This window comes from Bowdeniella massiliensis, assembly GCF_023634005.1.
In the GTDB taxonomy this organism is placed as follows: Bacteria; Actinomycetota; Actinomycetes; order Actinomycetales; family Actinomycetaceae; genus Bowdeniella; species Bowdeniella massiliensis.
The window spans coordinates 1-56964 of the sequence record NZ_JALIQR010000017.1 but is presented as its reverse complement, the minus strand read 5'-3'; the positions used below and the strand labels follow the sequence as shown (position 1 = coordinate 56964).

The following is a 56964-nucleotide window of genomic DNA, read 5'->3' as shown; positions in this document are numbered from 1 at the left end:
CAGGAAAGGCCATGATCGATCAGCTCGCCTGCACCAATATCGGTGTCATCGAACGCGCCGAGCTGTCCTTCGGACCCGGCTTGAGCGTCATAACCGGTGAGACCGGTGCGGGCAAGACGATGCTGCTGACCGCGATCGGGCTCATCGCGGGGGACCGGGCCGACGCCTCCCGGGTGCGCGCCGGCGCCGAGCGCGCGACGGTCGATGCGGCGATCTGCGACCCGGACGATCCCGCGGCGCTTGCCGCGCTTGCTGAGCGCGTCGACGGCGAACTCGATGATGGCGCGCTGCTCGTCTCGCGCAGCGTTCCGGCCAGCGGGCGGGCGCGCGCAAGCCTCGGGGGCCGGCCCGTGCCGGCCGGGGTACTGGCCGAGCTCGCCGAACGCTACGTCACGATCCACGGTCAGGCCGAACAGCTCAAGCTGCGGCGGGCCTCCCACCAGCGCGCGATCCTCGACGCCTTCGGCGGCGAGAAGATCGCGGCCGCCCGCGCCCGGTACGTCGCCGCATTCGATGCCGCACGGCAGGCCGCCGAGCTGCTCGCTAAGCTGAATGAGTCATCCACCGAGCGGGCGCAACGCGCCGCGGCCCTGCGGGCCGGGATCGCCGCGATCGAGGAGGTCGACCCGAAAGCCGGCGAGGACGACGAGCTCAAGGCGCGTGCCGAGCGCCTGACCAATATCGACGAGCTGCGCCGCGGCGTTCAGACCGCCTACGCTCACCTGGGGGCGCGCGAGGACGCGGCCACCGCCCAGCTCGCTGAGGCCGAGCGCGCGCTCAGCGGTGCTAGCCACGTCGATGAGTCGCTCGCCCCGCTGGTTGACCAGCTTGCCGAGTCCGCCACCGTCATCGCCGACGTCGCGAGCCAGCTCTCCGGCTATCTTGGCGACCTGGACGTCGCGCCCGGCGAGCTCGACCAGATCCACGCCCGCCGCGCGGCGATCACCCAACTGCTGCGCGTCTACGGGCCGGAGATCAGCGACGCCCTTGCCTGGCGCGATGATGCGGCGCGTGAGCTCACCGAGCTTGATGACTCTCCGGAGGCCCTCGCCGCCGCGCGGGCCGCGGCCGAGAAAACCGCGGCAGCGCTCACTGAGGCAGCAACCGCGCTGCGAAACGCGCGGCGCGCGGCCGCCACAAAGCTCGGCGCGGCCATCACCGCCGAGCTCGCCGATCTTGCCATGCCCAATGCGCGGGTGCGCATCCGCGTCGAGGAAATCGAGCCCGCCCGCCACGGCGCCGATGAGATAGCCTTCGAACTCGCCGCCCACACGGGAGCCGACTTCCTACCGATCACTCAGGGCGCCTCCGGCGGCGAACTCTCCCGCCTCATGCTGGCCCTGGAGGTCTGCATCGCCGCGAGCCAGCCCGCGCGCACTTTCGTCTTCGACGAGATCGACGCCGGCATCGGCGGCGAAACCGCGACCCGCGTCGGCAAGCGCCTCGCGCGGCTTGCGGCCCACCACCAGGTCATCGTCGTCACCCACGTCGCTCAGGTCGCGGCCTTCGCCTCGGGCCACATCGTCATCGAAAAGCACGACGGCGCCACCGTGCGCACCACGGCCCGCGCCGTCGAGGGCAGCGAGCGCGTCGCCGAGGTCGCCCGCATGCTGGGCGGGACGGACACCGATGTGGCGCTCACACACGCCGCCGAGTTGATCGCTGCCGCCAGCTAGCTCCCGGTATCAAATGCGCCACGATGTGGGCCATGCGCACGCCGCTCGGCTAATCGCGGGGCGAGCCGTGGCACGATAGGCCCGTGAGACTGTTTTCCGCTGGCCGTCGTCCGGCCGAAGTCGCCGCCGACGGCACCATCACCGGTGCCGTCCAAGTCGACCCGCGTACGAAGGACCTCACCAAGCGGCTGCGCCCCGGCGATATCGCCGTCATCGACCACGCGGACCTCGATCGCGTCGCGGCCGAGGCCCTGGCCGCGTGCGCGCCAGCCGCCGTCCTGAACGCCGCGAAGTCGACGACGGGCCGCTACCCGAACCTCGGGCCGGGCATCCTGCTGGATGCCGGCATCCCGCTCATCGACGACCTCGGCGGCACGGTCATGGACCTGAAGAACGGCCAGAGCGTGCGCATCGATGGCGCCGAGGTCTACTCCGACGATGAGCTCGTCGCCGCTGGCGTGCTGCAGGATGGCGACTTGCTCGCCGCCAATATGGCCGAGGCCCGGGCGGGCCTGTCCGTGCAGCTGGAGGCCTTCGCCGCCAACACGATGGACTACCTCAACCGGGAGCGCGACCTGCTGCTGGATGGCGTCGGCATCCCCGTCGTGCGAACCGAGTTCGAGGGGCGGCATGCGCTCATCGTCGTGCGCGGGTATCACTACAAGGAAGACCTCGCGATGCTGCGTCCCTACGTGCGCGAGTATCACCCCGTCATTATTGGCGTCGACGGCGGGGCCGATGCCGTGCTGGAGGCGGGGCTCATCCCGGACATGATCGTCGGCGATATGGACTCCGTATCCGATCGGGCGCTGACCTCCGGCGCCGAAATCGTCGTCCACGCCTACCGGGATGGGCGGGCGCCCGGCAAGCAGCGGGTGGAAGACCTCGGCGTCGAACACGTCATCTTCCCCGCGGCGGGCACGAGCGAGGACATCGCGATGCTGCTGGCCGATGAGCGCGGCGCGGAACTCGTCGTCGCCGTCGGTACCCACGCCACCCTCATCGAGTTTTTGGACAAGGGCCGCGCGGGCATGTCATCCACGTTCCTCACGCGCCTGCGCGTCGGGTCCAAACTCGTCGACGCCAAGGGCGTCTCGCGGCTCTACCGCACCCGGATCTCCACCTGGCAGCTCTTCCTGCTCGCCGTCGCGGGCCTCGTCGCGCTGCTCGTCGCCATCATCTCCACCACCGCCGGGCAGACCTTCCTCGGGCTGTCGGGCGCCTGGTGGGATGACCTGTGGAACTTCATCAAGCACCTGTTTGGCTCCTCGTAACGGTTGGACTCATGATTGATTTTCGCTATCACCTCGTCTCGCTGATCTCGGTGTTCCTGGCCCTCGCGGTCGGCATCGTGCTCGGCGCGGGCCCGCTGCGTGAGGGCATCTCCGATGCCCTGACCGGCCAGGTGCAAGAACTGCGCACGGATCGCGACAAGCTGCGCACCGACCTCGACGCCGCCGGGCGCGAGGCGCTCGGGCGCGGCAACCTCATCACCGCCGTGCAGCCCGAGGCCGTCAAGGGAGTGCTCGAGGGGCAGAAAATCGCGATCGTGACGCTGCCGGGCGCGGGCGAGATCGAGCCGATCACCACCGCGCTCACCCAGGCCGGGGCCGCCGTCGTCTCCCAGACGGAGGTCAGCGAGGCCATGGTGGACGCGGAAACTGCGACCTTCCGTTCCTCCTTCGCCTCGCAGTTGACGACCTACCTGGAGACGGAACCCGCCGCTGATGCCTCCACCGAGGAGATCCTCGGGCAGGCGCTCGCCTCCTCCTTCGCCCTGGCGGGCAGCGATCAGCAGCGCGCGACGACGCTGACGGAATTCCTTACGACGAACGATCCCGCGTTTGCGACCATCGTGACGCCGACCGCCGAGGCCGCCACCGCGATCGTCGTCATCGGAGCGCCGCACGCCGAGGTCAAGCCTGAGGACGCCGAAACCGTGCGCGAGCTCGGCCGGGCCTACACCCGCGTCGCGAACGGCATGGCCGAAGTACTGCCGACGCTCGTCGTCGGATCCGCGCAGGCGGATACTGACCTCGTGGCGCTGCTGCGCGCCTCCGCGATGGCCGAGACCCTGCCGGCCGTGGACTCCGTCGCCTCACCGGTCGCGGCAATCAACGCGCCGCGGGCGCTCGCCGAGCGCCTCGGCGGTGGCGCCGGCCAGTACGGCATCGAGACCGGGGCGAGCGCGCCGCTCGCGCCGCATACCGTGGCGCCGCAGCCGACGCCGCCGGCCGCCGAGCCCGAGGGCGCGGAGCCGAGCGAGAGCCCCACGAGCGAGGAATAGTGCTCACCGCTCTCGCCGCGGGCGGGGCCGCTGCCGCAACCGCGCTCGCCACCCGCACCATCGACGACGGCGCCCTCGCGCAGGCCTTCGCCCGCACCAACCACGCCGGAGCGAGCGTGAGCCTGTCCGAAGGCGTCGGCCTTGCCGCGGGGACGCTTGCCACCGCGCACATCACCCGCGACGACGCGGCGCTGCTCGCCGCGGCCGCCGGCGCGGGCTTCGGCGCGCTGGACGATCACCGCGAGTCCGGCAACGCCAAGGGGCTAAAGGGCCACCTGCGATCGCTCGCGCGCGGCAAGCTCACCACCGGCGGCGCTAAGCTCGTCGGCATCTCCGCTGCGGCGGGACTCGCCGCGCTCATGATCGGGCGCGACCGCGGTGCACGCGGCCTTGCGCGTCTCATCGATACCGGCGTCGACGCCGCGCTCATTGCGGGCAGCGCGAACCTCATCAACCTGCTCGACCTGCGCCCTGGGCGGGCGCTCAAGGGCGCGGGCGCCCTCGCCGCCCTGGCGGCGCTCCTCGCCGAGGATAGGGGCGAGATCCGCGCGGATATCGCGGGCCTTACCGCAACGATCGCCACGGCCGCCCCCGGGGACCTTGCGGGCGAGAAAATGATGGGCGATACGGGAGCGAATGCGCTCGGAGCCGCCATCGGTGTGCTGCTGGCCCGCGGGATGTCGCGGCCCGTGCGGGTCGCGGCGGGGAGCGCTATCGTCGCGCTGATCCTGGCGAGCGAGAAGGTCTCGTTCAGCGCCGTCATCGAGGCTAACCCGGCGCTTTCCGCGATCGACCGGTGGGGCCGGAGCTAGCCGATGCGCCGCCCGGTGCTGAGCTCGATCCTTGGAGCCGCGTCGATGATCGCCATCATCACGCTCGCCTCGCGCATCGTCGGCTTTGTGCGCTGGCTCGTCCAGTCCTGGACGCTGCACGGCGGCTCGCCGACCGCGGGCGGCTACGCGGCGGCTAACCAGATCCCGAACGTGCTGTTCGAGGTCGCCGCCGGGGGTGCGCTCGCCGGGGTCGTCGTGCCGATCATTGCGGCGCCGCTGGCCAAACATCTCAAGGGCGATGTCAACCGCTGCGCGTCGGCGCTACTGACCTATACGCTCGCGATCCTTGGGCCACTGGCGATCCTCGTCTTCCTGCTGGCCGAACCGATCGCCCACCTGCTGCCGCCGCCGGCCGGCGCGAGCCCAGAACTCGCCGCGGCGCAATACGCTTTCATGGCGCGGCTGCTCGCGATCTTCGCGTGGCAGATCCCGCTGTACGGGATTTCCATCGTGCTATCGGGCATCCTGCAGGCGCATCGCTCCTTCTTCTGGCCCGCGATCGCGCCGCTGCTCAGTTCGCTGGTCGTCATCGCCTCCTACCTCTACTTCGGTTTCATCGCCGCGGGGCATCAGGACAATCCGGGCGCACTGTCCGACCTCGCCGTCAACGTCCTTGGCTGGGGAACGACGCTCGGGGTGGCGGCGCTGTCCCTGCCGCTGTTTGTACCGGCCTGGCGGCGCGGCGTGCGCTTTACGCCGACGTTTTCCTTTCCCGATGGCGTGGCAGCCAAGGCCGGACGGCTCGCGAGCGCGGGCATCGGTGTGCTGCTTGCGCAGCAGGCCTCCGTCGTCGCCATTTTGTGGCTCTCGCCCTTTGGTGGGGATGCGGGCACGCTCTCAATTTGGCAGTTAGCGCAGGCCGTCTACTTCCTGCCGTATGCGATCGGTATCGTTCCACTCGTGACGGCGGTCTTCCCGGCGCTGTCGGCGGCCGTGGCAGAAGAGCGCCACGAACGTGCGGCCCAACTCGTCTCGCGCTCGACGCGGCTCATTTTTGCGGTCTCGATCGCAGGTGTGGCGGTCTTGATCGCCTCCGCTCCAGCCGTCCCGACCTTGTTTCGCGTAGGGGACGAGATGGCTGCGGCAATCTATGCCGTTGCACCCGCCCTGCCCGGATTTGCGCTGCTGCTGCATTTCACCCGAGTGCTCTACGCCTTCGACCGGTCCGGGCTCGCGGTCGTCGCGGGCGTGATCGGGTGGGGGAGCGTCACGCTGGCCGCCGTCATCGGGGTGCTCCTCGTGCGCGGTGAAACGGGAGAGCGTACCCAGACCCTCATAGCGTTTGGGATCGCGCATGCCATCGGCTTGAGCCTCGCGTCGATCATCTTGTGGCTCGGGGTGCGGCGTGCCGCGGGAGCCGACGCGTTTGTGGGCGTCGTGCGTTCGGTCGGCATTGCGATTGCGCCGGCCGCGATTGGCGCAGCTCTTGGCTACTTCGCGACGACCGCGATCATGGGCGAGCAGCCCGGAGTCGCGCTCGCTACCGTCGCTGCCGGTATTGGAGCGCTCATCCCGCTCGTGCTCGTTGCCGTGAGTATCTACGGTGCAGATAGGAACGCGTTGAAGGCGGTGAGGGCATAGTGCGCATCATCGAGATGACCGGCACGACATCTGGGGGAGTGCGCTCCCACCTCATTGATGTCCTCGGGTTGCTCACCAGCCACCACCAGGTCGCGCTCCTGGCGCCATCGTCGGTGCTCGAATCCTTGTCGCCAGCTGAGATGTCCGGGGCTCGCGCTGTGCCCGTCGAGATTGCGGCAAAACCCACGAGCCGCGATGTGCGGTCCATTGCGGCGGTCCGGACCTGGGCGCGGAATGCGGATGTGATTCACGCTCATACGCTGCGAGCTGGTGCGCTCGCCGTTCTGGCGTGCGTGGCACTCTCTGATCCGCCGCGTATCGTCGTCACGCTCCACAACATGCCGGTCGGCTCTGCTGCCGTGCGGGCAACCGGTGAGGCGCTGTTTCGGGTGGTGGCAGCCGGCGCTGATCGTGTCCTCGGTGTCTCGCCCGATTTGGTCGATAAGGCTCACGAGTTAGGAACGATCGCGGATCTGGCGATCGTCCCAGCTCGTCCCACGCCGCTCGTTGTGACGGGCCCGCAGACTCGTGATGCAGCAACCCTGCTCACCGTCGGACGGCTCAGTCACCAAAAGGGACTCGACATCCTGCTTGATGCCGCGGAGATCGTGGGGCAGAAGGTGCCAAATGTTCGTTGGCTCGTCGCAGGCGATGGCCCATACTTCGATGAGCTCGCAGCCGAGATCGAGGAACGCCAGTTGCCCGTCGAACTCCTTGGCCGGCGCGATGACGTTGCGGAACTGCTGACACGCACCACCCTCGCCGTCCAGACATCTCGGTGGGAGGGCCAGCCCGTCGCCGTGCAAGAAGCGCTCCACGCGGGCACGGCGCTGGTCGCCACCGATGTCGGCGGGACCCGCGTCGTCGTGGGGGAGGACTATCCGCTCGTTGCCCCAAATGCTGAAGCGATCGCCAACGACATCATCGAGCTCCTACGTGAGCCAGACAAGCTCGAGCAGCGCAGCGAGCTCAGCCGCGCGAGAGCACAGACGCTTCCCGGACTAGCCGAGCTCGCTGGCCAGTTGACCAACGAGCTTCGGCTATTTCCGCCGGTTAATCGGTAGCGTTTGTTACTTCTTCTGACCCGTGATCTCTACAACGTGTGCTGTTACCGCTGGTACAGTCGTCGAACCACCCATCGTGGTGGAGTATGAGAAAGCTTCTCTTACCTCGACGTAGAGGGTGACCAGATCATCAGTGACAACGGTGGCCTCGATGTCGTCTCCCGGAATCACGAGGGTGTTGACGGGGTAGTCATACCACCGGCGCTTCTTCTCGCCTGATGTGTTTGCACGGAACGCGGGTGCGGTGTTCGCATCGGTCCGAGTGACATACCCATAGATCACGTATTTTTTACCTACGTAATCCCCCGGCTTTTGCTCCACAATCTTCCAGTCGCGTTCGCTGATCGCTTCGTAGGTGGATTTATCCTTGAGGGCGGCTTTCGCTTCGGCCTCTGCGGCAGCCTTGGCAGCTGCCTCCTCTGCTGCCTTCTTTTCTTCCTCTGCCCGTCGCTGCCGTTCTTCTTCCTCCTTGCGTTCCCTTTCCTTGCGCTCGGCTTCGAGCTGTTCGGCGGATTTAGTCGGAGTAGGCGACGGAGTCGCTTTGGCTTGGCTCATCGCTGTCGGAGGAGGAGCAGTCTTGTCCTCGGTCGGTGCACCACCCATAGCAGCCTGGGCAATATTGCCGGTAACCGAGATAGCCAAGAGAGCTGCGAGGGCGAGTGTCAGAGGTGAGAACTGACGGGCTTTTGGCTGGGCCTCGTCGGGAGTGACTTCTTCTTGCGGGGATTGCTCAGCGGCGTCAGGATGATCAGGATTTATGTCCTCTATCCAGAATTGCCAACCTTCTGGCGCCGGTTCCCAATCGGATGGGGGCTGCCAGCCGGGAGGGGAGTCCATCCGTCTGGGGGAGTTGGCCACGAAGGAGGGGGATTAAAACGCATGAATATGCCTTTCGCAGGGAAAAAGGGCGTCAGAGGTTAGAAAAAACTCCGACAGACATGGTTAGTGTTCTTCATCATATCTGGAAAAACCGACAGTAGAGTCCAAAGCGAAATGTGCCCCGCTTAAGGAATCTCGATACAGCACAGGGCATCACTCGCGTCAGCGCAGCCGCCGACGCGCCGCTGCTTCCGTCAGGTAGCTAGCGCGCGATAAGCTGGTGGTCCGTGGTAGAAACGAACACTCACGGCATTGCCCAACCGGCGCACATCTTCGTCACCGGTGGCGTGGCATCTTCTCTAGGTAAAGGCCTCACCGCTTCCTCCCTTGGCCGCTTGCTGCGCTCGCGCGGCTTGTCGATCGCGATGCAAAAGCTCGACCCGTACGTCAACGTCGATCCCGGCACCATGAATCCCTTCCAACACGGCGAGGTATTCGTGACCGACGACGGCACCGAAACCGATCTCGATATTGGGCACTACGAGAGATTCCTGGACGTCTCCCTGACCGGAGATGCGAACGCGACGACCGGTCAGGTCTACTCGACGGTGATCGCTAAGGAACGCCGTGGCGACTACCTGGGTGACACCGTCCAGGTCATCCCGCACATTGTGGATGAGATCAAGACCCGGATGCGTGCCCAGGCCCGAGAGTCTGTCGACGTCATCATCACGGAGATTGGCGGAACGGTTGGCGACATTGAATCGCTGCCGTTCTTGGAGGCAGCACGCCAGGTCCGCCAGGATCTTGGTCGCGATAACGTCCTGTTCCTTCACGTCTCGCTCGTGCCGTTCCTACCGAGTGCTGGTGAACTCAAGACGAAGCCGACGCAGCATTCCGTGGCTCAGCTGCGTTCGATCGGTATCCAACCGGACGCGCTGATCTGTCGCTCGGATCGCAGCCTGCCGGATTCGGTGAAGAAGAAGCTCGCTCTCATGTGCGATGTCGATCGTGATGCTGTCGTCACGTGTCGTGACGCATCGTCGATCTACGAGATCCCTTCCGTCCTGCACGATGAGGGCCTCGACGCGTTCGTCGTGCGCCGACTCGGTCTGAAGTTCCGGGACGTCGACTGGCAAGACTGGAACGCGGTTCTGAAGGCCGTCCGCGAACCCTCTGCCCGCGTCGAGATTGCGCTCGTCGGCAAATACATCGAGCTGAGGGACGCCTACCTGTCGGTCACCGAAGCGCTCGCCGCCGGCGGATTTGCGCACTCCGCACGCGTGGACATCCGATGGGTCGCCGCCGATGACTGCGAGACGCCGGAGGGTGCAGCTCGGGCACTGGCCGGGGTTGACGCGATCTTAGTTCCGGGTGGCTTCGGCTCCCGCGGGATTGACGGAAAGATCGGGGCGCTGCGTCATGCCCGAACTCACCGCATCCCGACCCTTGGCATCTGCCTGGGCCTGCAGGCCATGGTCATCGAGTACGCGAGAAACGTCCTCGGAATTTCTCAGGCGTCGTCGACCGAGTTTGATCCAAAGAGTCCCGAGCCGGTTATCGCGACCATGGCTGAGCAGGAAGACATCATCGCCGGCGGTGATCTGGGCGGAACGATGAGGCTCGGCGCATACCCAGCAGAACTCGCTGCCGGCTCCGTCGTGGCGAGGACGTATGGGACGACCCAGGTGAGCGAACGACATCGCCACCGCTATGAGGTCAACAATGCCTACCGCAGCCGGCTGGAGGATGCGGGGCTCGTGATCTCTGGAACCTCGCCCGATGGCACGTTGGTGGAATACGTTGAGCTTCCGAGCGATGTCCATCCCTACTACGTCTCGACCCAGGCCCATCCCGAGTTCCAATCGCGTCCGACGCGCCCGCACCCGCTGTTTTCCGGGCTCGTGGCAGCGGCGCTCGCGGTTAGGGATTGCGAATGATCGTTAAATGCTCGTTGGCTTGAACGAAGAGGCGGTCGCCCGCGCAGTGCAGAGCAGTAACCCCCGATAACTGCACACGGGATTCGGGATTGATATAGGGCCGCTGGTCCGCGCCTTCGAGCTTCATGAGATCCGTGCGTCCCAGGTCAGTGGTCCCGGAGTACCACAGATGCTTACCGGAGGCGAGAGGGGGAACACCTTCGAATCGCGCGACTTCGGTGGCTGCACCGTCGCGATCGACCACTAGGGTCGATGGTCCAGTCTCGGAAGACCCTTGGCCCACAGGGCCGGACTCGGTGAGGAAGGCGCGCTCCGACGTCTTTAGCGACTCGGGGACGTCGTCGCCAACAACGGAGATGTTCGATCTCATATGCGTTGATTTGTCGGCTGCTAACGCGGTAACGCCCGTAGTTCCGGCGGTGAGTTTGAACAGGAGAGTGTCGTAACAGTTTCCGAGCTTTGCTTGGGTCCCGCGTCCGATGTCCCACGTCGCCACACATGAGTCCTTCTTCCCGTTTGTAACCGCGTAGCCCTTTCCATCGAGAACTGCGATGGCGGCAAAACGAAAGTTCTGTCCCTCGGGCGAGGATATGGGCGTTCTGCGCAGAGTGTCGCCGTCGATCGTTATCTCTTCGATGACATCGCCCTGCTTCTCGTCGGCTTGACTTTGACTGAAAACGACAATCGAACCGCTGACTTCGACGGCGTGGGCGGCGTCTTCATTGGTCTCGATACGCAGTTCCTTCCAGCCGGGTTTCGCCTCTCGAACAGCGAATTCCAGCGTGTTGTAAGAGTTGTCTGAGCTCGGTTTTGGGACCTCCAGGAACTCAATCTCACCCGGTGGGGAGACCGCTTCGGTCGTGTCACTGTCCGGTGTTGGAGCCTGCGTGCTCAAGGGCGTTGAGCTGGAGGTGGTGGTCTCGCTGGCCAGCGTTTCGGTTGGGTAGGTGGTGGAGCCTGTGGTGCTGGACTCGCACACCGCAAAGACCAGTGGAAGGATGGCGGCGCTCGCGATAGCAAACATTTGATGACGCATGGGAACTCTCATTGGCCGTTGGGGATGGGGAAAGCCTCATCGTTGTCGGTGAGAACTCGATCTCCTGCGCATAGAACCATTGATGCTCTGGTGGAACTTTGCTTGGAGGAAGAACTATCGACGGGTGTTGGCCTCGCGCCATCGACCCTCCTGGGAGGACGCACCGTCGACGGGTCCGATGAACCAGAGGCTTCCGGCGCATGCAACCGGGTGGGTGTTTCGCGCGATTGTGCCCACCGTGGTGGCTCCAGTGGAATCAACCATGCGAAGCTCTTGGCGTTCCGTGCCCGGGCCATCGACAACGAATGCTCCGGCCTCCGTCGGGTATATCCGTGCAGAAGCGGCGAGGGGCTCGGGAACCGAATTTCCCACGAGCGAGACCGTTTTCCCCGTCTCGCCATCGCCGCCGATCCTTGCGGTCAGCTCCGCAGTACCTGCCGTCAGATGCTTCAAGCCCTCGGGATAGCAGTCTTGAATGGTTGCCGTCCGATCGTCGCCAAGCTTCCAACTCGCAACGCAGACCTCGGAGTCCTTTCTCGCAACGGTTTAAGCGCGATCGCCATAGATCTCTAATTCGCTACCGTGAAAGGCGTCGTCGTTGGTAACCCCGAATCCGATCGGATATTGGATCCTGACGAGATGTGAAGTGGTGGCGCGAATTTCTTGGTTGAACCCGGAGACCGGTGTCACCGCTTCGAAGTCCCGCTCCGTGCCGCGTGCCCGCATCCCCACGTTCAGGTTGGATTCTTCGCTCGTCAGCGAGATATCAAGCTGCTGGGCGGGGCCCCTTGATTGCTGGATGCCGTGGTCATGAACGCCGCTGTCCTGCTCCCCATGGCCCGAATGTAGGCTCTTCATCTGTTGGATAGGGGGATTCAGGTCCTGTGTCGTGGTCCTAGCGGCGGCCGCGCCATAATGGCGTCATGACTGAACTGCCTGGAACGCATCTGCCCACCATCGAAGACCGGCTCCACGTGGGACGGACCGTGGAATTCAGTTCGCGGCCCTTTGAGGGAAAGGTCGTCAATGTGCGGATCGATGAGGTCCGACTGTTTGATGGAAAAGACGCGGTTCGACGCGACGTCGTCGAACATCCAGGGGCGGCCGCCGTCATCGCGGTGAATGACGAGAACGAGATCGCCTTCATTAAGCAGTATCGCCATCCCGTCGAAGCCGAGTTATGGGAGGTCCCGGCGGGGCTGCTCGATGTCGAGGGAGAAGACCCGAAGGAAACGGCACGCCGCGAACTTGCGGAGGAAGTCGACCTCGTGGCCGGGCGTCTAGACAAACTCCTGACGCTTGCGCTCAGCCCGGGTGGATCCAACGAAGTTATTCACATCTATCTTGCGACTGACCTTGAGGCGTCGGAGGAGACCTTTGAGCGCAACGATGAGGAAGCAGAATTCGAACTCACCTGGGTACCGATAGAGCGTGCCCTCGATGCGGTGACGAGTGGGAAGATCCGCAACGCCACAACCGTCACCGCGCTGTTCGCGGCGCACTACCGGCTGAGCGGACATGAGGCCTGACCAGGACACAAAAGGCACCACACCGTCAGCCAGCGACGTGTGGAACCTACTCGCGCACGCCACCCGGGAGCGCACGGGCTTCACCGCTGGCTTCCTCGCGACGGTGGATCCGGATGAGCAGCCACGAGTGCGCGCGGTGATCCTCCGAGATGCCGACCCCAGCGCGGCGACGGTATCGTTTGCGACCGATGTGCGATCGGCGAAGATTCGCGACATCCAGCTACGGCCTGCAGTGGAACTCGCGGTCTACGACCCGGATTGCATGCTGCAACTTAGACTCAGCGGCACCGCCGACATCGTCGCCGATCCCGAAATCCGCGCGAAGCGCTGGGCGAATCTCGCGCCACACACGCGCGAACGATTCGAACTGATCGAGAACTTTGCGTGGGTCACCATCTCTGTCACATCGTGCGACTGGCTCGATCTGACTGCTGAGCCACCTCGGCGCTTCCGGATGACCGTTGCGCCAGGTCAGCACGGGACCCGCGAAATTGCACCCTAGCTCAAGGCAACGCAAGTGCGGAGATGAGCAGGACATAGCATCCCGTACCTCCGAGCATGCTGAGCGTCATCGAACCCCGCCACCACTGCAACCCGACCGTCACGGCGAGCGCAACCGCCGCAGGGATCACCTCCGAGGCATCCGCTAGGGGAGTGTCGCGCAGCGTGTAGACCGCGAGGATCAGCATTACGCCCACCGGCATGTGGCGGGCGAGAAAGGCGAGCAGCTGCGAGGAGCGCAGGGGCGCCAGCACAGCGAACGGTGCCGCCCGCAGCGCCCAGGTGATTGCCGCAGCGATGAGGACACCGCTTGCGATATACAGGCTATGCGACACGGCGACGACCCCAATACGCGAGCGTCAACGAACCGACGAACAGCCCCATCGCGATCGGGAGCATGTGCTCGCGGCTGATGAGCAGTGCCACCAGTGCGCACCCCAGTGCCAGAATCGGAACCGGAAGTGATCGCTGCACCCGATGCGCCTCCATGGCCAGCACAACGAAGAGTGCCGTCACGGCAAACTCCAACCCGCGAACCCACGGCGGAATGAGACTACCAAGCGCCGCCCCGAGCGTGACACACGCCACCCAGCAGGCGTGGAAGAACCCCTGGATCGCGATGATGCGGGTGCGGGAGAATCGCTGCGCCGCCGGCCCCGTCGTCAGGGCGTAGGCCTCATCGGTCAGTGCGAAGGTGCTGTAGGCCTTCCACCCCGCGCCGCGCACGCGATGCAGCGGAAACGACAGCGCATAAAACACGTGTCGGAAGTTCACGAGCAGCGTGCTGAGCGCGATTTGAGTGAGGGGAGCGGCTGCCGCGAACAGCCCCACGAGGAGGAACTCCATGGAGCCGGCGAACACAATCGCCGCGAAGATCGGCGCCCACCACCAGGCGAGTCCTGATTTCACGACGAGCACGCCGAGCGCTACCCCGAGCGGCAGGACGGCGGCGCAGGCCGGCATAGCGATGTGCCAACCCATCGCTATGTCCGAGCGACGCGTCGCGCTCGACCTCGTCGCCGTCATGCGGCAAGGATAGAAAGCTCGCCGCGTCACGCGCGGCGCGGTCCACTAGGAGGACGCGGCCACCGGTTCGATATCGCTGGCGCGCTCGATCGGCGCTAGGCGGTGCGAATAGACCGCGGCCATCGCCCACGTAATCGCCACGACGGTCAGGCCCGAGCCGAGCATATGCGCGACGACGAGGAACGGATTCAGGCCAGAAAAATACTGGATATAGCCGAGCACGCCCTGCGCCCCCAGCATTGCCAGCACGACGAGCCAGGGCCTGGCCTGAGCCTTGGAGCGCTTCGCGGCCGCGTACAACGCCACCAACACGAGGACGAGCAGCAGCCATGCCGCCACAGCATGCAGCCGCGTAATGAAGATCGGATCGATCGCGAAGCGGTAGGGCTTCTCGGCATCCCCCGAGTGCGGCCCGGTTCCGGTGACGACGACGCCGAGCAGAGCCACAACGACGGTCACGACGGCGATCGCGATGTGCACGACGGACTCCGAGAGCGACAGCCTGCCCGTAAAGCTCACATTGCCCTGCTCGTCTTGCAGGCGCGGGCGGAACAGGCGGTAGACGAGCACCGTCGACAGCGAGACGAGCCCGAGGGAGAGCGCCATATGCAGCCCGACGACGGCCGGGTGCAGCGTCGCCCAGACGCTCATGCCACCCACGATCGCCTGGATCGCAATGAGGATCAGCACGGCCCACGCATAGGGCCGCAGATCGGGCCGGGCCGGCGCCGCCTTGCGATAAAGCGACCACAGCAGGCCGAGCGCGATAATGCCCAGCACGCCGGTCAGTGTCCGGTTGCCGAACTCGACGAAGGGGTGGAAGCTCGAGGCTTCGTGAAAGACGGGCGTAAAGGCTCCCGGCTCGCACATGGGCCAACTCGAACACCCCAGCCCGGAGCCGGTGACGCGCACGGCGCCGCCGGTGACAATGATGCCGATTTGGGCGATGAGGTTGGCGATGGCGAACCGCCGTTGGGCGGCGTCATGTACGAGGGAACTCACGCCTTCCACTGTACCGCGCTTGCCTAGGACTCCCAGCGAAACACCCGCACGGCGACGGCCGACAGCAGCGCCGCCCATGCCGCCTGAACCACGATTGGCAGCAGTGCGATCTCGCCGAGCACCGCGGCCCGCATCCCCTCACCGAGCGCGCCGAACGGGGTGAAGGTCAAAAACCACCCGGTCAGGCCACTGCCCACCGGCATAAGGACGCCGCCCGCGATCACCATGAGGACGAAACCAATATTGGCCACGGCGAGCACCGCCTCGGTGCGCAGGGTGCCGCCGACGCACATCCCGAGCGCCACAAACGTCACCGTGCCAAGGGCGATCATGATGGCCATCGCGATGATCGAGAGCGCCGAGGCGGGCCGCCACCCGCCCAGCAGCGCGGCGATGAGGCATAGCACGATGACCTGGGCGGCAACGACGATAACGACGGCAATCGCCTTACCCGCCAACAGCCCGCGCGGACCGAGGGGAGTGGTAGCAAACATCCGCAACACGCCCCACCGGCGGTCAAAGGCCACGGCGATCGACTGCGAGGTAAACGACGAGGCGATCACGGCCATCGCGAGCGCGCCCGCGAGGGCATGGGCGTTTTGCGGCTCGGGCAGGCCGAGCGCGTCGATATGAAGCAGCGCGACGAGCGCGATGATCGGCATGATGAAAGCAACCATGAGCTGCTCGCCGTTGCGAAAAATTGCGCGGGCCTCCCACGAGGCCTGATCCAGGGCCAGTCTCATGCGCCCGCTCCCGTCCGCGTGATCGATAAGAAGACGTTTTCCAAACTCCGCGGCCGCACCTCCAGCGCCACGCGCCCGAGCCCGCGCTCCAACAGCGCTCCCGTGAGCCGGTGCATGACCTCGGCCTGCGATGCCGCGATCTGAAGCGTCGGGCGGGCGCCGGCGACGACCGTGGCGCCAACTGCCGCCGCGAGCTCTGCCACGACCTCGCCCTCAAGGTCCGCGTCAAGGGTGACGAGCGTGCCCGCGGTCAGCTCCGCGACGGTGCCGTTGGCGACGATGCGTCCCTCATCGATGACGACGATGCGATCGGCGAGGTGTTCGGCCTCATCCATGAAGTGCGTCGTCACGACGATGCTCGCTCCGCGATCGCGCACGCCTTCGAGCAGTTGCCATAGATCCCGGCGCGAGTGCGGGTCGACGCCCGAGCTCGGCTCGTCCAGGAACAGCAGGTCGGGTTCGCCGATCATCGCGCAGCCGACGGCCACGCGTTGGCGCTCGCCGCCGGACAGGCGCCGCACGGCGGTGGCAAGCCGATCGGTCAGCCCCAGCGACTCCGCGAGTGCGACGTGCGCCCCGGGCCGGCCGTGCAGTTTCGCGACGTGAGCGAGGACGGCGCCCGCCGTGGGGGCCTGAGGCAGCCCGCCTTCTTGCACCATGACGCCGACGCGCGAGCGCAGCTCCGCGGCATTCGCGCGTGCCGCCCGATCCAGCCCCAGCACCTCGATGCGCCCGGAATCGGGCGTCCGCAGCCCGGCGCAGCATTCGATGGTCGTCGTCTTACCGGCACCGTTTGGCCCAAGGACCGCGGTGATCTCACCGGCGGCGGCGCTAAAGGAGACATCGTCGACGACGCGACGCGAGCGGTAGGCCTTGGTGAGGGAAGAAACCACGAGGGCAGGATGAGGACTCACGCCCTCAAGCCTAGGCCACCGTGCCCCATGGGACTTATGTCCCAATTTGAGTACTTCGGCTTGCGAAGGTATACCTTGGTTGTTGGGAATGAATAATGCAACAACAATGTTGCCTATGTCGGAAGCGAAGGAGGAAGCCCCCATGAGCAACAACGTCTCGGGAGCCACTCCCGCGACCGAGATTCTCGCCCGCTCCGAGCATGGCGAGCTGAGCGAGGATGGCGCCACTCGCGCCCGAATTCTCGACCTCATTATTGAACGCGGTCCCATCACGGCCCGCGAACTCGCCTCGATCCTAGAGCTGACCGCCGCGGCCATCCGCCGCCACCTATCGATCCTGCTCGATCACGAGCTCATCTCCGACCACGAAGCCGCGCCCGCGGGTGCCCGGGGTCGGGGACGGCCCGCCCGCCATTTCGTCGCAACCGACAAGGGCCGCGGGGGAGCGGCAAACCCGTATTCGACTCTCGCCTCCGAAGCCCTCGTCCAACTGGCCGAGATCGCCGGAGCCGACGCCGTTGAGACCTTTGCCAAGGAGCGGTTCTCGCGCCTGGCAGAAAAATACCGGCCGCAGGTCGAGGCTGCTGGCACCGACCCGCTCGCCCGCGCCGAGGCGCTGGCTGAAGCCCTGACCGCCGACGGTTACGCCGCGACGGTACGGCCCGTCGGGGAGGGCTCGATCGCCCTGCAACTGTGCCAGGGACACTGCCCGGTGCAAGCCGTGGCCGAGAATTTCCCACAACTGTGTGAAGCGGAAACACAAGCGTTTTCTACCCTGCTCGGTGTTCACGTCCAGCGCCTCGCGACGCTCGCGTCGGGGGAGCACGTGTGCACCACCCACGTTCCGCTGTTCATCCGCCCTCGCCGAGATTCGGAAGGAAATCATGACCACTGATACCAGCCAGGCACCCCAGCCGGCGCCCAGCACCGACGAGGAGATCATCAACTCCATCGGTGCTTACAACTACGGCTGGCACGATCCTGACGTTGCCGGCGCCTCCGCGCGTCGGGGACTGAGCGAAGAGGTCGTGCGCGACATCTCCGCGTTGAAGAACGAGCCGGAATGGATGCTCAAGCGCCGCCTGAAGGCCCTGAAGCTCTTTGAAAAGAAGCCGATGCCGACCTGGGGCGCCAACGTTTCCGACATCGACTTCGACAACATCAAGTACTTCGTGCGCTCCACGGAAAAGCAGGCCACCAGCTGGGAGGACCTTCCCGAGGACATTAAGAACACCTACGATCGCCTCGGCATCCCGGAGGCGGAAAAGCAGCGCCTCGTTGCTGGTGTTGCCGCGCAGTACGAATCCGAGGTCGTCTACCACCAGATCCGCGAGGACCTGGAGCAGCAGGGCGTCATCTTCCTGGATACCGACACCGGTTTGAAGGAACACCCCGAGCTGTTCGAAGAGTACTTCGGCACCGTTATCCCCGCCGGTGACAACAAGTTCGCCGCGCTGAACACCGCCGTGTGGTCCGGTGGCTCCTTCGTCTACGTCCCGCCGGGCGTCCACGTTGAGATCCCGCTGCAGGCCTACTTCCGCATCAACACGGAGAACATGGGCCAATTCGAGCGCACGCTCATCATCGCCGACGAAGGCTCCTACGTGCACTACGTCGAGGGCTGTACCGCCCCGATCTACAAGACCGACTCGCTGCACTCGGCGGTCGTGGAAATCATCGTGAAGAAGGACGCGCGCGTTCGCTATACGACGATCCAGAACTGGTCGAACAATGTCTACAACCTCGTTACCAAGCGCACGACGGTGGAAGCCGGCGGCACCATGGAATGGGTCGATGGCAACATCGGCTCCAAGGTGACGATGAAGTATCCGGCCGTCTACCTCATGGGCGAGCACGCCCGCGGTGAGACCCTGTCGATCGCGTTCGCTGGCGAAGGCCAGCACCAGGACACCGGCTCCAAGATGGTCCACATGGCGCCGCACACCTCCTCGTCCATCGTTTCGAAGTCGGTGGCGCGTAACGGTGGCCGCTCCTCTTACCGCGGCCTCGTCCAGGTGATGGAAAACGCGAAGCACTCCAAGTCCAACGTGCTGTGTGACGCGCTGCTCGTCGATCAGATCTCCCGCTCCGATACCTACCCGTATGTCGATGTGCGCGTCGACGACGTCGAGATGGGCCACGAGGCAACCGTCTCGAAGGTGAGCGAGGATCAGTTGTTCTACCTCATGAGCCGCGGCATGGAAGAAACCGAAGCGATGGCGATGATCGTGCGTGGCTTCGTCGAGCCCATCGCGCGTGAGCTCCCGATGGAATACGCGCTCGAGCTCAACCGACTCATTGAACTTCAGATGGAAGGATCCGTGGGCTAACCGTGACCCAAGTTTCAACCGACCACTCCCGCGCAACCCTTGCGGGCGATCACTCCCACGGGAGCGCGCCCGCCGCGGATAAGGCCGACAAGCCCCGTTCCTTCGAGCTGTCGGCGTTCCCGATTCCCGGCGGCCGCGAAGAAGATTGGCGCTTCACGCCGATCGCGCGAATGGCGGACCTGTTCGCCGATGAGCTCACCGGCAGCGCGCCGGACATCACCTTCGACGGCGTGCGCCTGGATGAGGGCGCCGCGGACCTGCCCTTCGATGTCGTCTTCGACTCCTGCCCGTGCGTGGGTTCCGTCGGCGCCCCGTCCGACCGCACTGCGGTCGTCGCCTGGGCCAACCGCGGCACCCCGACGTGCGTGACGATCAGCGAATCGCTCGAACGGCCCTACGTCTTTGAGATCGTTGGAAACTCCAGCGAGGCCGCGGCCCAGCACCTGACCCTCAACATCACCGAGGGTGTCACCGCGACCGTCGTGCTGCGCCACACCGGCACCGCGCGCCTGACCCAGACCGTCGAAATCGACGTTGCTGAGGGCGCGAATCTCACCGTCGTCACGACCCAGGAATGGGACGAGGACGCCGTGCACGCCGCCGCGCACCGCATCTCTGCGGGCAAGGACGCCGTCGTCAAGCACATCGCCGTCACCCTTGGCGCCGACCTCGTGCGGTTGACGACCGACGTCGAATTCGCGGGCGAAGGCGCGGACGTGGAACTGCTCGGTCTGTACTTCACCGACGCCGGCCAGCATCACGAACACCGCCTCTTCATGGAGCACCGCCTGCCCAACTGCGTCTCGGACGCGACGTACAAGGGTGCGCTGCAGGGCAAGGACGCGCACGCCGTGTGGGTCGGCGATGTCCTCATCGGCCACGACGCCACCGGCACCGACACCTACGAGCTCAACCGCAACCTGCTGCTGACCGAAGGTGCCCGCGCCGACTCCGTGCCTAACCTCGAAATCGAGACCGGCGAGATCGCCGGCGCCGGACACGCCTCGGCGACCGGTCGCTTCGATGATGAGCAGCTTTTCTACCTCATGAGCCGCGGCGTTCCTGAAGACCTCGCCCGCCGCCTCGTCGTGCGCGGCTTCTTCGCCGAACTCATCAACCGCATCGGCGTACCCGAGGTGCAAGACCGCCTCATCGCCGCCATCGAAGCGGAACTCGACCAGACCATGGCCCTCGTTAAGTAAGGATTAGAATTGTCCACTCTTGAAATCAAGAACCTCCACGTCCAGGTCGAGACCAACGACGGACCAAAAAAGATCTTGCAGGGCGTCAACCTCACCATCAACTCCGGTGAGATTCACGCGATCATGGGCCCCAACGGCTCCGGCAAGTCGACCCTGGCCTACTCGCTGGCCGGCCACCCCAAGTACGAGGTGACCGAGGGCGAGATCTACCTCGACGGCGAAAACGTCCTGGAGATGAGCGTCGATGAGCGCGCCCGCGCGGGCCTGTTCCTCGCGATGCAGTACCCCGTCGAGGTCGCTGGCGTCTCCGTGTCCAACTTCCTGCGCACCGCACGCACCGCGATCGACGGCGAAGCCCCCAAGCTGCGCACGTGGATCGGTGAGGTCAAGGAAGCTATGGAGCGCCTGCGGATGGATCCGGACTTCGCCAACCGCGACGTCAACACCGGTTTTTCCGGCGGCGAGAAGAAGCGCCACGAGATCCTGCAGATGGACCTGCTGCACCCGAAGTTCGCCGTCCTGGATGAGACGGACTCGGGCCTGGACATCGACGCGCTGCGCGTCGTCTCCGAGGGCGTCAACCGCGTGCACGAGCAGGCCGATACCGGCATCCTGCTGATCACGCACTACACGCGCATCCTGAACTACATCAAGCCGGACTTCGTCCACGTCTTCGTCGACGGCCACATGGTCGAGCAGGGTGGCCCCGAGCTTGCCGAGCGCCTCGAGGCCGAAGGCTACGACCGCTTCCTGCAGGCGGCCAAGTAATGCCGACGTCGCCCGTGGCACCGCGCTCCGACTTTCCCGCGTTGGAGCGCAACCTCGGCGACGTCGCGCTGACCTACCTGGACTCGGCGGCCACGTCGCTGAAACCGCAATGCGTCATTGACGCTGAAGCAGATTTCTACGCCCGCCTGGACGGCGCCGTACACCGCGGCGCCCACCAGGTGGCCGTCGAGGCCACGGAAATCTATGAGGGCACACGCGCGAAGTTCGCGGCCTTCGTCGGCGCGAGCACCGATGAGATCATCTGGGCGAAGAACGCGACCGAGGCCATTAACCTCGTCGCCTATTCGCTGCTCAACGCCTCGATCGACGAACGCTTAAAGCCCGGCAGCGTCGATGAGCGCCTGCTCATCCGCGAGGGCGATACGATCGCCGTCACCCAGGCCGAGCATCACGCGAACTTCGTGCCGTGGCAGCAGCTTGCCGCCCGCGCCGGCGCGACCTTCCACGTCGTGCCGGTGCTCGCCGATGGCACGATCGACTACGCCGCGCTCGCCGAGCTGCCCGAGCGCACCCGCGTGTTGGCCTTCACCCAGGCCTCCAACGTCACGGGCGCGCTCACCGACGTCGCGGCGATGGTCGCGGCCGCCAAGGAACGCGGCGCCCTGACCGTCATGGACGCCTGCCAGTCGGCGGCGCACCTGCCGCTCGACCTGGACGCCTCCGGGGTCGATTTCGCGGCCATGAGCGCGCACAAGATGCTCGGCCCGACGGGCGTCGGCGTGCTCTTTGGTCGCTCACACCTGCTCGCCGCGATGCCGCCCTTCATTACGGGCGGCTCGATGGTGGCGATCGTGACGGCCGAGGCCACGCGCTTCATGCCCGCGCCGATGAAGTTCGAAGCCGGCACCCAGATGACGGCGCAGATCGCGGGGCTGAACGCCGCGATCGACTACCTGCGCGGACTCGGGATGGATAACGTCGCGCGCTACGATCTTGAGCTCGGCGATTACCTGCTTGACGCCGTGCGTGCCGTGCCCGGCACTCGCATCATCGGGCCCGAGAGCGGCGAGCGGCTGGGCCTCGTCGCCTTCCAGCTTGGCGATGTCCACCCGCACGACGTCGGCCAGTACCTGGATGCCGCCGGCATCGCCGTGCGCGTCGGCCACCACTGCGCCCAACCCGTGCACCGCGCCCTCGGCGTACAATCATCCACGCGCGCCTCGATCGGTCCCTACACCTCGCGCGCCGATATTGACCGCTTCGCCGACCGCCTCGCCGGCGTCCTACCCTTCTTCCAAGGAACCGCCTAATGGATGCGATGGAACAGCTCTACCAGCAGATCATCCTCGATCATTCCAAGGCCCGCCACGGTGCGGGCCTGCTGCCCGAATACGACGGTGAATCCTTCCAGGTCAACACCACATGCGGCGACCAGGTTCTGCTGCGCGTCGGCCTCGATGGCGATCGCATCGCCGCCATCGGTTACGAGGGGGAGGGCTGCTCGATCTCGCAAGCCTCCCTGTCGATCATGCACGACATGACGAGCGGGCAATCCCGCGAGACCTTCGATCACCTCTCCGACGTCTTCACCGAGATGATGCACTCGCGAGGCGTCTTCGACGAGACCAAACTCGATGAACTCGACGATGCCTCCGCCTTCGTGGGCGTCGCCAAGTTCCCGGCGCGCATCAAGTGCGCGCTGCTCGGCTGGATGGCGCTCAAGGAGGCCATCGCCGACGCCGACCAAGGTAAGGAAGAATAACGACATGACTGAGCAGACCCCCAGCCCCGTGACTGCCGCCGACATCGAAGAAGCGATGCGCGACGTCATCGACCCGGAACTCGGCATCAACGTCGTGGACCTCGGCCTCGTCTACGGCGTGAACCTTGAAACCGACGGCACGGCCGTCATCGATATGACCCTCACCTCAGCCGCCTGTCCGCTGACCGACGTCATCGAAGATCAGACGTATTCCTGCCTGGAAGGCCTCGTCAAGGATTCGCGCATCAACTGGGTGTGGATGCCGCCGTGGGGGCCCGACAAGATCACCCCCGAGGGCCGCGAACAGCTGCGCGCACTCGGCTTCAACGTCTAGTTCTGGCGGTATTCTAGCGGGGTGAAGTCCCGCCTGGTTTTCCTCGCTCCGGCTCTGGCCGCGACGCTGCTTGCCGCGTGCACGAGCACGGCCCCGACGCAGCAACCGACCTCCCCAACACCTTCGGCGACGACTCCGTACGCGAGCCCCTGGCCCTCCGACGGCAAGACCGAGGTCCCCCCAACGACGTTCACGGTCGTCTCCGCGGGCGATATCCTGCCGCATACCTCGGTGTATGAAGCCGCAAAAAAGCCCGACGGCACCTATGACTTCGTGCCGAAAATGGCCGAGTCCCGGCCATTCGTCGAGGGCGCCGACCTCGCGCTGTGTTCGCTCGAAATTCCCATCGCACCCAAGGGCACGAAACCCTCGGGCTATCCGATGTTCGGCGCGCCCACAGAGCTCATCGGAGATCTGAAAACCCTCGGCTGGGATGGCTGTACGATCGCGACGAACCACACCGGCGATCGCGGCTGGGATGGCCTGAAGACCACGCTCGACCTGTTCGATCAGCACCAGCTTGGCGCGACGGGCGCGGGCCGCAGCGAGGCCGAGCGCCTTTCCCCGGCCTACTACCGCCTCACCAAGGACGGCCGCACCGTTACGATCGGGCACGTCTCCGGCACCTACGGACTGAACGGCATGCCCGATCCGGGCAAGGCGCAAGGCTTCCAAGCCGTTAACATGCTCGAGGACATGCTCGAGGCCGCCAAGAGCGCCAAGGCCGCCGGCGCCGACATCGTCATCGTCAGCCCGCACTGGGGCATCGAATACCAGATGCAGCCCAACGACGAACAGGTCACGCTCGCGCGCGCCCTCGCCGAATCGGGCGCCGTCGATGCCATCATCGGGACGCACCCGCACGTGCCGCAAAAGATCGAGAGCCTTCCCGGCCCAGGCGGCGCGAAGGTGCCCGTCGTTTACTCCACCGGCAACTTCTACTCCGGTCAGGATGAGAACTGCTGCACGCGGGAGACCGCCACCGGCGTCATGGTCCAACTCGCGATCGAAGCCGATGACACCGCCGCCACCGTCAAAGCGATGACCTACACGCCGGTCACGATGGATCTGGCCGCCGGTCGCACCCAGTACCTGCTCGCGCCGCTGCACCAGGGCAAGCGCCCCGAGGGCCTCACGCTCGAGGCCTCGCGCATCACCAAGCGCTGGGAGGCGCTGCTGGCCGTCATGGGAAGCGAGCTCATGAGCACGACGGCACCCACCGGCAAGGCGAGCGTCGAGCTCATCACCGAGCCAGCCCGCTAGGGCTGCTGCACGCTCCACGTATCGCAGGACTGCATCGTGCCGTGCTTGTAGCCCTGCACGAACCACTTCTGGCGCTGCTCCGCGCTGCCGTGCGTCCACGTCTCCGGTGAGACGCGGCCCTGCTGAGCCTGGATCCGGTCATCGCCGACGGCAGCCGCCGCGGCCAGCGCATCGTTAATCTGCTGCTCGGTGGGCGGCTTCAAGAAGGTCTTGCCGGTTTCCGGGTCGACGGAATTGGCGGCGTGATGCACCCAAATGCCCGCATAGCAATCAGCCTGCAGCTCGCTGCGCACCATCGTCGAAGCCGGACCCGTGTCATTGTGGTCGACGCGGCGCAGCTGGCCCGTGAGGTTTTGAATGTGGTGGCCCCACTCGTGCGCAATAATGTACTCCTGCGCGAGCGGCTCGTTCTTGGCGCCGAGCTGGGTTTCGAGCGCGTCATAGAAATTGACGTCGATGTAGACGGTGCCATCGGCGGGGCAGTAGAACGGACCCGTCGCCGACGACGCCGAGCCACAGCCGGTATTCACCGCATCGGTAAAGATCCTGAAGTCGGCTTGCTGGTAGTTACGTCCCGCCTCCTTTGGCAGGATCGGCTTCCACACCTCATCGAGCGACTCGACGGTGGCGAGCACCCGGCACTCCGAATACTTGTTCGCGTCCGCACCCGTCTGGCACTTTTCCAGGACGTCGGTCTGTTCCTCCTGGGCGCCACCCCCGCCGGCGCCCGGTCCGATCGGCGCGCTGGACGGATCCCCGCCCATGAACATGTACAGCAGGAGCAAGAGCAGGCCGCCCAGGCCACCGACACCGCCGGCCACCATGCCACCGCGACCGCGCGACGAACTTCCGCGTCCCGGATTGGTCCGGATCCCCTCGTTAAAGGTCATGTTTCCTCACCCGTGTCAGCGCTGGTGCTAGCCCAGCCAAGCCAAAAGACTGGTCACCTAATTTTAGTCACGTCTGTATAGCCACGCCACACAGGCGTAGGGCAACTCGATCGGATCCGCCTCGCCGTAGCCGAGATGCTCGCGCAGGTACCATCGAAGATTGTCCTGCATTCTCGCGCGTGTCGCGGCGCTAGCCGCCAAGTACGAGGAGCGGGTACGCGCCAGCGCCATGACCTCATCGGGAAGCAGCCGCTGACTAAAGGACGACGTGACACGTTCGGGCACGCCGAAGTGTGGCCGCAGGTCCCGGTAACCGCGCATGAGGTGCACGTCCCCGCTGCGCATGATTCGCGTCAGCCGGTGCACCCACGGCACATCGGTCGCGAACTGGTTCCAGATCAGCGCGAGCGTGCCCTCCGGCCGCAGGATCCGCGCGGCCTCCGCCGCCGCGGCCTGCTCATCGACCCAGTGCCAGGCCTGCGCATAGGTCACGACGTCGGCGCAGCTCGCCGGCAGTCCCGTGTCTTCGCCACGTGCCTTAAGGACGCGCACCCGCGCGGCCAGCGGGGCAGTGTCACAGGTCGCGCGCAGCTGATCCGCCATCGCGGCCGCAGGTTCAATCGCGGTGACGTCGAGGCCGCGCGCCGCGAGCAGTCTCGTGAACTTTCCGGTTCCGGCACCGCAATCTACGACGTGGCCCCCGTGCGGCGCCCGCGCCGCGACGGCCGAGACGATCGCCTCGGGATACTCCGGCCGAAAGCGTTCGTAGGTCTCATCGGCCACCTGAAATGCGCGCGCCCGCTGCAGGCGCGTGCGCCGATCCCGGCGCGAGACTCCCACCGCCTGCAACGCCTGCTGCTCCTCATGTGTCACCTGCCCAGTCTACGAATCGCGCACCTAAGCAGCCCGCACCCTTGGCGAACCTCCACAACCTGGCCGTAAGAATCCACAAAATGCTCAAAAACCCGCGGCCAGCACCTTGTCGGCAACCCGCTCGCAGCGCGCCAACCATTAACCCTGTGCACAGCCGCGAGTGCCAGGGCCGGCCTCGCCAGTTATCCCCAGCTACCTCGCAGCCGCAGGTGGTAGATAAGCCCAAATTTAATTCTCACCATTGAAGTTCGATTCGAACACTCGTACGATCGACGTATGAGTTACCCGCCCGGCGAGATGCGCGAAAGCCTCAGCAGCGTTCTAGCGCAGCTGCGGCCGCTTCGCGCATCCCACATGTCCGGTGGGAGCGACGAGGAGCGGCTCACAGTCATGAAACTCCTCATGGATATCGAATCCGAGCTCGCGGGTCTGAAGACAGACCTGCTCGCCGAGCTCGAAAAGGATGAGACGACAACGCGCGCCACCGGGCTTGCCACCTCATCCTGGGTGCGCCACACGAGCAATGTGCCGCAGCGCGTCGCGCGCTCCATGGTGAAGGACGCGAAGAAGACCGCCAAGTACCAGCGCTTCATTGACGCCGTCCGGTCTGGATCGATGACGGAGTTCCACCGCCGGATCGCGGTTGCCGCCATGGAAGTAATCGAGCAGGACCCGCACGCCCTTGCTCACCCCGAGATTCTCGACATCTGTGAAGAGGCCCTCGTGCAGATGGCGCGCGAGCACGATCCCGATACATTCCGCGCCAGGGCCAGAGAGTTGCAAGAGCGGATCGCCGCTGAAACCCTCCAAACGCAAGAGGAAGAAGCCGCGCGCAAGGCCCAGCGCAACCACGAAGCGCGCTTCCTCAAGGTATCCCAGAGCTTCGATGGCTCGATGACCTACGTCAACGCGGCATTCCCGACGGCAAGCGCCCTCGGCGCCCTCGCTGTCCTCAACGCGCGAGCGCAAGCAAAGTTTGCCACGACTAACTCCCGGGAAGGTACCGGCGAGGCAACTATCGCCCAGTACCGCGCAGACGCCTTCCTCGAGGTCATCGCCGAGGACCAGATTGGTAGCCGCTCGCCGGTACTCGGCGGCGATAGGCCCCGCATCGTCATCACCGCCGACTTTCGCCAGATCTTGGCGGAGAACTGCCAGCTCCTAGGCATTACCGACGACGAATTGAGCGAAGCCAGTGTCGATGACGATCTCTTCTCTGCCGCGTTCGACTCTGTGGCGCCCACGACGCCATCTGATTCCCAGGTAGGCGACAATCACGCCGCCAGCGCCGGCGCCGGCGCTATCTTCGCTCGCAGCGAGGGCGAGATCCGTGCCCGCGCCCGGGCCATGGTCGATGCCCTACGCACGACGGCCTCGCGCTACTGGCACCGAACCACCGATACCGGCATCCGCCTGTCAGCCCTGGATCTCAGACTCCTCGCGTGCGACGCCGAAATCATGTTCGTTGACCTGGACGAGCAGGGCGTTCCCCGCGGCTCCACCTCCAGAAGCCGAACGGTCGGCGCCAAACTCCGACGCGAACTCACGGTGCGCGATCGTGGCTGCGTCTTCCCAGGGTGCACTGTGCCCGCTACGGGATGCGAGGCCCACCACATCGAGCAGTGGATAAGAGGCGGGCCAACCTCGCTGGGCAACGTTGTCCTCGTGTGCGCCCACCACCACCGCCAGGTCCAACACGACGTGGGGGATACCGAGCATTGGCGGATCCGCATGTCCGAAGCCGGAACCCCCGAGCTCATCCCACCCGAGCGCGTAGATCCGCTGCAGCGGCCGATCATCCACGACCGCTACAAGGCCTACCGCGAGCCCATCACCATTCGCGATGTGAGAGCCGGAACGCCGGATCTACCTAACAGCGGCGCGAGCGCCGCCTAACAACCCACAGGTATGGCCCGCACGCTCAGTGTGGGCCATTAGCCATGCCCAGAGGCGAAAATAACCGGCTCGATACGCTCCCGCTTCGCTAGCATGGAGCGCGGCCAAGGAAAGGACCACCACCCCCATGATCTCCGTTCAGCACCTATCCTTGCGGATCGGGCCGCGCGAACTCATCCACGACGCGACGTTCCACGTCGGCGCCGGGCAGCGCATTGCCCTCGTGGGGCGCAACGGAGCGGGAAAAACCACCCTTACCAAGCTCCTGGCCGGCGAAGAAGGCACCTCAAGCGCCATCTCCTATGAAGGAACGGTCCTGCGCAAGGGCGATATCGGCTATCTCCCGCAAGACCCTCGCACCGGTGACCTGAACCAGCTCGCCAAGGATCGTGTCCTTTCCGTTCGCGGCATCGACGAGATCATCCGCCGGATCGCCAAGGCTGAACACGAGATGTCGACCGCCACCGGCGCCAAGCAACAAAAAGCCATGGAGCGCTACGTCCGCCTCGATGCCGAATTCACGGCGCAAGGTGGCTGGGCAGCCAACGCCGAAGCCGCTCGCATCACCTCCAACCTAAGCCTGCCCACCCGCGTCCTCGACCAGCCCCTCGAGACCCTCTCAGGCGGCCAGCGCCGCCGCGTCGAACTCGCGCGCATCCTGTTTTCCGACGTCAAAACCCTCCTGCTGGACGAGCCCACCAACCACCTCGATCACGACTCGATCCTGTGGCTGCGCGACTACCTGAAGACGTACTCCGGCGGCCTCATCATGATCTCCCACGACGTCGACCTCGTCCGCACCGTGGCAAACGAGGTCTTCTACCTCGACGCTAACCGTGCCGAACTCGATGTCTACAAGATGGGGTGGGACGCCTACCTCAAACAGCGCGACGCCGACGAGCGCCGCCGCAAGCGCGAGCGCGCCAATGCCGAGAAGAAGGCCTCCGCGCTCTTAGCCCAGGCCGACAAGATGCGCGCCAAGGCAACGAAGGCCGTGGCCGCCCAAAACATGGCCCGCCGCGCCGAACGAATGCTCGCCGACCTCGCGGAAGAGCGCCGCGCAGAAAAAGTCGCCCACCTACGTTTCCCGGACCCGGCTCCCTGCGGCAAGACCCCGTTGACAGCCGAAGGCCTGTCCAAGTGGTACGGCTCCCTCGAGGTCTTCACCGGCGTCGACCTCGCCATCGACCGCGGCTCCAAAGTCGTCGTGCTTGGCCTAAACGGCGCCGGAAAAACCACCCTGCTGCGCCTGCTGTCGGGAATTGAAGCCCCCGACACGGGTCGCGTCATCCCCGGCCACGGGTTGAAGCTCGGCTACTACGCGCAGGAACACGAGACCCTCGACATGACGCGAACCGTCGTCGAAAACCTGCGCAGCGCCGCCCCAGATCTCGACGACACGCAGGTCCGCTCGATCCTCGGCTCCTTCCTGTTTTCCGGCGACGACGCGAACAAACCCGCCGCCGTCCTATCGGGAGGCGAGAAGACACGTCTTGCCCTCGCCGTCCTCGTCACCTCCTCGGCCAACGTCCTGCTCCTGGACGAGCCAACGAACAACCTCGATCCGGCCTCGCGCGACGAGATCCTCGCGGCGCTCGCGGCCTTCACCGGCGCCGTCGTTCTCGTTTCGCACGACGAGGGTGCGGTCCGGGCCCTGAACCCCGATCGCGTCCTGTTGTTGCCCGACGGGGAAGAAGACCTCTGGAGCGAGGACTACGAGGAGCTCATCTCGCTCGCCTGATCGCGGCTGATATGTTGCTATCAGCCATAAACGTCTGATATTAAAAAATCAGACGTTATTGTATGATGGTCCTATGTTTGTTCTGACGGTGGACCAGATCGATTCCGGATCCAACCCGGATCGGGTACCGGAGGGGGTCGCGGCGCTGAATGCGCTTGACCCCATCATCGCCTTCGAGCGGACGGTCGGCGACGAGTTCCAGGGCGCCTTCGAGGCCGCCGACGACGTGGTCACGGCGCTGCTCGCATTAGCTCAGCAGGATTGCTGGCATGTCGGACTTGGTATCGGCGAGGTCGAGAAGCCCCTGCCAAAGCACTCTCGCGAGGGTGACGGTCCGGCTTACCGGGCGGCGCGCCGAGCCGTGGACCTGGCCAAGCGGCAGCGGGCGGTGACCTTTGAGCCGGGTACCAAGGCAGCTGCGGAGGCGACCGCGAATGCCCAGGCCACCTATCGGCTCATGGCGGCCCTGCTTTCCCAGCGCACGGAGCGGCAGTGGGAGCTGGCCGCGCTCGCCGAAACCGAGACTGGCGCTGCCATCGCGAAGCAGCAGGGGATTACGCCGCAGACGGTCTCGGCCGTGCTGAAATCTGGACACGCTCGCGAGATCGACGAAGCCCGACCAGTCCTAGCCCGGCTCCTGCACAGCGCAGATATAAGCTAAGCGCATGGACCCGTACCAATTCGTGTTCTCGCCCGGATTGCCTCAGCGCCTGGTCATCATCGCCATCTTCATCGTGGCTTCGGCCGTGCTCGGCTGGATTATTACAGCTGCAATCCTGCGCATTGCCAAAGTTCGGCGGCCGCTGCGCGAGCCCGACAAGGTTCCGGTCATCGAGGCCAAGGTGCCGCCAGTAGAAGTTATGCGCGGCGGAGCCCTCATCGGCGTCCTCGAGCGCATCCTCATTACCGGGGTCGTCATGCTCGGGCAGCTCTCCCTAGTCGCGGTCGTTCTCGCCATCAAGGGATTGGGCCGCTATCCCGAACTGAAATCGACGCCGGAGGCCTCCGAACGCTTCATCATCGGGACGCTCACGTCGGTCGCCGTTGCGCTGCTGGCTGGCTATCTCGGCCACGTCGCGCTGCTGTACATCAGCTGGTAAGACGTTAGCGCAACTGCGTTTCTACGAGCGCGTCCTCTTCCGTTTCCAGCGAGGTCCGAGCAACCTTCGGGGCGACCTCGCCGGCATTTTCCGCAGCTTCTCGCCGCGCGAGAATAGTCAGGCCGACGATCGTGCCAAGGGCGAAGACCCACCACTGGAAGGCATATGACAGGTGGGGACCCAGGTTACGTTCAGGTTTCGGGTAGGAGCCAAAGCCTTCCATGCCATCGCTGACTTGGACGTAGCCGTACAGCACCGGACGCTGCGATGCGGCTGACGCATCCGGGCCGTGGATCGCGGAGACCAGCTGTTCTGGGTTGATCGATTGCGCCTGGCCGTGAGCGATGCCGCGGGTATCGACGGGTTCAGCAGGACGCAGCCGGCCGGTGAGGTGCGCCGTGCCAGCTGGCAGCGGCGGGGGAGCGGGATTATCGTCCGTGACGGGGATCCAGCCCCGATCGACCAGGACATCGACGCTGTCAGTGTGCAGGAGCGCCAGAACTCGATAGGCATTCTCGCCGCCCACCGCACGATTGCGGATAAGGATCTGCTCCGGCGCCCACGTGCCCGTCAGCTCAACGGGCTGCCACTCCCGATCCCCGCTCACCGTAACTCCAGCGGCGATCACGTCAGACAGCTGGGTGACAGGGGCGTCATAAGCGGCGTCAAATTGGGCGACGAGCTCCTTTTTATACTCGTAGCGCCCCCACTGCCAGAGCCCTAAGAAAATGCACGTGACGACGACGATGAGGCCCGTGAGGATCAGCCCCACCCAGCGGCCGCTGGAAAGGAAACGGTAGGAGCGTTTCACCGCAAAAACTCCGTCTCGTCGGTAAACCACTCGGGATGGCGGGCGCGCTGAAAGCTCGTGGACAATGGGTCTGTTGGCACCTCGGCCTCGCGCATGGCGGGGGCGGCCGCCAGCTCACGGGATTCGATGATTGAACCATCGGGGGCGATGACCGGACCGGAGCCGGGCGGCAACGCACTGTGCTGTTCCGCGGCGCCACCGGTGGCGCGCTCGTCGATCGTGCCCGACGGTTCGCGCCCAGCATTGGCCACCATGACGGCGAGCATCGGCAGCAGGATCGCGCCCGCGGCAAACAGCCAGCGGTACCAGCCCGGAGTCACGGCGCACAGAATAAAACAGACGGTGCGAAACACCATCGTCACGAGGTAACGGGTCGTTCGATCATCCACGTCCTCGGACAGGGCACGCCGAGCTGACGTGATGTGATAAATCCGCTCGGCCTTTGTGCCCATACGTGCAGGCTATCGCGTCCTTTTGTTGGGTGTACACCAAGGCCGAGTGCGACTGGGCACGATAGCGTCGAGGGGATGGATACCACACGCATTGCAGTAGTGACCGGCGCGAACCGGGGAATCGGCCGAGCGATCGCCACCCGCTTACTAGACGACGGCTACACCGTCGCCGGGATTCACCGTTCGGGGGAGCTTCCCGAGGGGGCCCATTCCTATCGCGCGGACCTGACCGATAGTGAGTCCGTGACGACGGCCTTCGACGCGATCCGCGAGGATCTCGGGCCGGTCGGCGTTCTCGTCGCCAACGCGGGCATCACCAAAGACGGCTTGCTCGCGCGGATGACCGAAGAGGACTTCGCGGCCGTCATCGACACGAACCTCACCGGCGCCTTCCGCTGCGTGAAGGCGGCGACCAAGGACATGATGCGGGCGCGCTATGGACGCATCGTACTCATCTCCTCCGTCGTTGCCACCTATGGCGGTTTCGGCCAGGTCAACTACGCCGCGGCGAAGTCGGGCCTCATCGGCATGGCTCGCTCGATCGCCCGCGAGCTGGGCGGGCGCGGCGTCACCGCAAACGTCATCGCCCCGGGCTTCGTCACCACCGACATGACCGCCGAGCTGCCAGAAAAGATCGCCGCCGACTACCTCGCGCGAATCCCCGCCGGCCGGTTTGCCGCCCCCGAGGAAATCGCCGCCGCCGTCTCCTTCCTCGCCAGCGAGGAGGCCGGATACGTCAACGGCACGCTGCTGAACGTCGACGGCGGCCTCGGCATGGGCCACTAAGTAGCTAGAAGATTAAGGACCACCTATGAGCACCCTCGTTAAGGACAAGACACTCCTCATCACCGGCGTCTTGAAAGAAACATCGATCGCGTTCCACGTCGCGCGCCTCGCCCAGGAGCAGGGCACGAACGTCATCCTGACGGCTCCCGGCCGCCAGACCCGACTGCTCAGCGCGATCGCCCGCCGCCTGCCCGAGGCCGCTCCGGTCCTCGAACTCGATGTCACCGACGAGGACAACCTCGCCTCGCTTGCGGACCGGGTGCGGGAGCACACCGATGAATTGCACGGCGTCGTCCACTCCATCGGATTCGCGCCCCAGTCGGTCATGGGTGGCAACTTCCTGGCGGGCACCTGGCCGGATGTCTCGACGGCCGTGGAGGTCTCGGCGTTTTCGCTGAAGTCCCTGGCCGTCGCAGCCCAGCCGCTGATGAAGCCCGGCTCGGCGATCGCGGGTCTGACCTTCGATGCGCAGTTTGCCTGGCCGGTCTATGACTGGATGGGCGTTGCCAAGGCCGCCTTCGAGGCGACCGCGCGCTATCTCGCACGTGATCTTGGTCCCGCTGGCATTCGCGTCAATCTCGTCTCGGCCGGGCCGCTGCGCACGGTGGCCGCCACCTCCATCCCGGGCTTTGACCAGATGGAAAACACGTGGGATTCCCGCGCCCCGCTGGGCTGGGACGTCACCGATGCCGAGCCCGCGGCCAAGGCCGTGCTGGCGCTGTGCTCGGACTGGTTCCCGGCGACGAGCGGTGAGATTGTGCACGTCGACGGCGGCGTGCACATCATGGGCCAGTAGTCGGCGTTGTCGCGCTTCGCGACGTGTGCGATAGTAGGCGCCGTGAAAACTCTCGTTCTCCTTCGCCACGCTAAGGCGGAAGCGGAAAATGAACTCGGCGACTACCTGCGCGCCCTGTCCGCTGGCGGCCGCCAGCAGGCCAGCCAGCTCGGCGAGCTGATTCGCGAGCAGGTCGGCGACGTCGATACCGTCCTCGTCTCTTCTGCGCTGCGCACGAAAGAGACCTATCGGCTGCTCGCGGCCGAGGACGCCGACTGGCCCGCCGGCACCTCCATGGATGCGCTGTATGAGGCCGGCCCGCGTGAACTCATCGAGATCCTTGGCGGCCTTGATGAATCCGCGCAGACGGTCCTCGTCGTCGGCCATGAGCCGACGATGAGCTCGCTGGCGCACATGCTGCACGATACGAAGGACGAGATCGGCCAGCAGATTCGCCTCGGGGTGCCCACGGCCACCGCGTGCGTCCTCGATGTGCCCGTCGCCTGGAACGAGTTGGCGCGCAAGTCCTGTCACGTGCGCGCCGTCGTGCGTCCCCTAACGTAGGCCGAGCAGCGCGGCGACGATATCCAGGCGCCGCACATTGACGCTGAGATCGGCGACCTCGCGCAGCGCAGGCTTGGCATCGAATGCGATCCCGAGGCTCGCGGCGCGCAGCATCTCGATATCGTTCGCGCCATCGCCGATGGCGACGGTATAGGGGCCCGGCGCCCAGATGCGCAGATAATTGGCTTTCGCTTCGGCGTCGACGATCGGACCAGCGACCGCGCCGGTCAGCGCGCCGTCTGCGATCTCGAACCGGTTGGCCGCGCACCGGGTGATACCGACCTCGGCAAGCAGCGGGTCGATCATCTCGTGGAAGCCGCCGGAAACGATCCCGAAGCGGACACCGTGATCGCGCGCGGCCGCCGCGAGCGTTGCCGCCCCGTCCGTGAGCGTGAGCCGGCCTCGCGCCTGGTCAATGAGCGCGCTGTCGGTCCCCGCGAGCAGCGCCACCCGCTGCGTGAGCGAGCCCGCGAAATCGAGCTCACCGCGCATCGCCGCCTCGGTCACGGCCGCCACCTCGGCGCCCTTTCCGGCAAGCGCCGCCAGCTCATCGAGCCCTTCGTCGTTGATGAAGGTCGAATCCATATCGGCGACGATGAGATCCGGGACGTTGGTGGTCGCCGCGCCCGCGACATGCAGCGTCGCGAGCCCGAGGGCCTGCAGGCCGGAGATGAGTTCGGCGAGCATCGCGTCGTGATCGTGATCCGCGTGCGTTGGCACGAGGGGCGGCACCTTGCCGCGGTAGTCGATCACCGCAAGCGCGGTTGGTGCATCGGCTGCAGGCTCGATCTCGCGGCGAGTCGCGCTCAGCCCCAGCCACCCCAGGTGGGCGAGCGTGTGTTCGACGTCGGGCAGGAGGTGTTCGGGTAGGTCGCCGGTGCTGACGATGCTCAGGCGGTGATCGATCACCGCGTGACTCGCCAGCCCTTTGGCACGACGGTGATGCCGCCCTCGGTGACGGTGAAGCCGCGGGCCCGATCGTATTCCTGATCGACGCCGACGTGAGCGCCTTCTTCGACGATGACGTTCTTATCCAGAATCGAGCGCACGACGGTGGCGTTGCGGCCGATGTTGACGTTGTCGAAGACGACGGATTCACGCACCGAGGACCAGGAGTTGACCCGCACGTGGGGCGAGATGACTGAGCCGAGGACCTCGCCGCCGGAAATGATGACGCCGGGGGAGATGATCGAATCGAGCGCGTGGCCGAGGCGCTCTCGGTGGCCGTAGACGAACTTGGCGGGCGGCAGGCCCGTGTAGCCGGTGAAGACCGGCCAGCGGTCGTTATACAGGTTGAAAACGGGCGTGACCGAGATGAGGTCCTGGTGCGATTCGTAGAACGCGTCGAGGGTTCCCACGTCGCGCCAGTAGTTGCGATCGCGCTCCGTGGAGCCCGGCACCTCGTTGAACGTGAAGTCGTAGAGGCCGGCCTGACCCTGGGCGACGAAATACGGCACGATGTTGCCGCCCATGTCGTGGGCGGTGTCTTCCTCGGAGTCCGCGGTGACGGCCTCGCGCAGGGCATCGGCATTGACGACGTAGTTGCCCATTGAGGCCAGGACCTCGTCGGGGGAGTCGGGCAGGCCCTCGGCTTCGGCGGGCTTTTCCAAGAACTCGGCGATCTTCAGCGGGTTGTCCTTGCTGGCCTGAATGATGCCGAACTGGCTGGCCAGCGCCCGCGGCTGGCGAATGCCCGCGACCGTCATCGGGAATCCCGAGTCGATGTGCTGGGCGACCATCTGGGAGAAGTCCATGCGGTAGATATTGTCCGCACCGCAGATGACGACAATATCGGGCTTCTCGTCGTCCAGGAGGTTCAGCGACTGGTAAATGGCGTCGGCGCTGCCGAGATACCAGTTCTTGCCCATGCGTTGCTGGGCGGGCACCGGAGCAACATAGTTACCGAGCAGCGTCGACATCCGCCAGGTCTTAGAAATGTGTCGGTCCAGTGAATGGGATTTGTACTGCGTGAGGACGACGACGCGCAAATAGCCGGAGTTGACGATGTTTGACAGCGCGAAGTCCACGAGGCGATAAATTCCCCCAAAAGGGACTGCAGGTTTCGCGCGTTCTTCGGTCAACGGCATCAGCCGTTTACCTTCACCACCAGCAAGGACGATTGCCAGGACCCGAGGTTTAGCCATGCCCTAAGCGTAGGCATAACCGAGCGCGCAAAGTGGGGTTTTTCGAGGCTCGGTATAGGACAATGGAGCCGTGAGTGAGAACACCATGCGAGTCGACCTGTTAACCCGTGAATATCCGCCACATATTTATGGCGGTGCCGGCGTGCACGTGGCGGAGCTGAGCCGCGTATTGCGTCCCCATATCGACCTGCGCGTCCACGCGTTTGATGGGCCGCGCGACGAGGAGGGAGTGAGCGGGTTTTCCGATCTGCCGGAGCTCGCCGAGGCGAATCCCGCGCTCCGGACCTTCGGCGTTGACCTGCTGCTCGCCCAGGCATGCAAGGGCGCGGACCTCGTCCACTCCCACACCTGGTACGCCAACCTCGGCGGCCACCTCGCCTCCTTGCTCTACGACATCCCGCACATCCTCAGCGCACACTCGCTCGAACCGCTGCGGCCCTGGAAGGCCGAGCAGCTCGGCGGCGGCTACGCCCTGAGCTCCTGGGCCGAGCGCACGGCCTATGAGGGCGCGGCCGGCGTCATCGCCGTCTCGGGCGGCATGCGCGAGGACATCCTGCGCGCCTATCCCGCCGTGGACCCGGACATCGTGCACGTCGTGCACAACGGCATCGACCTGGCCGCCTGGCAGCCGCCGAGCGACCTGGAGCACCGCGCGCAGGTGCTTGAGCGCTACGGCATCGACGATTCCCGCCGAGCGGTCGTCTTCGTTGGCCGCATCACGCGGCAAAAGGGCCTGCCCTACCTGTTGCGTGCGGTGCGCGAGCTCGACGATGACGTCCAGGTCATCCTGTGCGCCGGAGCGCCGGACACGAAGGAGATCATGGCCGAGGTCGTGGGCCTCGTCGAGGAGCTGAAACAGACGCGCGATGGCGTCATCTGGATCGAGGACATGCTCCCGCGTGAGGACCTCATCGCGGTGCTGTCGGCCGGAACCGTCTTTACCTGCCCGTCGATCTATGAGCCGCTCGGGATCGTGAACCTGGAGGCGATGGCCGTTGGGCTGCCCGTCGTCGGAAGCGCGACCGGAGGCATCCCGGAGGTCATCGACGATGGCGTGACGGGCGTGCTCATTCCGATCGAGCAGGTCCAAGACGGCACGGGCACGCCGCTTGACCCCGACACCTTCGTCGCCGATATTGCCGAGCGGCTGAACCAGGTGCTGTCCGATCCGGCGCGGGCCGCGCAGATGGGCCAGGCCGCGCGCCGCCGCGTCGAGGAGCATTTCTCCTGGGAGGCGATCGCCGAGCGGACCCTTGAGGTCTACCGCCGGGTGCTTGCCGGGTAAGCTTGGGACATGACCGACGAAGTCCTCGCACTCGATAACGTCTGCGTCACGCGCGGCGATAAGACCATCATCGATTCCATCTCGCTGACCGTGCGAGACGGTGAGCGCTGGGTCGTGCTCGGGCCCAATGGCGCCGGAAAAACGACCGTGTTGCAGCTCGCGACCGGGCGCATGTACCCGACGAGCGGTGAGGTCCACATCCTGGGGGAAAAGCTTGGCCGCCTCGACGTCGCCGAGCTGCGCTCGCGCGTCGGGCTCGCCTCCTCCGCCCTGGAGGGACGGATCCAGGGCCGCGAGCGCGTCAAGGACGTCGTCATGACCGCTGCCTACGGCATGATCGGTCGCTGGCGCGAAGCCTACGACGATTTCGATGAGACGCGAGCCGAGGATCTACTTGCCGCCTTCGGGGTTGCCCACCTCGCGGAGCGCACCTTCGGCACGCTGTCGGAGGGCGAACGCAAGCGGGTGCAGGTCGCCCGCGCGCTCATGAGCGATCCCGAGCTGCTGCTGCTCGATGAACCCGCGGGCGGGCTCGACCTCGGCGGGCGCGAAGAGCTCATGTGGGCGCTGACGGAGATCGCCGGCGACCACCGCTCGCCCGTCATCATGCTCGTGACGCACCACGTCGAGGAAATCCCGGCCGGCTTCACCCACGCCCTGCTGTTGCGCGATGGCAAAAAGGTGGCCGATGGGCCGCTGGAGGAAACTCTCACGCCGCATCTGCTCTCGGAGACTTTTGGGCTCGAACTGGAGGTCGAACGCCACCGCGGCCGGTGGGCGGCGCGCGCCGCACGGGGCTAGGGCCGCGCGCTAGAATAACTCCAGACAACAGAAAGGGGGACCGCCATGGGTTGGCTTTGGTGGCTCGGCGCTGTTCTTGTCCTTGTCGTCGTGGAGATGCTCACCGTCGACCTCATTTTCCTCATGCTTGCCGGCGGTGCACTCGCCGCCATGGTGGCCCACCTCGCGGGCACCGAACTGTGGGTGCAGGTAGTTGCCTTTGCTGTCACCTCCGTCGTGCTGCTGTTCGCGGTGCGGCCGGGCGCCAAGCGCTGGATGCAGCGGCATACGCCGACGACGCTCACGAACGCCGAAGCACTCGTCGGCCGCGAAGCCGTCGTCCTGCACGATGTGTCGCTGCAGGGCGGGCGAATCAAGCTCGCCGGTGAGGTCTGGACGGCGCGGGCGAAGGATAACGTCGTCATCCGCGAGGATTCCACCGTCTACGTCTACAAGATCGACGGGGCGATTGCCATCGTCGACGAAGTCCCACCCATTACCACCGGAGGCGCTCATGTCTGATCTTGGTTCCACACTCCTGCTGATTATCCTCATCCTCCTCGCGGTCGTCGTCATCGTTGCGATCGCGCGCGCGGTGCGCATCGTGCCGCAGGCGGTCGCGCTCATCGTCGAGCGCTTCGGTAAGTTCCAAACGGTGATGTATGCGGGCATCCACTTCCTCATTCCCTTCGTTGACCGCGTGCGTGCGGGCGTCGACCTGCGCGAACAGGTCGTCTCCTTTGCGCCGCAGCCCGTCATCACCTCCGATAACCTCGTCGTCTCGATCGATACGGTCATCTACTTCCAAGTGACCGACCCCAAATCCGCGACGTACGAGATCGCCAACTACATCACGGGTATCGAGCAGCTGACGGTCACGACGCTGCGTAACGTCATCGGCTCGATGGACCTGGAGCAGACCCTGACCAGCCGCGACCAGATCAACGGCCAGCTGCGCGGGGTGCTCGATGAGGCGACGACCAAGTGGGGTATCCGCGTCAACCGCGTTGAGCTGAAGGCCATTGACCCGCCCGCATCCGTGCAGGGCTCGATGGAGCAGCAGATGCGCGCCGAGCGCGATCGTCGCGCCGCGATCCTCACCGCCGAGGGCGTCAAGCAGTCCCAGATTCTGGAGGCCGAGGGTGAAAAGCAGTCGGCGATTTTGCGCGCCGAGGGCCAGGCCCAGGCCGCGATCCTGAAAGCGCAGGGTGAATCTCGCGCGATCCTGCAGGTTTTCGAGGCGATCCACCGCGGCAACGCCGATCCCAAGCTGCTGGCCTACCAGTACCTGCAGACGCTGCCGAAGATCGCGAACGGCTCCTCGTCCAAGATGTGGGTCGTGCCGACCGAGTTCACGGCGGCCTTCGGCTCGATCGCGCGTGCCTTTGGCGGCGAGGACGGCGGCGACAACCCGCTCGCCGGCCCGCCGGCTGGACCCATGGGAGACGGCGGCGGCTTTAGCGACGAGTTCCCGGAGACGAGCCTGCAGGATCCCAAGGAGGCCCTGGCCGAGGCGCGCGGCGAAGCCGAGCGCGCGGGCGATGAGGCCTCGGTTGCGGGCGAAGGCAGCGGGGTGCCGTATTCGCGGCGCGCCCAAAGCGGCCAGGCGCCCCATGGTCAGTCCTCGCCGGCCGATCCGCGAGCCTCGGCCTGGAACGTCGAGGACGATGAGGTCGAGGCCATCAAGCGCGGCGACGTGCCGCCGCAGCAGCGCCCCGAGCAGTGAGCATCCTCGCCCACAACACCGAGCTGCTCGTCATCGTCGATGGCGAGTGCCGGATGTGCCGCGCCTTCGGTGCGGCCGCCGCGAGCCGGCAAACGCCCGCGACGCGGGTCGTTTCGACGACGAGCCAACAGCTCACGGGGCTCAGTGAGCTGCCCATGCTGAGCGAGGCGCTCGGCGAGGATGGGCTCGCGGACCTGCTGGCAGGCGAAGACCTGTCCGCAACGCTTGTCGTGATCGAGCTGCGCCGCGGCGGCCGCCCCGTGATTTATCGCGGGGCGCGCGCCGCCGGCCGGGTCAGCGCCTTGCTGCCCGGCCCGTGGCGACTCCTATCGGCGGCGATGAGGGGCCCGCTTGGCGCCCTGGGGGAGCGGATCTATCCGGTTATCGCCCGCAATCGCCACCGCCTCGGCTGCGGCGATACGTGCGCCGCCGGGCAGGCGCACCGGTCCTAGCTCGATGGAGCGCGCGCCCATGCGCGCCGGGCTGCCTGCCCGGCAGCTCGCGCGACCGACCGGCGAGATCACGACGGCCAAGCAGTGGGTGGCGGGCGCGCTCGGTGCGCTCCTAACAATCGATGGCGCGGAGCTTGAGCGCATCACGCAGACGGCATTTGCTGAGGGTCGCGTCGTGACGGCTCGCGAGGAGACGCTCGCGCCCGATTCACCGCCGCCCAGCGCGCTCTACCTGCACCGTCCCGTGCCCGATGAGGTAGCCGCGCCAATCACACTCACCGTCGTTGGCGCGGGCGATGGCTGGCTCGCGATCGATAAACCCTCGGGCCTGGCGACGATGCCGCGCGGGTCGTATGTCGCGCGATCAGCCGTCGTGCAAGCGCGGCGACAGTTCGGCAACGATGCGATCATCCCGGCGCACCGGCTCGACCGGCTGACCTCCGGGGTGCTGCTGCTCGTGACCGATCCCGCGCGCCGAGCCGAGATCCAGGGCTGGTTCGCCCGCGGCCTGGTGACCAAACACTACCGTGCCGTCACCGCGCCGGGGCCAGTAGCGCTTGCCGATGGCGATTGGCATGACATCCGGCTGCGGCTGGCGCGCAAGGATGGGACGCTGCCCACGCTCATCGTGCCAGGCGAGCCCAATACCCATACCCGTGTCCGCGTCATTGCCACGAGCGAGCACTGGCAGTGGGAACTCATCCCCGTGACCGGTCGCACGCATCAACTGCGGGCAACCCTCGCACACCTCGGTGCACCAATCTGTGGCGACCCGCTGTATCCCGTCGTTGCGCCCACGGATGATCCTCGATGGGTCTCGGGGCTGGGGCTGCGTTCCTGCAGCCTGGTGACCCCCGAGTTCCAGGTGAGTGTCCCTTAGCGCTGGCAGTAAGCGTTACGACCTCGCAGTGGCTCGGAATTATCGATTCGATCCAGGTGGGTGGTGCGACGGGCGTAGGCCTGTTCGATGAGATCGGACAGCTCGGCCACGTCACTGGGGTAGGGGGCAAACACCGCATAGCCAGATTCCACGTTGGCGGCCAGCCGCGAGCGCAAGTGCGTCGTCGTCTCACTGTGGGCGTAGGGCAACGTCAACACCAGCAACCCGGAATTTTGCTGATCACCATCGAGCGAGGCAGCAATTTCCCAGTCCACAAACTTTCGCGACCACGTGCAGGGGCCGAGTAACACGATCGTGACCACGGAATCTCGTAAATACGTTTGGCGGATCGAGCGTTTAATGTACTCATGGTTAGACGACCCGACGATCGCACCCGCCATCTGGGCGCCGATACCGCGGTCTATCAGGCGCTGCCAGGCGCCCGTAAACTCCTCAGTAAAGCGCATCGCGTGCTCATAGTCGGCTCGATGGTAGGTCAAAAAGCAGACGCGTGAATTCGGCATGAGAAACTCCAATCACCATTGGTTGGGGGATTAACTTGGAGTGTAATGCACAACGACGCGTCGTGGACCGGCTTACTGAGCCGGATGGTGGGCTAGCTACTTGTTCTGATAGGTCACCGTGAGGGTAGCGCGGGCCAGGGTGTGGAAGAGCATCGTGAATGCCGCGACCGTCGGGCTGGCGTTCTCGTCCAGGTCCAGGGTGTCAACGTCGAGGGCGTGGACGGCAAAGATGTAGCGGTGTTCCCGGTCGCCCTTGGGGGGAGCGGCGCCCATGTAGGAGTGGTCGCCGCCGTCATTGCGGACGTGGAAAGCGGCCCCATCGAGTTCGAGATCGGAGGTGCCGGCCCCGGCGAGCAGCTCGGTTGTCTCGGCGGGAATGTCGAGAACCGTCCAGTGCCAGAAACCGGCCGGGGTGGGAGCGTCGGGGTCAAAACAGGTGACGGCAAATGACTTGGTGTCCTTCGGGAAGCCGGACCAGCTCAGCTGCGGGGAGGTGTTGCCGCCCTCGGCGACCTGGGCGTCGGGCATGGTGTCGCCGTCGCGGATTTCGGTGGAGGTCAGCGTGAAGGACGGGACCTCGGGGAGCATCTCGTAGGGTTCGGGGGCGATGGGGCGGGACAGGTTCATGTCTCCTCATTTCTGGCTTGCCGATGTATCGGATGCGTCACTACCAGGCTAACGGGAGCAGCGAGTTTTCGTTACCGCAACAGGCCACAGGGCGCTCGCTCGCCATTCGAACAGATGTTTGATCTTGCCTGGCGTGGCGTCGGGGAGGCATTCTAGAATCGAACACACGTTCGTATTCGGGGAGGAGGTTCTCGTGGATCGGTTAGCCCACGCCCGCTCGATTTTGCAGGTGGCAGAAACCCGGACCGGGGTGCGCCCACCCGATGAGGAGGGCCGCGTGCCCGACGCGCTGCGGGGACTCCTGCCACGCGGGGTGCCCGCCGGCGGCGTCGTGCACGTCAGCGGCTCGCGCACCATCGTGTGGTCGCTGGCCGCCACACTCATGGGCAGCCGGGGCTGGTGCGTCGTCATCGGGCTGCGGGACGTCGGCTGGTATGCCGCCAAGCAGGCCGGGCTGGATCTAGCTCGGGTGCTCTATCTGCCCACCGGCGCGACCCCGCCCGTGCTCGCCGCGGCGATCGATGGCGCGGACGTCCTTATCGTGGGATCGGCGCGCTCGCTCGGCGCCGGCGACCAGCGGGCGGTTGCCGGGCGGCTACGCAACCGCGGAACGCGGCTCATCACGACGATTCCCTGGCCCGGCGCGACCCAGATTACGGCGAGCGTCGTGCACGCCCACGGCTGCGATGACGGGGCCGGTTACCTCACCGAGCGCGTCATTCACGCGCGCTCACAGGGCCGCAGCGTGCGGCTGGCCGCCGGGGACGAACTGACGGCCTACCGGCCCCTGGCGGTGGTCTCGTGACGCGGCAGGTGTGTTTGTGGGTGCCCAACTGGCCGCTCGCGGCGGCGATCAGCGAGGGGCTGATCGACCCGGAGGCGCCGGCGGTCGTCCACGATGCGCGCGGGGTGCGGGCGCTGTCGCCCGCTGCCGGGCGGCGGGGCGTGCGGCGCGGGATGCGGCGACGCGCGGCGGTTTCCACGTGCCCGGAGCTCGTCGTCGTGGCCGACGATCCGGCGCGCGAAGCACGGGTCTTTGAAACGGTGCTGACGGGCCTGGACGAGGTCATCGCGCTGCCGGTCATCATCCGGCCGGGGCTCGTCATCGCCGATGCGCGCGGCCCGGCGCGGCACTGCGGCGGCGAATGGGAACTGGCAGAGGCACTGACCGGCGCGGTCGTGCGCGCCTCGGGTGCCGAGGCGCACGTCGGGATCGCCGAGGGGACGCTCGCGGCGATCCTCGCGGCCCGCAGCCAGGGCGTCGTGCCAGCGGACCAGACGGCGCAATTCCTCGCTGCCCAGCCCATGACGGCGCTAAGCGCGGTCACCAGCAGCGCCCGGCTGGCGCGAGACCTCGAAGAGCTCATCGAACTGTGTGACCGCTTTGGGATTCGCACGCTCGCCGATTTCCTCGCACTGCCGCGCGCCGCGGTCGCGACCCGCTTCGGGACGACCGGCATCACCGCCTACGATTTGGCGCGCGGCCACGACGTCGTCATGCCACACGCGAGCAGCGAGCGTGCCGAGGTGGGGGCTGGGCGGGAATACGACCCGCCGCTTGCCACGAGCGAGGCCGCGGCCTTCGCCGCGCGCAGCCTGGCCGAAGAACTTGCCGAGCGCCTCACCGGTCGCAGCTGCACGCACCTGCTCGTCACGGCCCGCACGACGACGGGCACCAGCCACGAACGCACGTGGGTCGTCGCCGGCGCGGACGGTGGGGGCCGCCTGACACCAGCCGCCATGACCGATCGGGTGCGCTGGCAGCTCGATGCGTGGCTCACGCGCCGTGGCAAGGATGCCCCCGATGGCGAGCTGAGCTACCTCGAGCTGCGGGCCCAAGGGGTCGGATCCGGCGATGATCGCGGCACCCCGCTGTGGGTTCGCGGCGATGATCGGGAGCGGGTGGATCGGGCCCTGGCCCGGCTGCAATCGCTCGCCGGAATCTCCCGCGTCAACGTCCTGGTCGAGCAGGGCGGGCGCGATCCGCGCTCTCGCGTTGCGGTGCTGCCCGCCGTCGCGCCACACGATGGACTGCGCCCGGTGGCCGGCAGCTGGCCCGGCGCCCTGCTCGGACCGGCACCGACGGTGCTGCTGGAGACGACGGTGACGATCCAGCTCTTTGATTCTCGCGGCGAGCCGATCGCGGTGCCGCCGGCGCATCGCGGCTGGCTTACGGCACCCGCGAGCTATCGCCTGAACGAGGCACTGCCCGCTATCCCGCCGCAAGGCGCCGTCGTGCAGTGGGCGGGCCCCTGGCCGCTACTGGAGCGCTGGTGGGAGGGGCTGCCCGAACGCTGCTACCTCCAGCTCGTCATCGCCGACGGTCCGCCCCTGCTCGTCGTCGGAGCGCGGGGCGCCTGGCGGATCGAGGGGCACTATGACTAGGCCACGATACGCCGAGCTGCATTCGCATTCGGCCTTCACCTTTTTGCGCGGCGCAACGGACCCGGCCCGCCTGGCCGAGCGCGCCGCCGAGCTTGGTCTTTCCGCGCACGCCCTGACGGATCGCGACGGGCTCTATGGCGTGATCCAGCATTCGCGGGCGGCAGCGGACGTGGGGCTGCCCGCCGTCACGGGAGCCGAGCTCACCCATCGCGGCGCGAGCGGTGACTACGCGCTCGTGGCACTGGCCCGCCACGAGGCTGACTATGCGCACCTGTCACGCACCCTCGCCGCCGCCCATCTTGCGACCGGGACCGAACAGGCCTCCCGCTTGCGCCCGCTGCACGTCAACCTAGAGGACCTTGCCGCCGGGGGCGACTTCCTCGTGCTGACGGGAGCGCGCGATGACGGCGAAATCCCGCGCCTGATTCAAGCCGGCGATCGCGACGCCGCCAGCGCTGCCCTGGATCGACTCGTCGCGCTGTTTGGCAGCTCGAACGTCGCCGTCGAGATCACCGCCACCGGCCGCGGGGATGACGCAGCGCTGCATGATGCCCTGGCCGAGCTCGCGCAGCGCTTTGGCCTGCCCCTCGTCGCGACGGGGGATGTCTACTGCGCCCGGCCCGAGGAATTCGCCCTGCTCACGGCGTTGCGGGCCACCTCGTGCAATGAGCCGCTTGCCGTCGCGGACGCAGAGCTGCCGCCCGCCCCGCCCTACCTGCGCAGTGCCCAGGAGATGATGCTCTTACACCGCAGGCACCCCCAAGCCGTCTGGACGGCCGCGGAACTCGGCGCGGAATGCGCCTTTGACCTGTCCCTTATCGCGCCCAACCTGCCGCCGCATCCGGTGCCCGATGGCCACAGCGAGGCAAGCTGGCTACGAGAACTCACGATGCGCGGGGCCGCCGCGCGCTATGGCCCGCCGGAGGCGGAGCGCGTGCCCGGTGCCTACGCGATGATCGAGCACGAGCTTGCCGTGATCGAAAAGCTCGGGTTTCCCGGGTATTTCCTCATCGTGCACGAGATCGTCGACTTTTGCCGCAGCGAAGGAATCCTGTGCCAGGGGCGTGGCTCGGCGGCGAATTCAGCCGTGTGCTTCGCCCTCGGTATCACCGCCGTCGATGCGGTGACCCATCGCCTCTTGTTCGAGCGCTTCTTATCTCCCGGACGCTCGGGCCCACCCGATATCGATATCGATATCGAATCCGGCAGGAGAGAAGAGGTCATCCAGTTCGTCTACCGGCGTTACGGGCGCGAGCGCGCCGCCCTCGTCGCCAATGTCATCAGTTATCGGACCAGGTCCGCGGTGCGTGACGCCGCCCGCGCGCTCGGCTACAGCGCGGGCGCAAGCGATGCGATGACGAAAAAACTCGAACGGTGGGGAGCGGTCGATGCTGATGCGGGCGTGCCGCAGCCGGTCGCGAACCTGGCCGAGCAGTTCATGCGGCTGCCGCGCCACCTGGGGATCCATCCCGGTGGCATGGTGCTGTGCGACCGCCCGGTCATTGAGGTATGCCCCATCCAGTGGGCGGCGATGCCCGGCCGCACGGTCCTGCAGTGGGATAAGGACGATTGCGCTGATGCGGGGCTCGTGAAATTCGATCTGCTCGGCCTTGGCATGCTGACGGCGCTGCGCCACGCCTTCACCTCGCTGACCGAGCTCGGCATCACCCACGACGGCCGCCCGATCGACCTACACGATATCCCGCAAGAAGACCCCGGCGTTTATGACCTGCTGTGTGCCGCCGATACCGTTGGCGTCTTCCAGGTCGAATCGCGCGCCCAGATGCAGACCCTGCCGCGGATGCGGCCGCGGTGTTTTTACGACATCGTCGTCGAAGTCGCGCTCATTCGGCCCGGTCCAATCCAGGGCGGATCGGTCAACCCCTATCTGCGACGGCGGCTGGGGCGAGAGCCGGTCACCTACCTACATCCGCTGCTGAAGCCCGCACTAGAAAAAACCCTCGGGGTGCCGCTGTTTCAAGAACAGCTCATGCAGATCGCCGTTGATGCCGCAGGATTTACGCCCGCAGAAGCCGATCGATTACGCAAGGCCATGGGGGCCAAGCGATCCTTGGAACGCATGGCCGAACTCCATGACCGGTTGATCGAGGGGATGGCACAGCGCGGCATCGAAGCGGGAATCGCGGAGCAGATTTATACGACGCTGGAGGGCTTTGCGAGTTTCGGTTTTCCCGAGTCGCACTCCTTTTCTTTTGCCTATCTCGTCTATGCCTCCGCCTATCTCAAAGTGCATCATCCCGAGTCGCTGTATGCCGGCCTGCTGGCAGCCCAGCCCATGGGGTTTTACTCGCCCCAATCCCTCGTGGCTGATGCTCGGCGCCACGGGGTGCGGGTGATCCCGGCCGATGTCATGACCTCGCAGGTGCACGCGAGCGTCGTGCGTGGGGACTTCGAGACCGATCCGCGCAAGGATCCCGAATACGATCCGGCCGTCGGCAACCTGTCCCATCCGGATCCGCGGCTCGCGGTGCGTCTGGGGTTAGCCTCCATCCGGGGGATCGGTGAAGCCGCAGCCGAGCGGATTGTTGCGGCTCGCCCGTTTCGCGATCCAATGGAGCTGGCCGCCCGGGCCCGCCTGTCGACGACCCAGATCGAGAATCTCGCGAGCGCGGGAGCGCTGCGCGCCTTTGGCTCCCGGCGCGAGATGCTGTGGTCGGCCACATGGGCGGGGGCCGCGGCCGGGCGGCGCCACCGGGTGGGGGATATCGTCTACGAGCAACTGCCCATTCCAGGCATCGATGCGCTCGCCACGCTGCCGCAGCTCCCCGAGCTCACGACGATCGAGCGCAGTGTGCTGGACGTATGGTCGGCGGGTGTGAGCCCCGAACACCCCGTGTCTTTCGTCCGCGAAAAGCTCCGGGATGCGGGGGTCTTGAGCGTGGCCCAGTTTAAGGAGCTCCCGGACGCCACCCGGGCCCGCACGGCGGGCCTTGTCACCCATCGCCAGCGCCCGGGAACCGCCGGCGGCGTCACTTTTCTTGCCCTGGAAGACGAAACGGGAATTATCAACGTCATCTGTTCTCCCGGCGTATGGCAGGCCTACCGTCCCATCGCGCGCGGGCAGGCGGCACTCATCATCCGGGGCCGGATTCAAACCCAGGACGGGGTCGTCGCGTTGCAAGCGGATCGCTTCGAGCCGCTCAGTTTGCAAGTTCCCTCGCGCTCGCGAGATTTTCGCTAGCTCACTCCGCGATGAGTTCGTCCTCATCGACGTGCGGGAGTCGAGACATCGGCGGATCCGGGTTCGATAGCGTCCGGTAGACCGCCCACACCACCGAGATAATCGGGATCGCAATGATGGCACCAAACAAGCCCACCGCGAACGTACCGGCGGTCACGCCCACCGCCACGACGACGGGGTGCAAAGAGACCTGTTTGCCCATCACCAGGGGCTGTAAGACGTGGCCCTCGAATTGGCCGATCAGCGCAATACCGATGCCCACGATCGCGGCCTTACCAACGCCCCCGGCAGCGAGCGCCACCACCATGGCGATGACCATGGCTGCGGGCGCACCCACGAGCGGAATAAAGGCACCGATGATCACGAGCACAGCGAGCGGTGCCGCGAGCGGAATATCGAGGATCCACAGCAGGATGAAGGCAAAAATACCGTCGGAAACCGCGACGATCATCGTGCCGCGAGCGTATCCGGAGAACGTGAGCCAGCCGGCGGCCGCCGCGCGGTGGGTGTTCTCGCGGTTGCGTGCAGGCAGCAGGTTGAGGAACCACAGCCACATCTTGTCGCCCGTGGTGAGGAAGAAAACCGCGATGAACAAAGACAGGGCAAGAATCGTAAAGATGATCGCGACGGTGCCCGCGTTCGACAGCACCTGAGAGGCGAGGTCCCCAGCGTTTTCTTGCACGTAGGTCGTGCCCTTGTCCACCAGGTCCTTGACACCGTCAGTGATTTCTTGGCGCGTCAGGTGCCAGGGCAGCGGGCCTCGCTCCAAAAAGTCGATGATCGTATCGACGCCGTCGGAGAACTTGGTGGCGAGATCATTCCACTCTCCAGACACGGAGTAGCCGACGTAGAACATGAGGCCACCGAAAACCCCGAATGCCCCAAACAGCGAGAGAGCTGTGGCAAGCGGGCGCGGCATGAATCGTGCCAACCAGGAGACGATCGGCCACAGCACCGAGGTGGCGACGAGCGCGAGGAAGACGGCAATGAAGACGAGTTCGATCTTGGCGGTGACAAAGACGATCCCCGAGATCACGAGGACGATGCCGATGAGGTACCAGGCGCCCAGCCCGTACTTCGACAGCCACCGCGGCACCGAGGACTGGCCACGGGAGGAGACCGCTCGCTCCGGCATCCGGCGCACGCTCACCCGGCCCGCGGTCGTCGCGCGGTAGCGCCGCGGCGGGCCTTCCGGCAAACGGGGCGGGGGAGAAGCCGTTGGGGTATTCGGTACTAGCGGGGTCGCAGAGGTCGACATGGGAGGATTGGCGGGACGGCGCCGCACCCGAGAAAGGGCATTACCGGAGGAGCGCATCGCGCGCGAACCAGCACGCGTGACTGCTTTGGCGGCTCGCGTGAAACGGTTCATGGGCCCAGTCTATGGCTGGCCCTGTCCGAGTGCAGGTTCCCACTCGGCAAGGAGCTCACTTGGCGCATGAACGATCGGGAAGCCATCGGCCTCACTCGGCGAGCCATAGCCCCATGCGACGAACACGGCGTCAATCCCGTTGACGCGCGCACCCTCCATGTCATAGCGGCGATCACCAATCATCACCGCGGCGGAGGTCTCGATGCCCGCCTCGGTAAGGCGATTCAAGCACAGCTCAACGACCTGCTCCTTGTGGTTGATGTCGCGCGTCGGATCAGCGCCCGTGATGACGGCGAAGTGATCGGTGAGGTTCTTCGCGGCAAGGATTTCGCGCGCGGCCACCTCGGGCTTGGCCGTTGCGATGGCGTGAATGACGCCGTGACGGCTTGCGGCCTCGATCGTTTCGATGACTTCGGGATAGATGGGGGCGCTCGTCATCGTCGCGCCATAGATCCGGCGATACTCGGCGATGACATCATGCACGGCATCGAGCGGCACGCCGCAAAACCGGGGAAGGCCTTCGATCAGGGGCGGGCCAACACAGCCCCGAGCCTGTTCTTCGGGCACATCGGGCAGGCCGCATGCGGCAAGGGCCTGCCGGATTGAGCCGATGATTGTCGCGCCAGAATCGATCAGCGTGCCATCAAGGTCCCACAGAAAAACTCGCACGACCTCACCCTATCGACGATCTGGGCTTAGACTGAACCGGCTTCGCCATATTGAAACTCTCAGAAGGACTCCATGCTCGTCAGGCTTTATCGCAGATACTTGGCGGAACACCGCACAACGCTCGCCTTGATCGTGCTCTTCCAGCTGATCCAAGCCGGCTCAGCGTTGCTGTTGCCCTCCCTATCGGCCGACATCATCGACCACGGGGTGCTGCAGGGCGATGTCGGTTATATCTGGCGGATGGGCGGCTGGATGCTCGCCCTGTCCATCGTCCAGATCATCGCCACGATTGTTGCCGTCCGGCTCGGTGCCCGCACCGCGGCCGCCGTCGGTCGCGCCGCGCGGCGCGACGTCTTCTCCCACGTCCAGAACTTCGCCACCCCCGATATCTCCACGTTCGGCGCCCCCTCGCTCGTGACGCGAGCAACCAATGACGTCCAGCAGATCCAGATGATCCTGACCTTCGTGCTGACCATCATGGTGATGGCGCCCGTCATGGCGGCGGGCGGCGTCGTCATGGCGATCCGGCAAGACGCCGGGCTCTCGCTGCTGCTCGTCGTCGCCGTCCCGATCCTCGCGGCGGTCATGGTCGCGGGCATGGTGAAGCTGCGGCCGCTGTTTAAGGTCATGCAGGAACGCATCGACGCGGTCAACCGCATCATGCGCGAGCAGCTGACCGGTGTCCGCGTGATTCGCGCTTTCGTCCGCCAGTCAGAGGAACGCTCCCGCTTTATGACGGTCAACGCCGAGCTGCGGGACGTCTCGATCTCCACTGGATACGTCATGGCCTGGCTCTTCCCCTCGGTCAACGTCATCATCGGGCTGTCCTCTGTCGCCGTCGTCTGGTTTGGCGGCCTGCGCGTGGACAGCGGCGATATGCCGATCGGCTCGCTCATCGCCTTCCTCGCCTACATCATGCAGATCTTCATCTCGGTGATGCTCGGCAGCTTCATCCTCATGATGGCGCCGCGCGGCGAAGTCTCGGCGGGACGTATCCTCGACGTGCTCTCTCACGAGCCATCGATCGCGAATCCGGCGGCGACGACGCCGCTGCCAGATGAACGATTGACCTTCGAATTGCAGGATGTCTCCGTGCGCTACCCGGAGGCACAGCGGCCGGTCCTTGCCGATGTCGATCTGAGACTCCTGCCGGGCACGACGACCGCCGTCATTGGCGCGACGGGCTCGGGAAAGTCGACTCTCGTTAATCTGCTGCCGCGGCTCATGGACATCACGGAGGGCCGGATCAGCGCGGGCGGAATCTCCTATGAGGACCTCGACTTGGCAGCGCTGCGGCAACGCATCGCGCTCGTGCCGCAAAAGTCGTTCCTGTTCTCCGGCACCGTGCGCTCCTCGCTCACTCTCGCCAACCCCAATGCCACCGATGAGGACATCTGGCGTGCGCTCACGATCGCGCAGGCTGCTGACTTCGTAGGCGCCCTCGCCGACGGGCTCGATGCGACCGTCGATCAGGGCGGACATAACTTCTCCGGTGGCCAGCGCCAGCGCCTGACGATCGCACGGGCGCTGCTGCGCAATGCCGACCTGTACATTTTTGACGATTCGTTCTCGGCGCTCGATACCGCAACCGAAGCGCGGCTGCGCACCGCGTTGCGGGGCGCCATCGGCGAGGCGGCCCAGCTCGTCGTCGCGCAGCGGGTCTCCTCGGTGCGCACCGCTGACGCCATCGTCGTCTTAGATGAGGGGCACGTCGTCGGCTATGGCACCCACGATGAGCTCATCGCGACGTGCGAAACCTACCAGCAAATTGCCAGTTCCCAGCACGCGATTGAGGAGGACGCATGAGCCGCGGAGTAGATCCCACGCGCCGCTCGCGCGATGTCAAGGGCGCTGTCAAACGCACGGTAGCCTACCTACGTCCCGAGCGCACCGCCCTCATCATCGTCGTGGCCCTCATGGCGCTGGCCGTCGCCGCACAGGTCTACGGCCCGAAGGTACTCGGCCAGGGCACGAACCTCATCGTCGCCGGCATGGTCGGTCGCTCAATGCCGGCCGGCGCCACCGCGGAGCAAGTCATCGCGGGACTGCGCGCCGCTGGCGAACAGCGGATGGCCGATGCCCTCTCGACGATGGACTTCACACCCGGCGTCGGGCTCGATACCGGCCAGCTGGCGCGGGTCCTAGGCCTCGCCCTGGTGCTCTACGTCGCCTCCGCGCTGCTCATGTGGATCTCCTCGCGGATGATTGCCGGCATCGTGCAGCGCTCCGGTTACCGGCTGCGCGCCCAGGTGAACGAGCACATCGACGCCCTGCCGCTGTCCTATCTCGATTCGCACGCGCGCGGTGATCTGCTCTCGCGCGTCACGAACGATATCGACAACCTCGCGCAGACGCTGCAGCAGTCGCTCTCGCAGATCATCCAATCGGTGTTCACCGTCGTAGGCATCCTCGCGATGATGGTGTGGATCAGCTGGGAGCTCTCGCTCATCGCGCTCATCGTCGTTCCCGTCGCGCTCATTGCGACGGGCCTGATCGCCAAGCGCGCTCAACCGCACTTCGGCACGCAGTGGCGGGCCACGGGCGAGGTCGGCGCCATCGTCGAAGAGTCCTTCACCGGCCACGAGATCATCGCGGCCTACGGCCTGCAGTCCGCCTCCGAGGCCGACTTCGCCAAGCACAATGAGGAACTCGCCAACGCCGTCTACCGCTCGCAGTTCATCTCCGGCACCATCATGCCGACGATGAACCTGCTGTCGAATATCTCCTATGTGCTGATCGCCGTCGTCGGCGGTATCCGGATCGCGAACGGCCAGATGAACGTCGGCGATATTCAGGCCTTCATCCAGTACTCGCGCCAGTTTAACCAGCCGCTGGCCCAGCTTGGCTCGATGGTCAACCTCATCCAGTCGGGCGCGGCCTCCGCCGAGCGCATCTTCGACCTGCTCGATGCGCCCGAACAACGCCCGGACACCTCCGCGGCGCACCTGCCGCCCAATGCCCGCGGCGTGAGCTTTGAACACGTGCGGTTCTCCTACAAGCCCGGCGTCGAGGTCATCCGCGATCTTTCGCTTACCGTGGAGCCCGGCCAGACCGTGGCGATCGTCGGGCCGACGGGTGCGGGCAAGACGACGCTCGTCAACCTCCTCATGCGCTTTTACGAGGTGGACTCCGGCCATATCCGCATCGACGGGATCGACATCGCCGACGTCGACCGCGACGAGCTGCGGGAGCGCTTCGGCATGGTGCTGCAGGACACCTGGCTCTTCGAGGGCACGATCGCCGACAACATCGCCTTCGGTAAGGCGGGCGCGAGCCGCGCCGACGTCGAGGCCGCGGCGCTCGATACCGGCGTCGATGCCATGATCCGCACGCTGCCCGAGGGCTATGACACGGTCATCAGCGAGGAAGCCGAGACGATCTCGGCGGGCGAAAAACAGCTCATCACGATCGCGCGCGCCTTCCTCGCCGATCCGCAGACCCTTATCCTCGACGAGGCCACGAGCTCGGTGGATACCCGCACTGAAATGCTCGTCCAGCAGGCCATGACGCGGCTACGCGCCGGGCGCACCGGCTTCATCATCGCCCACCGCCTGTCAACGATTCGCGACGCCGACGTCATCGTCGTGATGGAAGACGGCGACGTCGTGGAGACGGGCAATCACGACTCGCTCCTCGCGGCCGGCGGCCACTACGCCAACCTGTATCAGGCGCAGTTCGCGGGCATCGGGATGGGCGAGGCAGACGATTAACGGATCGGGCGCGGATCTCCGCCGCGCGCCGCGAGCTCGGCCTCGCACATGTCGCGGCCACCGAGCTCCAGGCCGGCAAGCTGGCTTTCGCCGCGGTAGTTCGGCCGTCCGCGCTCAAAGACGGCCAGGCGCAGCTGGCCGGCCAGGTGTTCCAGCGCTCCGGGCGCGTTGCGTCGGTCATCCACGAGCGGCACGGGAAGGACAAAGCCCGCCTGCTCGCCATCGGTTGCCGCGATCTCGACCTGCCAGCGCGCTGAGCGCCCGGACAGCCGCCAATGGCCCTTCGAGGTTTCGGCGCGCACTGGCGAGGTCACGGGGTTGCCGAGCCGGATGACGGGCCCATCCGGCAGCGCCACGACGAGGCCGGTGACCTCGACGGCCGCCTGCCGGCCGCCGATGCTAGGTCCTGCTGTGACGATCCCGCCTGCGAACGCGACGCACGTCTCGGGCTCGGCAAAGCCCTGGGCCTGGCCCCACCACCAGGCCGCGGGAAAGCCGCCGCGGCCCCAGTTCTTCTCGGCATAGACCTGCCAGCCGTCGATCCGAATGACCTCGCCGTTGATGCGGGCCGTGCCATGTGCGCGGCCGCCTAGCAGCCACGGATGCCAGTACTGGTTGAGCCCCGGTACGACCTGGAAATAGGAGGAGCCACCAAACCGGCGGCGCGGCCAGGGCCGGTGGTCCGTGACCTCGATGTCGAGCCCGCAATCACCGACGGCGAAGGACACGTGCTCGGTGTCCGCGACGACGTGATCGCGGCCAGGCTGGCTCGTTCCCGCCTGCACTCCGAAGCGCACCGGATCGGCCCACGCGCCGGCAACCTCGCTCGTGGCAAGCACCCCCTCCGGCTCGGTCGCGATCCCGACCGTCGCCCAGCTCCCGGCCCCATCGGATGGCGTATTGACCCCGACGAGCGCGATGATGACGCGGGAGGTGGCGGGGCAGGTCAGGCGCCAGAAATAGCCCTCCATCGAGACGCCGTGTGCGGGCAGGGGATCGGAAAAGGGCAGGTCGGCTCCGGTAGCGCGGTAACGTGACATGCCCCGATTGTGTCAGCGCTTGGGGCGGGGCGCGCTTTGGGGCAGGGCTGTGCCAAGCTAGAGGAAGCTTGAGGGCGGGAGGACACGTGAGCGGCACTGGTCTCATGCCAGGACACGGCGATTATGCGCGCGCAACCGCCGCGCTGTTCTTTCTTGGCATCGCCGCCTTCGCCCAGCTTTACACCGTCCAGCCACTGCTCGTTCCCATCGGTGAGGAATTCGGAGTCGGGGCCGCCGATACCTCCTGGCTGATGTCGGCAACGACCGCCGGAATCGCCCTCGCGGTGCTGCCCGTCGGGCATTATTCAGGGCGGTGGGGCCGGCGCCGCACGATGCTCATCGGGCTCGCGCTCGCCACCATCGCCGGGATCGCCCTGCTCGGCGTGACGTCCTTCGCCGGGCTCATCGCCATCCGTGCCGTTCAGGGCGCAGCCCTGTCGACCGTCCTCGTCTCCGCCATGGCCTGGGTCATCGCGGCGGCGCATCCGCTCGCGGTGACGCGCCTTGGTGGGCTGTATATCGCAGGCACGACGGTGGGCGGCATGACCGGCCGACTCGTCGCGGGCTATGCCGCGGAGCTCGGAACCTGGCGGACGGGCGTACTGACCGCGACGATCGTCGCCGCGGCCGCCGGGGGAGCTGCCCACCTCCTACTGCCCGGCGGCGAAGTTTACGAAGACGCGGTTACCGCGCGCTCCGCTCCCGATCCCTACCGCCGCATTCGCCTCGCGATGTATGCCATCGGGGGACTGGGAATGGCGACGTTCGTCGGCATCTTCAACGTCATGGGCTACCGGCTGGCAGGCCCGCCCTTCCACGTTGGCACGGCCATCACCTCGACGCTGTTCCTTACCTATCTTGCGGGCACGGCGACTTCGGCGATCGCGGGCCGAATCGCGGCCCGTACCGGGCTGAAGGTTGCCGTGCTCAGTGGGCTAGCCATCGCGACGGCAGGCATCGCACTGACACTCGTGGACTCCCTCGTCGTCATGTTCATTGGCCTGCTCGCCCTGTGCGCCGGGTTCTTCCTCGCCCACGCCCTCGCCTCATCGAACGCGGCACGCTACAGCCCGCGCCCGTCGGCGGCATCCTCGCGCTATTCGCTGTCCTATTACGCGGGCAGCTCGATCGGCGGCGTCCTGTTGGGCTACGCCTGGGAGGGCGGCGGCTGGCTCGGGACCGTCGCGGGCGCGGCCGCGCTATTGGCGGCGGCGGGCCTCATCGTCGCGCTGACTCCAAAGGCGCAATCAGCAACCGACGATGAGGCACCGGTCTCCTAGGGCGTGTCTGACAAATGGATCGGCGGCGCGTTGAGAGTCTGAGGGGGTGACACGGTTTCAGATGCTCTCGGATGTCCAGTGGTCGTTGATCGAGGAGATGCTGCCGCGCCCGACGGGGCGTAGGGGGCGGCCGTTCTCGGACGCGAGGCTGATGGTCGAGGGCATCATCTACCGGTATCGGTGCGGGATCGCGTGGCGGGATCTGCCGGAGGTGTTCGGGCCGTGGCAGACGGTATGGACGTGGCATCACCGCATGGCCGCCGAGGGCACCTGGGACAAGGTGCTGGCCAAGCTCGCCGCCGCCGCGGACGAGGCCGGGCTGGTGGATTGGTCACTGTCGGTGGACTCCACGATCGTTCGTGCGCATCAGCACGCGACGAACACGAAGCGCCTCACAGGGGGCTGGATCGAATTACACGAATCCGGGCGTCG

General features: G+C 66.0%; 57 protein-coding genes (1 of these 57 only partly in view). 38 read left to right on the top strand and 19 right to left on the bottom strand.

Annotation, left to right across the window (positions count from 1 at the left end; genetic code table 11):
- The 7 genes from MUN85_RS11385 to MUN85_RS11355 form a co-directional block, all read left to right on the top strand.
- A protein-coding gene (locus tag MUN85_RS11385) for an NAD kinase (protein WP_250506800.1) crosses the window boundary here: on the top strand, positions 1-15 show its 3' end. The gene continues 816 nt to the left of window position 1, outside the view; 15 of the gene's 831 nt are visible here — the last part of the coding sequence; its start codon lies beyond the left edge, outside the window; its stop codon occupies positions 13-15.
- Positions 12-1676 (top strand): DNA repair protein RecN, encoded by a 1665-nt coding sequence (gene recN / locus MUN85_RS11380; protein ID WP_250506799.1) that lies wholly within the window; start codon positions 12-14, stop codon positions 1674-1676. Before MUN85_RS11385 ends, recN begins: the two co-directional genes overlap by 4 nt.
- Positions 1677-1765: 89 nt before the next feature.
- The gene (gene steA / locus MUN85_RS11375) at positions 1766-2950 is read left to right on the top strand and encodes a putative cytokinetic ring protein SteA (protein ID WP_250506808.1); all 1185 of its coding nucleotides are present in this window, start codon (positions 1766-1768) and stop codon (positions 2948-2950) included.
- Between the two features lie 11 nt (positions 2951-2961).
- Positions 2962-3963, top strand: a complete 1002-nt coding sequence (locus MUN85_RS11370) for a copper transporter (RefSeq protein ID WP_250506798.1) — start codon at positions 2962-2964, stop codon at positions 3961-3963.
- Positions 3963-4775 carry a hypothetical protein gene (locus MUN85_RS11365; protein ID WP_250506797.1) on the top strand — a complete coding sequence of 271 codons (813 nt, stop codon included), beginning with the start codon at positions 3963-3965 and terminating at the stop codon, positions 4773-4775. Before MUN85_RS11370 ends, MUN85_RS11365 begins: the two co-directional genes overlap by 1 nt.
- Before the next feature lie 45 nt (positions 4776-4820).
- Positions 4821-6377 carry a murein biosynthesis integral membrane protein MurJ gene (gene murJ / locus MUN85_RS11360; protein ID WP_250506796.1) on the top strand — a complete coding sequence of 519 codons (1557 nt, stop codon included), beginning with the start codon at positions 4821-4823 and terminating at the stop codon, positions 6375-6377.
- Positions 6377-7441, top strand: a complete 1065-nt coding sequence (locus tag MUN85_RS11355; RefSeq protein ID WP_250506795.1) for a glycosyltransferase — start codon at positions 6377-6379, stop codon at positions 7439-7441. Before murJ ends, MUN85_RS11355 begins: the two co-directional genes overlap by 1 nt.
- A gap of 6 nt (positions 7442-7447) precedes the next feature.
- On the opposite strand, the gene MUN85_RS11350 is transcribed toward MUN85_RS11355, so the two are convergent.
- A complete protein-coding gene (locus MUN85_RS11350; protein ID WP_250506794.1) occupies positions 7448-8278 on the bottom strand; it encodes a hypothetical protein in 831 nt (276 codons plus the stop codon).
- 269 nt (positions 8279-8547) lie between these two features.
- Between MUN85_RS11350 and pyrG the strand changes: the two genes are divergently transcribed.
- Positions 8548-10200 carry a CTP synthase gene (pyrG, locus tag MUN85_RS11345; protein WP_250506793.1) on the top strand — a complete coding sequence of 551 codons (1653 nt, stop codon included), beginning with the start codon at positions 8548-8550 and terminating at the stop codon, positions 10198-10200.
- Here pyrG and MUN85_RS11340 read toward each other — a convergent pair.
- Positions 10184-11236, bottom strand: a complete 1053-nt coding sequence (locus MUN85_RS11340) for a hypothetical protein (protein ID WP_250506792.1) — start codon at positions 11234-11236, stop codon at positions 10184-10186. The genes pyrG and MUN85_RS11340 overlap by 17 nt on opposite strands.
- A 546-nt stretch (positions 11237-11782) precedes the next feature.
- Positions 11783-12094, bottom strand: coding sequence for a hypothetical protein (locus MUN85_RS11335; protein ID WP_250506791.1), 312 nt, complete (start codon positions 12092-12094; stop codon positions 11783-11785).
- 65 nt (positions 12095-12159) lie between these two features.
- Between MUN85_RS11335 and MUN85_RS11330 the strand changes: the two genes are divergently transcribed.
- Both MUN85_RS11330 and MUN85_RS11325 read left to right on the top strand, forming a co-directional pair.
- Entirely contained in the window at positions 12160-12765 is a 606-nt protein-coding gene (locus tag MUN85_RS11330) for an NUDIX domain-containing protein (RefSeq protein WP_250506790.1), read from the top strand.
- A gap of 37 nt (positions 12766-12802) precedes the next feature.
- Positions 12803-13267, top strand: coding sequence for a pyridoxamine 5'-phosphate oxidase family protein (locus MUN85_RS11325; RefSeq protein ID WP_250506789.1), 465 nt, complete (start codon positions 12803-12805; stop codon positions 13265-13267).
- A gap of 1 nt (position 13268) precedes the next feature.
- Here MUN85_RS11325 and MUN85_RS11320 read toward each other — a convergent pair whose 3' ends face one another.
- Genes MUN85_RS11320 through MUN85_RS11300 form a run of 5 tightly spaced genes read right to left on the bottom strand, consistent with a single transcriptional unit; the run spans position 13269 to position 16951 of the window.
- Positions 13269-13601 (bottom strand): branched-chain amino acid transporter permease, encoded by a 333-nt coding sequence (locus MUN85_RS11320; protein ID WP_250506788.1) that lies wholly within the window; start codon positions 13599-13601, stop codon positions 13269-13271.
- Positions 13591-14292, bottom strand: coding sequence for an AzlC family ABC transporter permease (locus MUN85_RS11315; RefSeq protein WP_250506787.1), 702 nt, complete (start codon positions 14290-14292; stop codon positions 13591-13593). Before MUN85_RS11315 ends, MUN85_RS11320 begins: the two co-directional genes overlap by 11 nt.
- Before the next feature lie 45 nt (positions 14293-14337).
- Entirely contained in the window at positions 14338-15294 is a 957-nt protein-coding gene (locus MUN85_RS11310) for a COX15/CtaA family protein (RefSeq protein WP_250506786.1), read from the bottom strand.
- Positions 15295-15317: 23 nt separating this feature from the next.
- Positions 15318-16037 carry an ABC transporter permease gene (locus tag MUN85_RS11305; RefSeq protein ID WP_250506785.1) on the bottom strand — a complete coding sequence of 240 codons (720 nt, stop codon included), beginning with the start codon at positions 16035-16037 and terminating at the stop codon, positions 15318-15320.
- A complete protein-coding gene (locus MUN85_RS11300; protein ID WP_250506784.1) occupies positions 16034-16951 on the bottom strand; it encodes an ABC transporter ATP-binding protein in 918 nt (305 codons plus the stop codon). Before MUN85_RS11300 ends, MUN85_RS11305 begins: the two co-directional genes overlap by 4 nt.
- 142 nt (positions 16952-17093) lie before the next feature.
- Here MUN85_RS11300 and MUN85_RS11295 point away from each other — a divergent pair, with 142 nt between their 5' ends.
- Genes MUN85_RS11295 through MUN85_RS11260 form a run of 8 tightly spaced genes read left to right on the top strand, consistent with a single transcriptional unit; the run spans position 17094 to position 24571 of the window.
- Positions 17094-17846, top strand: coding sequence for a helix-turn-helix transcriptional regulator (locus tag MUN85_RS11295; RefSeq protein WP_250506783.1), 753 nt, complete (start codon positions 17094-17096; stop codon positions 17844-17846).
- Entirely contained in the window at positions 17836-19281 is a 1446-nt protein-coding gene (sufB, locus tag MUN85_RS11290) for a Fe-S cluster assembly protein SufB (RefSeq protein ID WP_092565842.1), read from the top strand. Before MUN85_RS11295 ends, sufB begins: the two co-directional genes overlap by 11 nt.
- Before the next feature lie 2 nt (positions 19282-19283).
- Entirely contained in the window at positions 19284-20483 is a 1200-nt protein-coding gene (gene sufD / locus MUN85_RS11285; protein WP_222842483.1) for a Fe-S cluster assembly protein SufD, read from the top strand.
- Between the two features lie 9 nt (positions 20484-20492).
- On the top strand, positions 20493-21251 hold the full coding sequence (sufC, locus tag MUN85_RS11280; RefSeq protein WP_092565846.1) for a Fe-S cluster assembly ATPase SufC: 759 nt from the start codon (positions 20493-20495) through the stop codon (positions 21249-21251).
- Positions 21251-22522, top strand: a complete 1272-nt coding sequence (locus tag MUN85_RS11275) for an aminotransferase class V-fold PLP-dependent enzyme (RefSeq protein ID WP_250506782.1) — start codon at positions 21251-21253, stop codon at positions 22520-22522. The genes sufC and MUN85_RS11275 overlap by 1 nt, the downstream gene beginning before the upstream one ends.
- Positions 22522-22974: a Fe-S cluster assembly sulfur transfer protein SufU gene (gene sufU, locus MUN85_RS11270; RefSeq protein WP_250506781.1), complete on the top strand. Its 453-nt coding sequence runs from the start codon at positions 22522-22524 to the stop codon at positions 22972-22974. The genes MUN85_RS11275 and sufU overlap by 1 nt, the downstream gene beginning before the upstream one ends.
- Positions 22975-22978: 4 nt before the next feature.
- On the top strand, positions 22979-23308 hold the full coding sequence (locus MUN85_RS11265) for a metal-sulfur cluster assembly factor (RefSeq protein ID WP_092565852.1): 330 nt from the start codon (positions 22979-22981) through the stop codon (positions 23306-23308).
- A gap of 21 nt (positions 23309-23329) precedes the next feature.
- On the top strand, positions 23330-24571 hold the full coding sequence (locus MUN85_RS11260; protein WP_250506780.1) for a CapA family protein: 1242 nt from the start codon (positions 23330-23332) through the stop codon (positions 24569-24571).
- Here the strand turns inward: MUN85_RS11260 and ypfJ are convergent.
- On the bottom strand, positions 24568-25461 hold the full coding sequence (ypfJ, locus tag MUN85_RS11255; protein WP_250506779.1) for a KPN_02809 family neutral zinc metallopeptidase: 894 nt from the start codon (positions 25459-25461) through the stop codon (positions 24568-24570). The genes MUN85_RS11260 and ypfJ overlap by 4 nt on opposite strands.
- Positions 25462-25524: 63 nt before the next feature.
- Positions 25525-26334: a class I SAM-dependent methyltransferase gene (locus tag MUN85_RS11250; protein ID WP_250506778.1), complete on the bottom strand. Its 810-nt coding sequence runs from the start codon at positions 26332-26334 to the stop codon at positions 25525-25527.
- A 276-nt stretch (positions 26335-26610) separates the two neighbouring features.
- On the opposite strand from MUN85_RS11250, the gene MUN85_RS11245 reads away from it, so the two are divergent.
- The 4 genes from MUN85_RS11245 to MUN85_RS11230 all read left to right on the top strand — a co-directional run bounded on the left by MUN85_RS11245 (position 26611) and on the right by MUN85_RS11230 (position 31071).
- On the top strand, positions 26611-28230 hold the full coding sequence (locus tag MUN85_RS11245; protein WP_250506777.1) for an HNH endonuclease signature motif containing protein: 1620 nt from the start codon (positions 26611-26613) through the stop codon (positions 28228-28230).
- 127 nt (positions 28231-28357) lie between these two features.
- On the top strand, positions 28358-29971 hold the full coding sequence (locus MUN85_RS11240) for an ABC-F family ATP-binding cassette domain-containing protein (protein WP_250506776.1): 1614 nt from the start codon (positions 28358-28360) through the stop codon (positions 29969-29971).
- A 73-nt stretch (positions 29972-30044) separates the two neighbouring features.
- Positions 30045-30632, top strand: a complete 588-nt coding sequence (locus MUN85_RS11235) for a SatD family protein (RefSeq protein WP_250506775.1) — start codon at positions 30045-30047, stop codon at positions 30630-30632.
- A 4-nt stretch (positions 30633-30636) separates the two neighbouring features.
- On the top strand, positions 30637-31071 hold the full coding sequence (locus MUN85_RS11230; RefSeq protein ID WP_250506774.1) for a hypothetical protein: 435 nt from the start codon (positions 30637-30639) through the stop codon (positions 31069-31071).
- Positions 31072-31075: 4 nt separating this feature from the next.
- Here MUN85_RS11230 and MUN85_RS11225 read toward each other — a convergent pair whose 3' ends face one another.
- Positions 31076-31882, bottom strand: coding sequence for an SURF1 family protein (locus tag MUN85_RS11225; protein ID WP_250506773.1), 807 nt, complete (start codon positions 31880-31882; stop codon positions 31076-31078).
- Positions 31879-32334, bottom strand: coding sequence for a DUF3099 domain-containing protein (locus MUN85_RS11220; RefSeq protein WP_250506772.1), 456 nt, complete (start codon positions 32332-32334; stop codon positions 31879-31881). The genes MUN85_RS11225 and MUN85_RS11220 overlap by 4 nt, the downstream gene beginning before the upstream one ends.
- Before the next feature lie 75 nt (positions 32335-32409).
- Between MUN85_RS11220 and MUN85_RS11215 the strand changes: the two genes are divergently transcribed.
- From MUN85_RS11215 to MUN85_RS11205, 3 genes are read left to right on the top strand one after another with little or no spacing between them, the layout of a single operon-like run.
- Positions 32410-33120, top strand: coding sequence for a beta-ketoacyl-ACP reductase (locus tag MUN85_RS11215; RefSeq protein WP_250506771.1), 711 nt, complete (start codon positions 32410-32412; stop codon positions 33118-33120).
- Between the two features lie 25 nt (positions 33121-33145).
- Entirely contained in the window at positions 33146-33916 is a 771-nt protein-coding gene (gene fabI / locus MUN85_RS11210) for an enoyl-ACP reductase FabI (RefSeq protein ID WP_250506770.1), read from the top strand.
- 42 nt (positions 33917-33958) lie between these two features.
- Positions 33959-34459, top strand: coding sequence for a SixA phosphatase family protein (locus MUN85_RS11205; protein WP_176780793.1), 501 nt, complete (start codon positions 33959-33961; stop codon positions 34457-34459).
- On the opposite strand, the gene serB is transcribed toward MUN85_RS11205, so the two are convergent.
- The gene (gene serB / locus MUN85_RS11200; protein WP_250506769.1) at positions 34451-35368 is read right to left on the bottom strand and encodes a phosphoserine phosphatase SerB; all 918 of its coding nucleotides are present in this window, start codon (positions 35366-35368) and stop codon (positions 34451-34453) included. The genes MUN85_RS11205 and serB overlap by 9 nt on opposite strands.
- Entirely contained in the window at positions 35365-36603 is a 1239-nt protein-coding gene (locus MUN85_RS11195) for a glucose-1-phosphate adenylyltransferase (protein WP_250506768.1), read from the bottom strand. The genes serB and MUN85_RS11195 overlap by 4 nt, the downstream gene beginning before the upstream one ends.
- 85 nt (positions 36604-36688) lie before the next feature.
- Between MUN85_RS11195 and glgA the strand changes: the two genes are divergently transcribed.
- The 6 genes from glgA to MUN85_RS11165 are packed head-to-tail and all read left to right on the top strand — an operon-like array spanning position 36689 to position 41726.
- Positions 36689-37888 (top strand): glycogen synthase, encoded by a 1200-nt coding sequence (gene glgA, locus MUN85_RS11190; protein WP_250506807.1) that lies wholly within the window; start codon positions 36689-36691, stop codon positions 37886-37888.
- A gap of 9 nt (positions 37889-37897) precedes the next feature.
- Positions 37898-38689: an ABC transporter ATP-binding protein gene (locus MUN85_RS11185; RefSeq protein WP_250506767.1), complete on the top strand. Its 792-nt coding sequence runs from the start codon at positions 37898-37900 to the stop codon at positions 38687-38689.
- A 45-nt stretch (positions 38690-38734) separates the two neighbouring features.
- Positions 38735-39190 (top strand): NfeD family protein, encoded by a 456-nt coding sequence (locus MUN85_RS11180; protein ID WP_250506766.1) that lies wholly within the window; start codon positions 38735-38737, stop codon positions 39188-39190.
- The gene (locus MUN85_RS11175) at positions 39183-40394 is read left to right on the top strand and encodes an SPFH domain-containing protein (protein ID WP_250506765.1); all 1212 of its coding nucleotides are present in this window, start codon (positions 39183-39185) and stop codon (positions 40392-40394) included. Before MUN85_RS11180 ends, MUN85_RS11175 begins: the two co-directional genes overlap by 8 nt.
- Positions 40391-40846, top strand: coding sequence for a thiol-disulfide oxidoreductase DCC family protein (locus MUN85_RS11170; RefSeq protein ID WP_250506764.1), 456 nt, complete (start codon positions 40391-40393; stop codon positions 40844-40846). Before MUN85_RS11175 ends, MUN85_RS11170 begins: the two co-directional genes overlap by 4 nt.
- 4 nt (positions 40847-40850) lie before the next feature.
- Positions 40851-41726 (top strand): pseudouridine synthase, encoded by an 876-nt coding sequence (locus MUN85_RS11165; RefSeq protein ID WP_250506763.1) that lies wholly within the window; start codon positions 40851-40853, stop codon positions 41724-41726.
- Here MUN85_RS11165 and MUN85_RS11160 read toward each other — a convergent pair.
- Positions 41723-42250 carry a TIR domain-containing protein gene (locus MUN85_RS11160; protein ID WP_250506762.1) on the bottom strand — a complete coding sequence of 176 codons (528 nt, stop codon included), beginning with the start codon at positions 42248-42250 and terminating at the stop codon, positions 41723-41725. The two genes, MUN85_RS11165 and MUN85_RS11160, sit on opposite strands and share 4 nt — an antisense overlap.
- 96 nt (positions 42251-42346) lie before the next feature.
- A complete protein-coding gene (locus tag MUN85_RS11155) occupies positions 42347-42877 on the bottom strand; it encodes a YbhB/YbcL family Raf kinase inhibitor-like protein (protein WP_250506761.1) in 531 nt (176 codons plus the stop codon).
- A 193-nt stretch (positions 42878-43070) separates the two neighbouring features.
- Here MUN85_RS11155 and MUN85_RS11150 point away from each other — a divergent pair, with 193 nt between their 5' ends.
- Genes MUN85_RS11150 through MUN85_RS11140 form a run of 3 tightly spaced genes read left to right on the top strand, consistent with a single transcriptional unit; the run spans position 43071 to position 48464 of the window.
- Positions 43071-43682 carry a hypothetical protein gene (locus MUN85_RS11150; RefSeq protein ID WP_250506760.1) on the top strand — a complete coding sequence of 204 codons (612 nt, stop codon included), beginning with the start codon at positions 43071-43073 and terminating at the stop codon, positions 43680-43682.
- Positions 43683-43702: 20 nt separating this feature from the next.
- On the top strand, positions 43703-45262 hold the full coding sequence (locus tag MUN85_RS11145) for a DNA polymerase Y family protein (RefSeq protein WP_250506759.1): 1560 nt from the start codon (positions 43703-43705) through the stop codon (positions 45260-45262).
- Positions 45255-48464 carry an error-prone DNA polymerase gene (locus tag MUN85_RS11140; protein WP_250506758.1) on the top strand — a complete coding sequence of 1070 codons (3210 nt, stop codon included), beginning with the start codon at positions 45255-45257 and terminating at the stop codon, positions 48462-48464. Before MUN85_RS11145 ends, MUN85_RS11140 begins: the two co-directional genes overlap by 8 nt.
- 1 nt (position 48465) lies before the next feature.
- Here the strand turns inward: MUN85_RS11140 and MUN85_RS11135 are convergent, their stop codons facing one another.
- Together MUN85_RS11135 and MUN85_RS11130 are read right to left on the bottom strand one after the other, a co-directional pair.
- On the bottom strand, positions 48466-49833 hold the full coding sequence (locus MUN85_RS11135) for an AI-2E family transporter (RefSeq protein WP_250506757.1): 1368 nt from the start codon (positions 49831-49833) through the stop codon (positions 48466-48468).
- A gap of 9 nt (positions 49834-49842) precedes the next feature.
- On the bottom strand, positions 49843-50502 hold the full coding sequence (locus MUN85_RS11130) for an HAD family hydrolase (protein WP_250506756.1): 660 nt from the start codon (positions 50500-50502) through the stop codon (positions 49843-49845).
- Between the two features lie 72 nt (positions 50503-50574).
- On the opposite strand from MUN85_RS11130, the gene MUN85_RS11125 reads away from it, so the two are divergent.
- Entirely contained in the window at positions 50575-52308 is a 1734-nt protein-coding gene (locus tag MUN85_RS11125) for an ABC transporter ATP-binding protein (RefSeq protein WP_250506755.1), read from the top strand.
- Positions 52305-54212, top strand: coding sequence for an ABC transporter ATP-binding protein (locus tag MUN85_RS11120; protein ID WP_250506754.1), 1908 nt, complete (start codon positions 52305-52307; stop codon positions 54210-54212). The genes MUN85_RS11125 and MUN85_RS11120 overlap by 4 nt, the downstream gene beginning before the upstream one ends.
- On the opposite strand, the gene MUN85_RS11115 is transcribed toward MUN85_RS11120, so the two are convergent.
- Positions 54209-55252 (bottom strand): tocopherol cyclase family protein, encoded by a 1044-nt coding sequence (locus MUN85_RS11115; protein ID WP_250506753.1) that lies wholly within the window; start codon positions 55250-55252, stop codon positions 54209-54211. The two genes, MUN85_RS11120 and MUN85_RS11115, sit on opposite strands and share 4 nt — an antisense overlap.
- Positions 55253-55338: 86 nt before the next feature.
- On the opposite strand from MUN85_RS11115, the gene MUN85_RS11110 reads away from it, so the two are divergent.
- Together MUN85_RS11110 and MUN85_RS11105 are read left to right on the top strand one after the other, a co-directional pair.
- Complete coding sequence (locus MUN85_RS11110) at positions 55339-56532, top strand: MFS transporter (RefSeq protein ID WP_250506752.1); 1194 nt, start codon at positions 55339-55341, stop codon at positions 56530-56532.
- Positions 56533-56578: 46 nt separating this feature from the next.
- A partial coding sequence (locus MUN85_RS11105) for an IS5 family transposase (RefSeq protein WP_250506751.1) occupies positions 56579-56964 on the top strand: 386 nt, incomplete at its 3' end.

Bases quoted from the DNA above. Each gene is read 5' to 3' on its own strand.
- sufU (WP_250506781.1), top strand. From the start codon at position 22,522: ATGGATGCGATGGAACAGCTCTACCAGCAGATCATCCTCGATCATTCC.
- MUN85_RS11370 (WP_250506798.1), top strand. From the start codon at position 2,962: ATGATTGATTTTCGCTATCACCTCGTCTCGCTGATCTCGGTGTTCCTG.
- MUN85_RS11350 (WP_250506794.1), bottom strand. From the start codon at position 8,278: ATGGACTCCCCTCCCGGCTGGCAGCCCCCATCCGATTGGGAACCGGCG.
- MUN85_RS11180 (WP_250506766.1), top strand. From the start codon at position 38,735: ATGGGTTGGCTTTGGTGGCTCGGCGCTGTTCTTGTCCTTGTCGTCGTG.
- MUN85_RS11185 (WP_250506767.1), top strand. From the start codon at position 37,898: ATGACCGACGAAGTCCTCGCACTCGATAACGTCTGCGTCACGCGCGGC.
- sufB (WP_092565842.1), top strand. From the start codon at position 17,836: ATGACCACTGATACCAGCCAGGCACCCCAGCCGGCGCCCAGCACCGAC.
- MUN85_RS11195 (WP_250506768.1), bottom strand. From the start codon at position 36,603: ATGGCTAAACCTCGGGTCCTGGCAATCGTCCTTGCTGGTGGTGAAGGT.
- MUN85_RS11115 (WP_250506753.1), bottom strand. From the start codon at position 55,252: ATGTCACGTTACCGCGCTACCGGAGCCGACCTGCCCTTTTCCGATCCC.
- recN (WP_250506799.1), top strand. From the start codon at position 12: ATGATCGATCAGCTCGCCTGCACCAATATCGGTGTCATCGAACGCGCC.
- MUN85_RS11330 (WP_250506790.1), top strand. From the start codon at position 12,160: ATGACTGAACTGCCTGGAACGCATCTGCCCACCATCGAAGACCGGCTC.
- MUN85_RS11120 (WP_250506754.1), top strand. From the start codon at position 52,305: ATGAGCCGCGGAGTAGATCCCACGCGCCGCTCGCGCGATGTCAAGGGC.
- MUN85_RS11165 (WP_250506763.1), top strand. From the start codon at position 40,851: ATGGAGCGCGCGCCCATGCGCGCCGGGCTGCCTGCCCGGCAGCTCGCG.
- fabI (WP_250506770.1), top strand. From the start codon at position 33,146: ATGAGCACCCTCGTTAAGGACAAGACACTCCTCATCACCGGCGTCTTG.
- MUN85_RS11155 (WP_250506761.1), bottom strand. From the start codon at position 42,877: ATGAACCTGTCCCGCCCCATCGCCCCCGAACCCTACGAGATGCTCCCC.
- MUN85_RS11245 (WP_250506777.1), top strand. From the start codon at position 26,611: ATGAGTTACCCGCCCGGCGAGATGCGCGAAAGCCTCAGCAGCGTTCTA.
- MUN85_RS11295 (WP_250506783.1), top strand. From the start codon at position 17,094: ATGAGCAACAACGTCTCGGGAGCCACTCCCGCGACCGAGATTCTCGCC.
- MUN85_RS11275 (WP_250506782.1), top strand. From the start codon at position 21,251: ATGCCGACGTCGCCCGTGGCACCGCGCTCCGACTTTCCCGCGTTGGAG.
- MUN85_RS11315 (WP_250506787.1), bottom strand. From the start codon at position 14,292: ATGACGGCGACGAGGTCGAGCGCGACGCGTCGCTCGGACATAGCGATG.
- murJ (WP_250506796.1), top strand. From the start codon at position 4,821: ATGATCGCCATCATCACGCTCGCCTCGCGCATCGTCGGCTTTGTGCGC.
- MUN85_RS11125 (WP_250506755.1), top strand. From the start codon at position 50,575: ATGCTCGTCAGGCTTTATCGCAGATACTTGGCGGAACACCGCACAACG.
- ypfJ (WP_250506779.1), bottom strand. From the start codon at position 25,461: ATGACCTTTAACGAGGGGATCCGGACCAATCCGGGACGCGGAAGTTCG.
- MUN85_RS11305 (WP_250506785.1), bottom strand. From the start codon at position 16,037: ATGAGACTGGCCCTGGATCAGGCCTCGTGGGAGGCCCGCGCAATTTTT.
- MUN85_RS11335 (WP_250506791.1), bottom strand. From the start codon at position 12,094: ATGAAGAGCCTACATTCGGGCCATGGGGAGCAGGACAGCGGCGTTCAT.
- MUN85_RS11340 (WP_250506792.1), bottom strand. From the start codon at position 11,236: ATGCGTCATCAAATGTTTGCTATCGCGAGCGCCGCCATCCTTCCACTG.
- glgA (WP_250506807.1), top strand. From the start codon at position 36,689: ATGCGAGTCGACCTGTTAACCCGTGAATATCCGCCACATATTTATGGC.
- MUN85_RS11230 (WP_250506774.1), top strand. From the start codon at position 30,637: ATGGACCCGTACCAATTCGTGTTCTCGCCCGGATTGCCTCAGCGCCTG.
- MUN85_RS11175 (WP_250506765.1), top strand. From the start codon at position 39,183: ATGTCTGATCTTGGTTCCACACTCCTGCTGATTATCCTCATCCTCCTC.
- MUN85_RS11215 (WP_250506771.1), top strand. From the start codon at position 32,410: ATGGATACCACACGCATTGCAGTAGTGACCGGCGCGAACCGGGGAATC.
- MUN85_RS11140 (WP_250506758.1), top strand. From the start codon at position 45,255: ATGACTAGGCCACGATACGCCGAGCTGCATTCGCATTCGGCCTTCACC.
- MUN85_RS11235 (WP_250506775.1), top strand. From the start codon at position 30,045: ATGTTTGTTCTGACGGTGGACCAGATCGATTCCGGATCCAACCCGGAT.
- MUN85_RS11160 (WP_250506762.1), bottom strand. From the start codon at position 42,250: ATGCCGAATTCACGCGTCTGCTTTTTGACCTACCATCGAGCCGACTAT.
- MUN85_RS11265 (WP_092565852.1), top strand. From the start codon at position 22,979: ATGACTGAGCAGACCCCCAGCCCCGTGACTGCCGCCGACATCGAAGAA.
- MUN85_RS11240 (WP_250506776.1), top strand. From the start codon at position 28,358: ATGATCTCCGTTCAGCACCTATCCTTGCGGATCGGGCCGCGCGAACTC.
- MUN85_RS11220 (WP_250506772.1), bottom strand. From the start codon at position 32,334: ATGGGCACAAAGGCCGAGCGGATTTATCACATCACGTCAGCTCGGCGT.
- MUN85_RS11135 (WP_250506757.1), bottom strand. From the start codon at position 49,833: ATGAACCGTTTCACGCGAGCCGCCAAAGCAGTCACGCGTGCTGGTTCG.